55 protein-coding genes, 1 tRNA gene and 2 pseudogenes (1 of these 58 running past the window's edge) are annotated in these 55,736 nt (G+C 62.4%); 28 read left to right on the forward strand and 30 right to left on the reverse strand.

The features are described from left to right. Positions 1-1,561, forward strand: a 1,561-nt coding sequence (secF, locus tag EOA78_RS12775) for a protein translocase subunit SecF (protein WP_127315431.1), incomplete at its 5' end; no start/stop codon positions are given. A gap of 149 nt (positions 1,562-1,710) precedes the next feature. Here secF and EOA78_RS12780 read toward each other — a convergent pair. Both EOA78_RS12780 and EOA78_RS36430 read right to left on the reverse strand, forming a co-directional pair. After that, positions 1,711-2,961, reverse strand: a complete 1,251-nt coding sequence (locus EOA78_RS12780) for an MFS transporter (protein WP_127315432.1) — start codon at positions 2,959-2,961, stop codon at positions 1,711-1,713. 3 nt (positions 2,962-2,964) lie between these two features. Continuing rightward, positions 2,965-3,192: a hypothetical protein gene (locus EOA78_RS36430; RefSeq protein ID WP_206533436.1), complete on the reverse strand. Its 228-nt coding sequence runs from the start codon at positions 3,190-3,192 to the stop codon at positions 2,965-2,967. A 37-nt stretch (positions 3,193-3,229) separates the two neighbouring features. On the opposite strand from EOA78_RS36430, the gene EOA78_RS12790 reads away from it, so the two are divergent. After that, positions 3,230-3,898 (forward strand): metalloregulator ArsR/SmtB family transcription factor, encoded by a 669-nt coding sequence (locus tag EOA78_RS12790; RefSeq protein WP_127315433.1) that lies wholly within the window; start codon positions 3,230-3,232, stop codon positions 3,896-3,898. A gap of 72 nt (positions 3,899-3,970) precedes the next feature. On the opposite strand, the gene EOA78_RS12795 is transcribed toward EOA78_RS12790, so the two are convergent. Both EOA78_RS12795 and EOA78_RS12800 read right to left on the reverse strand, forming a co-directional pair. Beyond that, positions 3,971-4,384, reverse strand: a complete 414-nt coding sequence (locus EOA78_RS12795) for a DUF4440 domain-containing protein (protein WP_245477485.1) — start codon at positions 4,382-4,384, stop codon at positions 3,971-3,973. A gap of 223 nt (positions 4,385-4,607) precedes the next feature. Beyond that, positions 4,608-4,877: a hypothetical protein gene (locus tag EOA78_RS12800; RefSeq protein WP_127315435.1), complete on the reverse strand. Its 270-nt coding sequence runs from the start codon at positions 4,875-4,877 to the stop codon at positions 4,608-4,610. Positions 4,878-4,980: 103 nt separating this feature from the next. On the opposite strand from EOA78_RS12800, the gene EOA78_RS12805 reads away from it, so the two are divergent. Continuing rightward, positions 4,981-5,955, forward strand: coding sequence for a LysR family transcriptional regulator (locus EOA78_RS12805; RefSeq protein ID WP_127315436.1), 975 nt, complete (start codon positions 4,981-4,983; stop codon positions 5,953-5,955). A 90-nt stretch (positions 5,956-6,045) separates the two neighbouring features. Here the strand turns inward: EOA78_RS12805 and EOA78_RS12810 are convergent, their stop codons facing one another. Next, positions 6,046-6,843: an SRPBCC domain-containing protein gene (locus EOA78_RS12810; protein ID WP_127315437.1), complete on the reverse strand. Its 798-nt coding sequence runs from the start codon at positions 6,841-6,843 to the stop codon at positions 6,046-6,048. Beyond that, entirely contained in the window at positions 6,843-7,442 is a 600-nt protein-coding gene (locus EOA78_RS12815; RefSeq protein WP_127315438.1) for a helix-turn-helix domain-containing protein, read from the reverse strand. The genes EOA78_RS12810 and EOA78_RS12815 overlap by 1 nt, the downstream gene beginning before the upstream one ends. 206 nt (positions 7,443-7,648) lie before the next feature. On the opposite strand from EOA78_RS12815, the gene EOA78_RS12820 reads away from it, so the two are divergent. Beyond that, on the forward strand, positions 7,649-8,041 hold the full coding sequence (locus EOA78_RS12820) for a GFA family protein (RefSeq protein ID WP_127315439.1): 393 nt from the start codon (positions 7,649-7,651) through the stop codon (positions 8,039-8,041). Between the two features lie 105 nt (positions 8,042-8,146). Here EOA78_RS12820 and EOA78_RS12825 read toward each other — a convergent pair whose 3' ends face one another. Next, the gene (locus tag EOA78_RS12825) at positions 8,147-9,655 is read right to left on the reverse strand and encodes a winged helix-turn-helix domain-containing tetratricopeptide repeat protein (protein WP_127315440.1); all 1,509 of its coding nucleotides are present in this window, start codon (positions 9,653-9,655) and stop codon (positions 8,147-8,149) included. A 135-nt stretch (positions 9,656-9,790) separates the two neighbouring features. Between EOA78_RS12825 and EOA78_RS12830 the strand changes: the two genes are divergently transcribed. Both EOA78_RS12830 and EOA78_RS12835 read left to right on the forward strand, forming a co-directional pair. After that, complete coding sequence (locus EOA78_RS12830) at positions 9,791-10,036, forward strand: DUF1127 domain-containing protein (protein WP_127315441.1); 246 nt, start codon at positions 9,791-9,793, stop codon at positions 10,034-10,036. A 187-nt stretch (positions 10,037-10,223) separates the two neighbouring features. Next, on the forward strand, positions 10,224-11,180 hold the full coding sequence (locus tag EOA78_RS12835) for an alpha/beta hydrolase (protein WP_127315442.1): 957 nt from the start codon (positions 10,224-10,226) through the stop codon (positions 11,178-11,180). On the opposite strand, the gene EOA78_RS12840 is transcribed toward EOA78_RS12835, so the two are convergent. Beyond that, entirely contained in the window at positions 11,155-11,685 is a 531-nt protein-coding gene (locus EOA78_RS12840; protein ID WP_127315443.1) for a dihydrofolate reductase family protein, read from the reverse strand. The genes EOA78_RS12835 and EOA78_RS12840 overlap by 26 nt on opposite strands. Before the next feature lie 118 nt (positions 11,686-11,803). Continuing rightward, the gene (locus EOA78_RS12845) at positions 11,804-12,763 is read right to left on the reverse strand and encodes a LysR family transcriptional regulator (protein ID WP_127315444.1); all 960 of its coding nucleotides are present in this window, start codon (positions 12,761-12,763) and stop codon (positions 11,804-11,806) included. A 97-nt stretch (positions 12,764-12,860) separates the two neighbouring features. On the opposite strand from EOA78_RS12845, the gene EOA78_RS12850 reads away from it, so the two are divergent. The 3 genes and pseudogenes from EOA78_RS12850 to EOA78_RS12860 all read left to right on the forward strand — a co-directional run bounded on the left by EOA78_RS12850 (position 12,861) and on the right by EOA78_RS12860 (position 15,974). Further along, complete coding sequence (locus EOA78_RS12850) at positions 12,861-13,709, forward strand: SDR family oxidoreductase (protein ID WP_127315445.1); 849 nt, start codon at positions 12,861-12,863, stop codon at positions 13,707-13,709. Positions 13,710-13,840: 131 nt separating this feature from the next. Further along, positions 13,841-14,262, forward strand: a pseudogene (locus EOA78_RS12855) (RidA family protein). 419 nt (positions 14,263-14,681) lie between these two features. Then, positions 14,682-15,974 carry an NAD(P)/FAD-dependent oxidoreductase gene (locus EOA78_RS12860; protein WP_127315498.1) on the forward strand — a complete coding sequence of 431 codons (1,293 nt, stop codon included), beginning with the start codon at positions 14,682-14,684 and terminating at the stop codon, positions 15,972-15,974. Positions 15,975-16,143: 169 nt separating this feature from the next. Here the strand turns inward: EOA78_RS12860 and EOA78_RS12865 are convergent, their stop codons facing one another. The 6 genes from EOA78_RS12865 to EOA78_RS12890 all read right to left on the reverse strand — a co-directional run bounded on the left by EOA78_RS12865 (position 16,144) and on the right by EOA78_RS12890 (position 25,994). After that, the gene (locus EOA78_RS12865) at positions 16,144-18,015 is read right to left on the reverse strand and encodes a tetratricopeptide repeat protein (protein WP_127315446.1); all 1,872 of its coding nucleotides are present in this window, start codon (positions 18,013-18,015) and stop codon (positions 16,144-16,146) included. 455 nt (positions 18,016-18,470) lie between these two features. Continuing rightward, entirely contained in the window at positions 18,471-20,360 is a 1,890-nt protein-coding gene (locus EOA78_RS12870) for an adenylate/guanylate cyclase domain-containing protein (protein ID WP_127315447.1), read from the reverse strand. 417 nt (positions 20,361-20,777) lie between these two features. Beyond that, positions 20,778-22,295, reverse strand: coding sequence for a hypothetical protein (locus EOA78_RS12875; protein WP_127315448.1), 1,518 nt, complete (start codon positions 22,293-22,295; stop codon positions 20,778-20,780). Positions 22,296-22,409: 114 nt separating this feature from the next. Continuing rightward, the gene (locus EOA78_RS12880) at positions 22,410-23,753 is read right to left on the reverse strand and encodes a hypothetical protein (RefSeq protein WP_127315449.1); all 1,344 of its coding nucleotides are present in this window, start codon (positions 23,751-23,753) and stop codon (positions 22,410-22,412) included. Between the two features lie 526 nt (positions 23,754-24,279). Further along, positions 24,280-24,356, reverse strand: a tRNA-Arg gene (locus EOA78_RS12885). A 150-nt stretch (positions 24,357-24,506) separates the two neighbouring features. Continuing rightward, the gene (locus tag EOA78_RS12890; protein WP_127315450.1) at positions 24,507-25,994 is read right to left on the reverse strand and encodes a HAMP domain-containing sensor histidine kinase; all 1,488 of its coding nucleotides are present in this window, start codon (positions 25,992-25,994) and stop codon (positions 24,507-24,509) included. 305 nt (positions 25,995-26,299) lie between these two features. Between EOA78_RS12890 and rpmH the strand changes: the two genes are divergently transcribed. The 5 genes from rpmH (at position 26,300) to yihA (ending at position 30,195) form a co-directional block, all read left to right on the forward strand. Further along, positions 26,300-26,434: a 50S ribosomal protein L34 gene (gene rpmH / locus EOA78_RS12895; protein WP_008833937.1), complete on the forward strand. Its 135-nt coding sequence runs from the start codon at positions 26,300-26,302 to the stop codon at positions 26,432-26,434. 16 nt (positions 26,435-26,450) lie between these two features. Continuing rightward, the gene (gene rnpA, locus EOA78_RS12900) at positions 26,451-26,804 is read left to right on the forward strand and encodes a ribonuclease P protein component (RefSeq protein WP_127315451.1); all 354 of its coding nucleotides are present in this window, start codon (positions 26,451-26,453) and stop codon (positions 26,802-26,804) included. A 13-nt stretch (positions 26,805-26,817) separates the two neighbouring features. After that, positions 26,818-28,641: a membrane protein insertase YidC gene (yidC, locus tag EOA78_RS12905; RefSeq protein WP_127315452.1), complete on the forward strand. Its 1,824-nt coding sequence runs from the start codon at positions 26,818-26,820 to the stop codon at positions 28,639-28,641. 259 nt (positions 28,642-28,900) lie between these two features. Beyond that, entirely contained in the window at positions 28,901-29,539 is a 639-nt protein-coding gene (locus tag EOA78_RS12910; RefSeq protein ID WP_127315453.1) for a CatB-related O-acetyltransferase, read from the forward strand. Continuing rightward, positions 29,536-30,195: a ribosome biogenesis GTP-binding protein YihA/YsxC gene (gene yihA / locus EOA78_RS12915; protein WP_127315454.1), complete on the forward strand. Its 660-nt coding sequence runs from the start codon at positions 29,536-29,538 to the stop codon at positions 30,193-30,195. Before EOA78_RS12910 ends, yihA begins: the two co-directional genes overlap by 4 nt. A gap of 34 nt (positions 30,196-30,229) precedes the next feature. Here yihA and EOA78_RS12920 read toward each other — a convergent pair whose 3' ends face one another. Then, on the reverse strand, positions 30,230-30,934 hold the full coding sequence (locus EOA78_RS12920) for a TetR/AcrR family transcriptional regulator (protein WP_127315455.1): 705 nt from the start codon (positions 30,932-30,934) through the stop codon (positions 30,230-30,232). A gap of 163 nt (positions 30,935-31,097) precedes the next feature. Here EOA78_RS12920 and EOA78_RS12925 point away from each other — a divergent pair, with 163 nt between their 5' ends. Together EOA78_RS12925 and EOA78_RS12930 are read left to right on the forward strand one after the other, a co-directional pair. Further along, positions 31,098-32,279 (forward strand): HlyD family secretion protein, encoded by a 1,182-nt coding sequence (locus EOA78_RS12925; protein WP_127315456.1) that lies wholly within the window; start codon positions 31,098-31,100, stop codon positions 32,277-32,279. Positions 32,280-32,301: 22 nt separating this feature from the next. Continuing rightward, positions 32,302-33,897 (forward strand): DHA2 family efflux MFS transporter permease subunit, encoded by a 1,596-nt coding sequence (locus EOA78_RS12930; RefSeq protein ID WP_127315457.1) that lies wholly within the window; start codon positions 32,302-32,304, stop codon positions 33,895-33,897. 44 nt (positions 33,898-33,941) lie between these two features. Here EOA78_RS12930 and msrB read toward each other — a convergent pair whose 3' ends face one another. The 4 genes from msrB to EOA78_RS12950 all read right to left on the reverse strand — a co-directional run bounded on the left by msrB (position 33,942) and on the right by EOA78_RS12950 (position 36,662). Further along, entirely contained in the window at positions 33,942-34,445 is a 504-nt protein-coding gene (msrB, locus tag EOA78_RS12935; RefSeq protein ID WP_127315458.1) for a peptide-methionine (R)-S-oxide reductase MsrB, read from the reverse strand. Positions 34,446-34,661: 216 nt separating this feature from the next. Continuing rightward, positions 34,662-35,219, reverse strand: a complete 558-nt coding sequence (locus EOA78_RS12940; protein WP_127315459.1) for a fasciclin domain-containing protein — start codon at positions 35,217-35,219, stop codon at positions 34,662-34,664. Positions 35,220-35,427: 208 nt separating this feature from the next. Continuing rightward, positions 35,428-36,126 (reverse strand): anti-sigma factor, encoded by a 699-nt coding sequence (locus EOA78_RS12945; protein WP_127315499.1) that lies wholly within the window; start codon positions 36,124-36,126, stop codon positions 35,428-35,430. Then, positions 36,123-36,662, reverse strand: a complete 540-nt coding sequence (locus EOA78_RS12950; RefSeq protein ID WP_127315460.1) for a sigma-70 family RNA polymerase sigma factor — start codon at positions 36,660-36,662, stop codon at positions 36,123-36,125. The genes EOA78_RS12945 and EOA78_RS12950 overlap by 4 nt, the downstream gene beginning before the upstream one ends. A 129-nt stretch (positions 36,663-36,791) precedes the next feature. Here EOA78_RS12950 and EOA78_RS12955 point away from each other — a divergent pair, with 129 nt between their 5' ends. Both EOA78_RS12955 and argB read left to right on the forward strand, forming a co-directional pair. Next, the gene (locus EOA78_RS12955) at positions 36,792-38,288 is read left to right on the forward strand and encodes an amidase (RefSeq protein WP_127315461.1); all 1,497 of its coding nucleotides are present in this window, start codon (positions 36,792-36,794) and stop codon (positions 38,286-38,288) included. Between the two features lie 99 nt (positions 38,289-38,387). Further along, positions 38,388-39,281, forward strand: a complete 894-nt coding sequence (argB, locus tag EOA78_RS12960) for an acetylglutamate kinase (protein ID WP_127315462.1) — start codon at positions 38,388-38,390, stop codon at positions 39,279-39,281. Between the two features lie 47 nt (positions 39,282-39,328). Here the strand turns inward: argB and EOA78_RS12965 are convergent, their stop codons facing one another. After that, entirely contained in the window at positions 39,329-39,805 is a 477-nt protein-coding gene (locus tag EOA78_RS12965; RefSeq protein WP_127315463.1) for an Lrp/AsnC family transcriptional regulator, read from the reverse strand. A 133-nt stretch (positions 39,806-39,938) separates the two neighbouring features. Between EOA78_RS12965 and phhA the strand changes: the two genes are divergently transcribed. Beyond that, complete coding sequence (gene phhA, locus EOA78_RS12970) at positions 39,939-40,775, forward strand: phenylalanine 4-monooxygenase (RefSeq protein WP_127315464.1); 837 nt, start codon at positions 39,939-39,941, stop codon at positions 40,773-40,775. Between the two features lie 29 nt (positions 40,776-40,804). Here phhA and EOA78_RS12975 read toward each other — a convergent pair. The 3 genes and pseudogenes from EOA78_RS12975 to EOA78_RS12985 form a co-directional block, all read right to left on the reverse strand. Beyond that, a pseudogene (locus EOA78_RS12975) lies at positions 40,805-42,245 on the reverse strand (GMC family oxidoreductase). Further along, the gene (locus EOA78_RS12980; RefSeq protein ID WP_127315465.1) at positions 42,242-42,397 is read right to left on the reverse strand and encodes a hypothetical protein; all 156 of its coding nucleotides are present in this window, start codon (positions 42,395-42,397) and stop codon (positions 42,242-42,244) included. The pseudogene EOA78_RS12975 and the gene EOA78_RS12980 overlap by 4 nt, the downstream one beginning before the upstream one ends. Positions 42,398-42,560: 163 nt before the next feature. After that, entirely contained in the window at positions 42,561-43,322 is a 762-nt protein-coding gene (locus EOA78_RS12985; protein WP_127315466.1) for a GGDEF domain-containing protein, read from the reverse strand. 161 nt (positions 43,323-43,483) lie between these two features. Here EOA78_RS12985 and EOA78_RS12990 point away from each other — a divergent pair, with 161 nt between their 5' ends. Next, positions 43,484-44,191: a pyrimidine 5'-nucleotidase gene (locus tag EOA78_RS12990; protein ID WP_127315467.1), complete on the forward strand. Its 708-nt coding sequence runs from the start codon at positions 43,484-43,486 to the stop codon at positions 44,189-44,191. Between the two features lie 46 nt (positions 44,192-44,237). Here EOA78_RS12990 and EOA78_RS12995 read toward each other — a convergent pair whose 3' ends face one another. Beyond that, a complete protein-coding gene (locus EOA78_RS12995) occupies positions 44,238-45,077 on the reverse strand; it encodes an LOG family protein (RefSeq protein ID WP_127315468.1) in 840 nt (279 codons plus the stop codon). Positions 45,078-45,220: 143 nt separating this feature from the next. On the opposite strand from EOA78_RS12995, the gene dapD reads away from it, so the two are divergent. The 6 genes from dapD (at position 45,221) to EOA78_RS13025 (ending at position 50,562) form a co-directional block, all read left to right on the forward strand. Next, positions 45,221-46,075, forward strand: coding sequence for a 2,3,4,5-tetrahydropyridine-2,6-dicarboxylate N-succinyltransferase (gene dapD / locus EOA78_RS13000; RefSeq protein WP_127315469.1), 855 nt, complete (start codon positions 45,221-45,223; stop codon positions 46,073-46,075). Positions 46,076-46,102: 27 nt separating this feature from the next. Continuing rightward, entirely contained in the window at positions 46,103-46,474 is a 372-nt protein-coding gene (locus EOA78_RS13005) for a DUF805 domain-containing protein (RefSeq protein ID WP_029347278.1), read from the forward strand. A 21-nt stretch (positions 46,475-46,495) separates the two neighbouring features. Next, entirely contained in the window at positions 46,496-47,218 is a 723-nt protein-coding gene (locus tag EOA78_RS13010; RefSeq protein ID WP_127315470.1) for a hypothetical protein, read from the forward strand. 16 nt (positions 47,219-47,234) lie between these two features. Continuing rightward, positions 47,235-48,473 (forward strand): GGDEF domain-containing protein, encoded by a 1,239-nt coding sequence (locus tag EOA78_RS13015; protein WP_127315471.1) that lies wholly within the window; start codon positions 47,235-47,237, stop codon positions 48,471-48,473. 281 nt (positions 48,474-48,754) lie between these two features. Further along, complete coding sequence (dapE, locus tag EOA78_RS13020) at positions 48,755-49,954, forward strand: succinyl-diaminopimelate desuccinylase (protein WP_127315472.1); 1,200 nt, start codon at positions 48,755-48,757, stop codon at positions 49,952-49,954. Positions 49,955-49,956: 2 nt separating this feature from the next. Further along, positions 49,957-50,562, forward strand: coding sequence for a transporter (locus EOA78_RS13025; RefSeq protein WP_127315473.1), 606 nt, complete (start codon positions 49,957-49,959; stop codon positions 50,560-50,562). Between the two features lie 119 nt (positions 50,563-50,681). Here the strand turns inward: EOA78_RS13025 and truA are convergent, their stop codons facing one another. The 4 genes from truA to def are packed head-to-tail and all read right to left on the reverse strand — an operon-like array spanning position 50,682 to position 53,452. After that, on the reverse strand, positions 50,682-51,440 hold the full coding sequence (truA, locus tag EOA78_RS13030; RefSeq protein ID WP_127315474.1) for a tRNA pseudouridine(38-40) synthase TruA: 759 nt from the start codon (positions 51,438-51,440) through the stop codon (positions 50,682-50,684). Between the two features lie 18 nt (positions 51,441-51,458). Beyond that, positions 51,459-51,968: an N-acetyltransferase gene (locus tag EOA78_RS13035; RefSeq protein WP_127315475.1), complete on the reverse strand. Its 510-nt coding sequence runs from the start codon at positions 51,966-51,968 to the stop codon at positions 51,459-51,461. Further along, positions 51,965-52,894: a methionyl-tRNA formyltransferase gene (gene fmt, locus EOA78_RS13040; RefSeq protein ID WP_206533437.1), complete on the reverse strand. Its 930-nt coding sequence runs from the start codon at positions 52,892-52,894 to the stop codon at positions 51,965-51,967. Before fmt ends, EOA78_RS13035 begins: the two co-directional genes overlap by 4 nt. Positions 52,895-52,909: 15 nt before the next feature. Then, complete coding sequence (gene def / locus EOA78_RS13045) at positions 52,910-53,452, reverse strand: peptide deformylase (protein WP_127315477.1); 543 nt, start codon at positions 53,450-53,452, stop codon at positions 52,910-52,912. A gap of 105 nt (positions 53,453-53,557) precedes the next feature. Between def and EOA78_RS13050 the strand changes: the two genes are divergently transcribed. Next, positions 53,558-54,832: a DNA recombination protein RmuC gene (locus tag EOA78_RS13050; protein WP_127315478.1), complete on the forward strand. Its 1,275-nt coding sequence runs from the start codon at positions 53,558-53,560 to the stop codon at positions 54,830-54,832. A gap of 4 nt (positions 54,833-54,836) precedes the next feature. Here EOA78_RS13050 and EOA78_RS13055 read toward each other — a convergent pair whose 3' ends face one another. Further along, positions 54,837-55,241, reverse strand: coding sequence for a GFA family protein (locus EOA78_RS13055; protein ID WP_127315479.1), 405 nt, complete (start codon positions 55,239-55,241; stop codon positions 54,837-54,839). Between the two features lie 127 nt (positions 55,242-55,368). On the opposite strand from EOA78_RS13055, the gene EOA78_RS13060 reads away from it, so the two are divergent. Next, positions 55,369-55,736, forward strand: partial view of an adenylate/guanylate cyclase domain-containing protein gene (locus EOA78_RS13060; RefSeq protein WP_127315480.1) — the 5' portion only. It continues 1,219 nt past the right edge of the window; the window shows 368 of its 1,587 coding nt (coding positions 1-368); the start codon lies at positions 55,369-55,371; its stop codon lies beyond the right edge, outside the window.

Genomic DNA, 55,736 nt, shown 5'->3' on the forward strand with positions numbered 1-55,736 from the left:
TTTCACGGTGGAGAGCGCGAACGATCTTGCGGTCCTGCTGCGCGCCGGCGCACTGCCTGCCGACCTCACCATCGTCGAGGAACGCACTGTCGGTCCGAGCCTCGGTAGCGATTCGATCGAGGCGGGCCAGTTCGCGTCAATCATCGCCGGGTTCCTGGTCGTCGGCTTCATGCTGTTCGCCTATGGGCGACTGGGACTGATCGCGAACATCGCGCTCCTGGCCAACGTCGCATTGATCATCGCCGTCCTGTCCGTTCTCGGCGCGACGCTGACGCTGCCTGGCATCGCCGGCATCGTGCTGACGATGGGCATGGCGGTCGATTCCAACGTCATCATCTTCGAGCGCGTCCGCGAAGAGAACCGCCAGGGGCGCTCGATCGTGCAGTCGATGGATTCCGGGTTCAGACAGGCGCTGGCGACCGTCGTCGACGCCAATGTAACGACGCTGATTGCCGCCGTCATCCTGTTCTTCCTCGGCTCAGGACCGATCAAGGGGTTTGCCGTCACCCTCGCCATCGGTATTGTCACCACTGTGTTCACGGCGTTCACGCTGACGCGCTGGCTGGTCGCATTCTGGCTTCGCCGACAGCGGCCGAAAGCGATGCCCAATGGTGTGGTGCGCCTAGTGCCGGACGACACGCGTGTGCCGTTCATGGCGTTCCGAAAGTACGCTTTCACATTATCCTTGCTATTGTCGATCGCTTCGGCTGCGCTGTTCTTCACGGTCGGCATGAACTACGGCATCGATTTCCGCGGCGGTTCGAGCATCGAGGTACAGGCGAAGGGCCAACAGGCCGACATCGGCGATATCCGTGAGCGGCTGACGGGTCTCGAACTGGGTGACGTGCAGGTGCAGGAGTTCGGGTCGACCCGGGATGTGCTGATCCGCATCGGCACCCAGGGAGGCGGTGATATTGCCGAACAGTCCGCGGTTGCGAAAGTGAGAAGCGCGCTCGAAACCGACTACGAGTTCCGCCGCATCGAGGTTGTCGGTCCGACGGTGTCCTCCGAACTCGCGTTCAACGGCACAATGGGCGTGCTCGCCTCGCTGCTGGCGATGCTCGTCTACATCTGGATCAGGTTCGAGTGGCAGTTCGGGCTCGGCGCCATCATTTCGACGTTGCACGACGTGATCCTGATGGTCGGCTTCTACGTCGTCGCGGGCATAGAGTTCAATTTGACCTCTATAGCCGCGATCCTGACCATTGTCGGCTATTCCATCAACGATACAGTTGTTGTCTATGATCGGGTTCGTGAGAATCTGCGCCGCTACAAAAGGATGCCGATTGCCGAGCTGCTCGACCTGTCGATGAACCAGACGCTGGCGCGAACGGTCATGACCGGCGTGACCACGTTGTTTGCGCTGGCGGCGCTTTCGATCTGGGGCGGCGAGGTCATCCAGTCCTTCACGGTCGCGATGATCTTCGGCATCCTCGTCGGGACCTATTCCTCCATCTTCGTCGCCGGGCCGCTCCTGATCCTGTTCAAGCTCCGGCCGGGCGCTCTCAGTCCAGAGGAAGCCGCCGCGGCGAAAGAGCCGCCGGCGCACCAGGCCTTTTGAACCAACGATCGACGCCATTTTTTTGGCTCGCTGCAGCACTTTGATCCGGCTAGAGCGGTTCATCGTTTCACAGAAACGCCGAACCGCTCTATCTCCTTGTTTTGCGCAATTCCGGACGGAAAACCGTTCACACTTTTCCTGGAATTGCTCTAGACCGTCTCTCGCATCACGACAGCGACGACTACCCCTGAGAGAAACGTCAGCGCGGCGATCGATGTGATCGCCCATGACAGCCCGAAGCTGTCGGCGATGAGGCCGGCGGAGAGCGCACCGATCGCGTAGCCGAGATCCCGCCAGAACCGGTAGACGCTGAGCGAGCGGGCGCGCCAGGTCGGATGCGAGGCATCGGAGACGGCTGCGATCAAGCTCGGGTAGACCATCGCTGTGCCGAGGCCGAGCAGAAGGCTGCCGACGATCCACCACTCGAACTGGCGCGTCGCCGCGGTGAGAAACAGACCGGCGGCCTGAACCCACATGCCGGCTACGATCAGGCCTTTGCGCCCCCAGCGATCGCTCAAGGGACCCGTGACGATCTGCAGGACACCCCATGTCGCGGGATAGATCGCCTTGAGGATGCCGATGCGCTCGACGCCGAGGCCGAAGGAAGCGAAGAACAATGGGAAGATGCCCCAGCTCATGCCGTCGTTGAGATTGTTGACCAGGCCGGCCTGGGAGGCGGCGAACAGGTTGCGATCCCCGAAGGAAGTGAGCGAGAAGACCTGCCGGAAGCTGATCGGCGCGGCCTGCTGCGCGTGGGATGAAGCCTCCAGCCGAACATGGTCGCGCGTGTCGCGCACGAGCAGGATCGACAGTGCGGCACCGACGCCCGCATAGCCGATGCCGAGATAGATCGGCACTGGCCGAAGTCCGTATTGCGCGGCGAGATAGCCGGTCAGCAACGCCGTCACCCCGACGGCGAGATAGCCGGCGAACTCGTTGAGGCCGACGGCAAGGCCGCGCGATTTCGGCCCGACGAGATCGACTTTCATGATCACGGTCATCGACCAGGCGAGCCCCTGGTTGATGCCGAGCAATGCGTTGGCCGCAATCACCCATTCCCAGGTCGGCGCCCAGATGATCATGAACGGCACCGGCAGGCCGACCAGCCATCCCAAAACGAGTACGCGCTTGCGGCCCCACGCGTCGGCAAGCTGGCCCGAGACCAGATTGGCGAGGGCCTTGACGACGCCGAAGCTGACGATGAAGGAGACGATGAGCGTCGTCGATGTGACGTGGAACTCCTCCGACCCGATCAGCGGCACCACCGTCCGTTCTATCCCGACCATGCCGCCGACAAAGGCATTGATCACGACGAGCAGCGCGAATTGCGGCCAGTTCTCCCTGAGGCCGAGCCTGACGGATGAACCCGTCTTGCCTGGAACCGATGCCGCTTTCTCCATGGGTCAGGCCGCCGCCGCAGCCAAGCCGGAATTGGCGTCCCGAAGTGCCGCGGCCTCGGGCGGTACCGGCGGAATCTCGGCGAGCATGAAGCGGATGAACGCGGCTTCGTCCTCGATCAGGAGGGCCTCGTTGTGGCAACCGAACGGATAGGAGACGCCGACTGGATCGCCGTGGAGGAATTGGCGAAGGATCATGGTCTTGCGCGCCTCGCTACGAAGGGCTAGAAACATTCAATCATTCCGCTGAATGTTCCACTGAGGAGAAGCCGTGTCAAGCACCGGACCGAAACAGGCGATCTACGCAGGCCTTGCCGAAGTGGCTCAGGCGCTCGGCCATCCGCATCGGCTCGAGCTGCTGGAGCATCTGGCGCAAGGGGTACGCAGCGTCGAGGACCTCTCCGCGCGAGCCCATCTCAGTTTCGCCAACACGTCGCGCCACCTGCAGATCCTGCGGCGGGCGCGCCTCGTCGAGACGGAGCGCCGCGGCAAGCACGTGCTCTATAGTCTTGCTGGCGATGCCGAGGTGGTGGCGCTGATCAAGGCGCTCGGCCGGGTCGGCGAGCGAAACGTGGCCGAAATCGGCCGCGTCATGGTCGACTATTTCTGGGCTCGCGATGCGATGGAACCGGTGTCGCGAGACGACCTCGTCTCGAGGCTGCATGACGGCATGGTCACGGTTCTCGACGTGCGGCCAGAGGACGAGTTTGCGGTCGGACATCTTCCAGGCGCCCTCAACATCCCGCTGGCCGAGCTGGAGCGTCGCTTGGGCGAGCTATCGGCGGATCGGGAAGTGATCGCCTATTGCCGCGGCCCTTATTGCGTTCTGTCGTTCGAAGCGGTCGCCGCCTTGCGGGAGCGGGACTACCTCGTCCGTCGGCTCGAGGACGGCTATCCCGAATGGAAGGCCGCCGGCCTGCCGGTCGAAACGGCAGCCTGAAACAGAACGCGCGAAGCTGCCATAGCGTTGGGAGATTGCAACGTTGGTCTGGCGTGGACCCTCAGCGGCGGGTCAGCGGGCCAGCGCGGCCGCCTGCTCCAGGCTGATACCCCGGGCGAGCGGGTCAGCGTGCCGGTGCGCGAGCCGCCATTCGGATCCTTCGCGGCGATAGACCAAAGTGACGCGCAGCGGCCAGTCCTGGGCCGGCAGACCGCCGACTTCGCCGCGGCCGCGCTCGATCACCGCGAGGACCACCATGTCGGCCGCGGCATAGGCTTGGACCAGCTCTTGTTCCAGCGTGCCGTTCTTGAAGAAACGCCCCATTGCCTCCCAGTGTTCGCTCGTCATCTCCACGCCGCGTGTCGGCTTTCCGCCGAAAGGCGACATAAGCGTGAAGTCATCGGTGAGCGCAATCAACGCACGGTATCGGGCGATGTCGCCGCGCATCAGCGCCGCGTTGGCTTTGGCCGTCTGCCTGATGAGCATGGCAATTTCCTCGTCAGGGATGGAGACCTGATGGGCAACGGCAGAGTCGCTTGTAGCTTTCGTGATCCCAAGCGACGCGAGACCGGCGCCCGCTGCAGCGAGTGCTGAACGTCGTGAAACTGGCATGAGAAATTTCTCCTATGTTTGTACCGATCCGCAGGCGCAGCCCCTGGCATCGGTCGAGCCGATGCAATCTCACATCTTTCACCGCCGGCATTTTCCGTCAGGGCTTCAAAAGACTGTGCAGCGGCTGGAAGGACAGCTTCGGGCGGATGCCGTCCGGCAGATTCCGCGCGATATGAGCAGCGAAGAAGCGGGGCGCCTCTTCCTCCGAGTTCCACACCTCGACGATCCGCCAGCCGGCTGCCACCGGGTGCGACATGTGCATGATGAAGCCCGGCACCTGCCTCGAAGCGTCGCCCACGAGGGCGAGCATACCATCATACCCTTGCGGCGACTGTCCGCCGACCTCGGAAATCATCATCACCGACATGGCTGTTTCCCGCTCAAGGCTCCGTTCGTCCGAGCGATGCACCGCTCAGCCGGTAAAATTGCATGTTTGATCTTGATGAAGCCAATGATATGATTTCAGTAATATGCTGAACGTAATTGATCTTTCACGCGCCGATCTCAATCTCCTCGTCCTCTTCGAGGCCGTGCTCGAAGAGGGGCACGTGGGCCGGGCGGCGGACCGGCTTAATCTGACTGCATCGGCCGTCAGTCACGGGCTCGGCCGGTTGCGCCGGCTCCTCAATGATCCCCTCTTCCTAAGAACACCCAAGGGCGTGGTGCCGACGGCGCGTGCGACGGAACTCGCCGCGCCGATCGCCGATATTCTGGCGCGCGTGCGCAGCGTCATGGCGACTGCCGCACCCTTCGACCCCGCTACAGCCATGCGCCGGTTCGCAATCGGCGCACCGGACGGTGTCTCAGCCGTGATCCTCCGCCCGCTTCTCGCCGAACTCAGCCGGATTGCGCCACGCATCGACGTCGGCGTGCGTCAGATCCTGCCCTCTCCGGCCCGCGTCTGGCAAAGCGCGATTGTCGATCTCGAGGCGCACGCCATCGATATCGCGATCATCCCGTCCGATGACATCCCGCCTCGCTTCGAAAAGCGCTGCATCTACGAAGAAGACTTTGTAATTGCCATGCGCCTTGGACATCCGTTCGCGCGTGATCCGACCCTGGAGCGATACTGCGACATGCAGCATCTGGTCGTCTCGCACAGTGGCGATCCTTATGGCTTCGTGGATGAACAGCTGGCCAAGCAAGGCCGGGCGCGACGGATTGCGTTGACTGTTCCCAACTTCATGGTCGCGCTTGCGGTCATCGCCGAGACCGATCTCGTTTCGGCCCTGCCGCGGCGGTTCGTTACCATGCATGCTGCGCGTTTCGGCGTCCTGAGCCTCGATGCCCCGTTGCCGTTACCCGGCTTCCGGCTCAACGCCGTCGCTCCCAAGGTCGCGATGATGGATGCGGGTGTGGCATGGCTCTTCGATCTGCTTGCAGGAGTGGAGCATACTGCGCAGAAGCACCACGGCGGCCTGCCCACGCGAAGACGGCAGGCGTAGCCGGAAACCTTCGGCTGCCATGGCGGGCGTGCTGTAGGTAGATTAATGGCGCGCAGCGTTGAAACTGACAACTGCGTTTCCGCTGAAGCGCTACTCGCCGGGAGTCGGGAAATGTTTTCCAAGCCAGGTTCGCCACCTTGGCTCCTCCCGTTTTGCAATGCTCGCTGCATCGTCGCCAAAGAGGAAAAACCGCACGGACAGGTATGTCATCCCGCCCATCGGCAAGGCGAAGAGGTGCGCGAAGCCCGGCGCGGGCTGGTCCAGCCGGACCACCAGCTCGGGATGGTCCTGCGGCCCTGTTCGTTCGACGACACCCTCGAATGCCTGCGTGTCCGAAGCCACGCGCCGTTGTTCAGTCGCATTCGCCAGGCCCAAGGGTTCAACCAGCTTTCGCCATGCATCGGCTAAAGGTTCAGAGGACGGGACCAAGAGCTGAAAAGCCGAGCCGTGCTGCCCGGGAAAGTGCGTGAGGTAGAGGCGGAGCAGGCGGAAGAAGGCGATCCATCCGTAGCTGTGGCCTTCGAACTGATCATCCCAATCGTCAGAAGTCGCGAACCACCGATGGACAACGCGAACGGTGCAAAGCCCGCCGGACTTCGCCTCGACGGTCCATTCCGTCGCTACCGTTCCCGACTGACCCGGTGCTTCTGCGACAAACCGCTTGGGCGGCTCCCAAGCCGTGATGGTGGCGACCGAATCCATGCTTCCATCGGCAGCGAAATGCGAAACGGTGGTTCCTCCGATGCGGCCTTCGAGTTCGCTCGGCACGAACCATTGAGATATTCCAGGTCCCGTTGCGATCGCGTTCCAGACGTCCTCCGGTGTACCGGGGACATCCACATGCGCCTCGACCGAGCGATTGCCGGCAGAATCTTTTTTTACTGGCATTAAGCGTCCTTTCCTTGCGGATTGGCTGGTGAAGGATGCGCCGTCACGACAAGGCGATGGGACCGTCCCTGCGGCGCGGTTTCGTCGTGATAGCGTGCCGCCAGCGTGGTGATGGCCTGAGCCAGTTCACGCGTGAACGAGGCGCGGTCGGCGGCGGAGCGGAAGCGGATTTCGGTGTCGATCGCCAACGTCGCCAGGCGCTTGCCGGCATCGGTGGCAGCGCGCTGGAGGGCCCCGATCTCCCGCACCAGCCGAGCGCCGAGCGCGATGAGGTAGCTTGCCGACAGGCGGTCGGCGGTGCGGTCCGGATCGGCGCCGACCGGACCCAGCGCGCTCGTCGAGACGACATAGCTTGTGGCGCTCGCCACCATGAGCCGCTCCGTCAGGCCACCCCACTTGCGCGTGTCTGCAACTTGGACAAGCCCGTGCTCTTCCAGAGCATGCAGGTGGTAATTGATTTTCTGCCGCTTGAGGCCGAGGCGTGTGGCGAGGGCGGCGGCCGAGGCGGGCTCCCGCAGTTCTGAGAGGAGCTGACTCCGAACCGGCTCCAACGCGGCGGCGGCCGCGCTCGGCCGATCTATGACCTCAATATCGAGCATGCAGCCCTCACATTGACAAGCTTTCCTGTCAATGCCCTTGACGAGTATATTTGTCAAGAGCGAAAGCACCGCTTCGTTCCAAATAAGAGGGCGGCAAGAGAGCCGGCTACGGAAGTCGACGCGTCCCCGCCCGCAGCGAGGTAATTGCAATGACAGTGCCGCTCGTTGTAGCCATTCCGACCGCTTGATTTTGGAGGAGATGCAGCATGGACCGATTCACTGGCGGTTGCCTGTGCGGCAACGTCCGAATAGTGGCGTCGGGACTCCCATACAGGGTCGGCATTTGTCATTGTCTCGACTGCCGCAAGCATCATGGGGCCCTTTTCCACGCTTCCGCGGTGTTCCCCCAGGATGCGGTGACGGTCGAAGGTGAGACGCGCGACTACGCCGGGCGGTTTTTCTGTCCCCGCTGCGGCTCGACAATCTTCGGTCGCACCGCGGACGAAATCGAAGTGAACCTGGGATCCCTGGATGCCCCTGACCAACTGATGCCAACCTACGAAAGCTGGACCATCCGTCGCGAGTCCTGGTTGCCGCCGTTTCCGCTCACGAGACGATACGAGCGTGATCGTAACGCCACGAGTCGCTTTGAGGAATAGGTCGCACGAACGCTGCGAAGGCGCCGTTACGAGACAAAGATGTATGCTTTGGTCGACATCTCGAACCAGCTGCTCGAGGGCAGCGCCTTCGGTCACGCCGGCGCGTCAATCCGGAAGACCGGCCTTGCGGAAGCCATCAACGAAATGCTCGAGCGTCGCAGCGTCGCGGAATGGCTCCGTCGTGGCCCAGTGGCGGGTTGTGAAATGCGGGTTGCCAACGAGGAACAGTTCGACCTCTGCGCGCGCCTCGTCGAGCCGGCCCAATTGGGCAAGGCTTGCCGCCAGGAAACGGCGAGAGCTCGTCCGATAAGTCTCGTCCCTGCGCAGTGTCTCGACAGCGGCTTCGTATGCGCCGGCCGCATATTGCGCCTGGCCGAGCGCCAGATAGTACCAACTTGCCGGAAACGGGTTCAGCCGGAATGCCTTGCGAATGTGGTCAAGGCCCTCCTCGACCCGTCCGGCCAGGACCGCGATGTCGGATAATGCCGCCCAGGCGTCGGCCTCGTTCGGGTCGAGCTCGATCGCCTTGGCGAATTCCGCGTCCGCCTCAGCGAAGCTGCGCTCATAGGCAAGCAGGTAAGCCAAAACCCAGCGGCAGCCGGCATCGTTGGGGTCGATCGCCACGGCTTTGCGCGCCAGTTCCAAAGCAACGCTACGGGACGTTTCGGTTGGTCCGCCGGAATGCACCCATCCCATCCAGTGGTTCATGGCAAGCCAGCGATAGGCCTCGGCATATTCCGGATCGAGCGAAACCGCGCGGGTGAGCATCAGATGCGCTTCGCGCGCCGTCTGCGGCGAATCATCCATCAGCTTGCGCGCCCGCACGCAGAGATCGTAAGCCTCGAGACTTTTGGGCCGATTGCGCGGCGGCGGTGCGCGCAGCCTGCCGAGCAACGCCTCCACGATCTTGGCGGTGACCTCGTCCTGAACGGCAAAGATGTCTTCCAGGCTGCGATCGAAGCGTTCCGCCCATAGATGGTCGCCACTCACCGCGTCGACCAGCTGGGCGTTGACGCGCACGCGCCCTGCAGCGCGTCTTGCGCTCCCCTCCAGCAGATAGCGCACGCCAAGGTCCTCAGCGATCTCGCGCACGTCCATCGGCTTTCGTTTGTAGGCAAAGGCCGAATTGCGTGCGATGACGAACAGTCCGGAAATCCTGGACAGGTCGGTAATCAGGTCTTCGGTCAACCCATCCGCGAAGGATTCCTGCTCGGGATCGTTGCTGACATTGACGAACGGCAGCACGGCTATCGATGGCTTGCCTGGCAGCGGCAAAGATTTTCGCTTCGCGCCATCGAGCTGTTCGACGGCCCCCGTGAAGCGGTAGCCGACGCGCGGAACCGTGGCGATCCATTCGCCGCCGTCGGCGGCCGGACCAAGCAGCTTGCGCAGCTGCGCGATCTGGACGGTGAGATTGCCTTCCTCCACGGCCGTGCCCGGCCACGCCGCGTCCATCAACTCGGCCTTGGCCAGGATTTCGCCGGGCCGTCCAACGAGCGCCGCAAGCAGATTTAGCCCACGGTAGCCAACGGCAACAGGAACATCGTTGCGAAGCAGCGTTCCCGCACCGGAATCAAGCACGAACGGACCAAAGGCAAAGCGCGATCCCTGCATGCGGCGTATCTATAGCCCGTTTGGAAGTTTTGAGAACTATTTGGGAGAGCTTAATTACGACGCTGTTCGTATCCTGCAGAATTCAGCCTCTTTCAGGTCGAGGGTCCCCGGACCTTCAAACAAATGGAGGTTGCTATGAACGATACTCTTGCATCGGCCCGGCATCAGGCAGCGCGGCCGGAAACGCCCGTGGAGCCAGCGGAAATGCCGCGTGGGCACCTGACGACCCTGCGAAGCATTGTCGCGGCCTGGGACGAGCGAAAGCGCTTTCGCTGGGAACTTGAGCAAATGTCGAAGGACAATCCTCATTTGATCGACGATATCGGTCTGACGAGACGGCAGGTCGAGGCAGAAATCGCCAAGCCCTTCTGGCGGCGATAATCCTCGTCGCCGCAAGGTCGCGACACCGTCATCCTCGTCCTTGCTGCGCCAAAAGCATCTCAGAACAGTACTCGCCCAGGCCGGTCGCCGCGCGGAAGACCGGCCGACGCCCCTTCGGCAACATCGGGAACTGGCGCCGCTCGTTTGAGTTGAACTCCAGTTCCAGACAGCAAAACGGAACCTTGCCATGAGCCTGCCTGCTCAACGCCGAATGCGTCTTTCCGGTGGAACGGAGCTTGCTTACGTCACTGCGGGCGATCCATCCAACCCCGCTTTGCTCCTCCTGCACGGCTTCCCGAGCTCATCGCGAACATTTCGCGATGTAATCCCGGGCTTGGCGCGCGTCGCCTATGTGATCGCGCCCGACCTCCCGGGCCATGGCCAGTCCGACGTTCCGCCGACACCCTCCTTCGCTGCGATCAGCGAGGCAATTTCCGAATTGCTGGCCCACCTCGTGATCGGGCGTCGCTTCATCTACGTGCATGACTGGGGCACCGCTGTGGGCCTGCAGATCGCCATGCAAGCCCCCGAGCTGGTTTCGGGTCTCATCATCCAGAACGCAAACGCCCATCGTACCGGCTTCGGGCCCCTGTGGGACGCCGCATTGAAGTTCTGGTCAGAACCGACAAAAGAGAACGAAGCGGCCGCAACCCCCGACCTGACCTTTGAATTCACGCGCGAGCAATATACGGGCGGTCTGCCGGAGGAGGTCGCCGCCACGATCAAAGGCGAACCCTGGGTCGAGGACTGGAGGGTGATGAATCTTCCCGGCCGCATGGAGACCCACCGCGCGCTCATCGCCGATTATAAGAACCACGCCGCGCGTTTCGATGCGATCGCCTTCTATCTAGAAAAATGGCAACCGCCGGCGCTCATGCTGTGGGGCCGTCACGAGCCCTATTTCGATATCGCCGAAACGCTGTCCTGGATGCAGGATCTGCCACGTATGGAGGCTCATATTTTCGACGGCGGGCATTTCCTGCTCGAGACGCATGCCGAACCAGCACTCTCCCTCATGATGGACTTCATCAAGCGAAACAGAAAAGAGTCACGCAATTCCCGTCGCTTTTGGCCCAAACCAGACTTCAGCGGCGATTTCCATCCGGCGAGTCGCGAGATTAAGCAGGGACGTAGGTCAACCTGATCACATCCTCGCCAATCCGGTCATTAGTCATAAGGCGGAGCGGCGGCCGGGGTCCGGCGAAATATGGCTTGCCGCGACCAAGCACGACGGGGTGCAGGTAGATTCGATACTCATCGATCAAGCCGAGTTCGGTGAGGCTTTGCGCCAAGTCCGGGCCAGCAACTTCTATCTCCCCGTCGCGCTCGGCCTTCAGCTCGCGGATCGCGCCCTCGAGATCCTCCTCGACAAGCGTGGCGTTGGGGCCAACCGACTTCAACGAGCGCGAGACGACCCATTTCGGCTGGTTCCGCCACGCCGCCGCGAAGGCGTGTCGGTCTGCATCCCATTCAGGATGATCGTCGTCCCAGTAACGCATGATCTCATACATTTGGCGACCGTACACACTGCCCGCCTGCCCCTGAGCCTCCTCAATGAAGTGGCGGAAGAGCGTGCGGCTTGGCGCAAACGCCATATGGTCGACGTAGCCGTCCAGGGACTGATTCATTCCGAACACGAGCTTAGCCATATCCACCTCCTTTTCCTTACGCGGCACATGCGCGCGGTTCTGATTGCAATATGCGAATTGCATTATGCAATCGGTTGTAAGCTACATCGACTGATGGCCGATCGGCAGAAGCGTGAAATCATGCCGGACCTCCTTCTGCACTACGATTGCGTGGATCGCTGCTTCTTTGATCCAGTTGAGGTTCTTTCTTTCGCAAGTCCTTCACGACATCGAGAAAAGCCCGCAGTGCCGGCGGCACGGTTCGGTTTCCGGGATAGTAGACCGCGACCCCTTCCGGAGCGGGCATCCATGCGGTCAGGACCCTACGTAGCCGGCCATCGGATATGGCCCCTTCGGCGGCCCAATCCGCCACATAGGCGATGCCCAGACCCTTTATTGCTGCTTCGACCATTAGTTCCTCGTCATCGAGGACGATGGAGCCGTTAGCGGCGATCACGAGTTCCTGGCCGGCGCGTTCGAACTCCCATCGATAGAATTTGCCGCTGGGCATACGATGGCCGATGCAATGGTGGCGTTGCAATTCCTCGGGCGTTCCCGGATCACCGAAGCGATCGAGATAGCCGGGCGAGGCGACACAGATGAACGTCAACGGGCGTGCAAACGGCACGGCGATCATGTCCTTGGGGACCGATGCGAGGAGGCGCACGCCGGCATCGAACCCGCTGGACACGATATCGATGAGCCGCCCCTCGACGACGATGTCCACGGTCACGTCCGGGTGGCGCTCCGCCATCTGCGGAAGAACCCAGCGAACGAGAAGCCCGGCCACCAATCGCGGTGCGTTGATGCGGACCGTGCCCGCGACATTGCCCCGGAACCCCGCGACGCTGTCGAGCGCCTCGTCCAGCGAGGCGAGCGCCGGCTGAAGGCGATCGAGCAACCGGAACCCGGCTTCTGTCGGGGAGACGCTGCGTGTGGTGCGGTTCAGAAGGCGCACGCCCATGCGTTCCTCGAGCGCACGCATCGCATGGCTCAATGTGGAAGGTGCCGTCCCGATCTCGTCCGCTGCGCGGCGGAAGCTGCGGTGTGTGGCAACGGCCACGAAGGCGGTGAGATCGTTGAGCGACGGGCGGGGCATTGATGGGGATTTTGCATCATCTCATGCCGATTTCAACGGCTAATGCCCGCAATGCGATTGCCCTATCTCCTGCCGAGATCAATTGGAGAGATGAGAAATGGCAAAGACCTGGCTCATAACGGGTGTGTCGTCCGGTCTAGGCCGGCTGCTGGCGGAGAAGGCCCTGATCAGGGGAGACCGCGTCGTCGGCGCCAGCCGCAGCGAGGACGCACTTTCCGAACTGCGTGCAGGCTACCCAGAACGGCTCCGCATCGTCGCAATGGACCTCAGGGACCAGAGCTCGGTCCGCGCCGCGGTCGACCGCGCCTTCGCCGCATCCGGTCGGATCGACATCGTCGTCAGCAATGCTGGCTATGGCCTGCTCGGCGCGGCGGAAGAGGCTGGCGATGTGCAGGTTCGGGACATCATCGACACCAATCTCATCGGCTCGATCGCACTCATCCGGGCGGCGTTGCCGCATCTGCGCAGCCAGGGGGGCGGCCGGATTCTACAGGTATCGAGCGAGGGAGGCCAGATCGCTTATCCGGCTTTCAGCCTCTATCACGCGACCAAGTGGGGTATCGAGGGGTTCGTCGAGTCCGTGGCGCAGGAGGCTGCTCCCTTCGGCGTCGAGTTCACCCTTGTGGAACCTGGGCCGGCGCGGACCGGGTTCGGCGGCAATCTCGCGCGGACCAAGCCGCTCGCGGCCTATGAGGGAACACCCGCCGGTCAGATCCGCGGGGCGCTCCGTGGCTCTTGGGTGATCAAGGGCAACCCCGAGCGCATGACGGACGCAATGATCACGCTTGCCGATCAGGATGGCCCGCTTCCGAAGCGGCTGGTGCTCGGTGCCGACGCCTATGCCGGCATCCGCAAGGCTCTCGGCGGGCGCATCGAGGAGCTCGACCGGCAGAAGGACGTCGCCGTCGCGGCGGATTTCACCGACGAGGAGCTGGCGCGGCTATGACCCACCCTGTCCCGCCAATCCACAGCTGCACGGCACCGTCGTGCAGTTCCGCCCGTTGATCCCGATAGATTCCCCCGGCTCCGGCCCGCTGCCGGCCCGCTCCCGTTATCAAGGCAAGGAAGGAACACGAAATGCCTGCACGTGACGCCATCTATCCGGCCAAACGCCACGCGTTATACGATTTCATCGATATTCCGCGGCCATTCGCTCCGGCGATCTTCTCTTTGTGTCGGGTCAGGTCGGGAGCCGTGAGGACGGCTCGCCCGAGCCGGTATTCGAGGATCAGGTTCGGCGGGCCTTCGCCAATCTGCGCGCGGTCTTGGCCGCCGCCGGGTGCAGCTTCGATGACGTTGTCGACGTCACCACCTTCCACACCAACCCGGACGAACAGATCGAGACAGTTCTGGCCGTCAGAGCGGAAGAGATCGGCGCACCTCCCTACCCGAACTGGACGGCAGTGGGCGTCAATTGGCTTGCCGGCTTCGAGTTCGAGATCAAGGTCATCGCCCGCATCCCTTCGACGACCAGCAGTCATCCGGCGGACAAGCGCTGATCGCTCGCCCTGCAGTTCTGTATTGGCGATTAGCACCCGACGACGGAAACGGCAGCGCGGCGCGCCCCAGCACGGGCTCGCGATGTCCATCCAACGATGAACATGCGAGCTTTGCCTTGGGCCAAAATGCGTCATTCGGCCGCAAACGATTCCGATCACCGCCGTTACTACGCTTTCTCACCTCTTGGCTATTTCGCGCTCCGCGCGCGGACGTAGCTCCAGCGGCAAATGGGCGGCAATTTCGGTGTTGGCGTCGTGGAAACGACAAAATTGGCCCGCCGGAAAGGATGAACCTGGGCACCGCTATGTCGTTTCGGGGACTTTAAACGCTTGTCATGCGTGAGATCAACGCCGTGCTGGAAAACCGACCATTTACTGATTTCACAACGTACAATAGTGTGACATCAGAGGGGAGCGTGATGACGAGCGGAACGGACATTCTTGATGCCGTCGTCATCGGTGCCGGTTGGGCGGGACTAGGTGTCAGTCATGCGCTGACGCAGCGTGGCTTGCGTCATCGAGTGTTGGAGCGGGGTCGTATCGGTGAGACTTGGCGGACCCAGCGCTGGGACTCCTTTCGGGTAAACACGCCCAACATCCAGACGGTCATGCCTGGGGATACCTATGACGGCCCCGATCCCGACGGTGCGATGACAAGCGGCGAGTTTGTCGCGCTGTTGGAGGACTATGCCGACCGGTATGGCCTCCCGGTGGAGACCGGTACGCCGGTGACCGACCTTGTTGCGAGCGATGACCTGTACCGGCTGGCCGTTCCGCGCGGCGCCCTGTGGGCGAGGAATGTGGTGATCGCCAGCAGTAACCAGAATTGCCCGGCGCGCCCGCCTTTCTCTGCTTTGTTGCCGCCCGAAGTCCAACAGATAGATGCATCGGCCTACCGTAACGCATCTGGTCTCGACAGTGGAGCCGTGTTGGTGGTCGGAAGCGCCCAGTCGGGCGGCCAAATCGCCGAGGACTTGGTCCAGGCGGGGCGAACCGTGTTTCTTGCAACGAGCCGAGTCGGCCGGCTGCCCCGAATGTATCGAGGTCGTCACATCTCGGTCTGGATGGTTCTCAGCGGGCTGATAGATGTGACGCGCAGGGAATTGCTCCAACAGGGGCCTATTCCTGGAAGGCCGCTGACAGGAGCGCTCCATACGATCAGCCTGCAGTCCCTCAGTGCGCAAGGCGTTGTCTTGCTGGGTCGGCTCACGGGCGTCGACGACGGCCGTCTCTCGTTCAGCGACGATGCAGAAGAGCATGTTCGCCTTGGAGACGAGGGCTCCGCCAGAGTTCGAAGCCAGATCGACGAGTTTATCGCGCGCAACGGGATCGATGCCCCCGAGGCTGAGCCGGACCCGGCGGAGGTGATAGGCGCGCTTCTGCCGAATCCACCCGTCCGGTCAATTGATCTTGCCGCGCGGGGGATCACAACGGTGATCTGGTGCACCGGGTTCAGAGGGGATTTCGGGTGGGTGTGCGTTCCCGATGTGCTCGATGCACAAGGCCAGCCCTTGCACGAGAAGGGGTTCGCTAGCGTCCCTGGCGTGTATTTTGCCGGCCTGCCTTTTTCGATCTCGCGGCGGTCGGGCACAATCTTGGCAATCGCGGAGGAGGCAGCCCTGCTGGTCGAAGATATCCAACGTCGTTTAGACAACCTGCATCTGACGTCCCGACTCAGTGATGCCGAATCTCAGCGAATAATCATCCGTTAGACGGATTCCATCCCTCGCGAGATTCAAGCTATTAACATGAATCGCCGCTAAGGGGGTTGATAGCGGACATCTGGCTGTGCCCGGTTTTGTTCTGGAATGGCGGAAAATGGCGCGCCCGAAGAGTGAAACTGGGCACCATTATGTGATTGAAGTCGCTCCGTAAAAACTTTCAGGCGGTTTCAGGAGCCTTGGCCTTTGCCAGGTCCTGCAGGAACTCTTCCATCAGCGGCCTGTCACCGAACCGGCGGTAGGCGCGCTCTGCTTCCAGCGAGAATTCCGGATGCGCCTCGATCAGCTTTGCCATCGTCTGCTGGGCTGCCTCGACCTCTCCGCCCCCGCCCTGCAAAGCGGCCTGAATCAGAAGGCAGTTTGCATCGCGCGGCGCCCGGATCAGGCATTCCTCTATGACGGCGGAAGCCTCATCGCGGCGGTCAGCGGCGTAAAGCGCCTGCCCGTGCACATAGGCATAGTACTCGGGCGCCATAGGATGAAGGCGGCGGGCCCGCTCTGCTTTGGCGACGGCGTCATCATATTCCCCGAAGCGAACCTGCGCCTTTGCAAGCGCCATCATGCTGTCGGGATCGTTAGGATTGAGCTCCACAGCGCGCCGTGCGGCCTGCAAGCCGCCTGAATAGTCGCCCTGGATGGCAAGCCCGAAGCTGATGACCTGATAGCCAAGGCCAAGATTGGGATCGAGACTGACCGCCTGCCGGGCTTCGCTAAGCCCAAGATGGAGCTCCGGGGCGTTTGCCCGGCCGTCACCGCTCTGCGCCACGCTGGCGATATAGGTCAGCGCGAGGCCAGCGCGGGCGGCCGCATAGGACGGGTCCATTTCAACGGCGCGCTGGTAGAGGCCCCGCGCTTCCAGAATGTCCTGCGGGTCATTGGCGCCGTGCCGGTAGCGGTTGCGGGCCTGCAGCACGAGGTCATAGGCCTGCAGATTGTCGGTCGGGCGCTCCGCCGCTGCGGCCGCCTCGCTCCTGCCGATATAGGGCGCGATCTGCGCGACGATTTCGGTGGTCAGCTCGCTCTGGACGGTGAACACGTCGGCGACCTGTCGGTCAAAACTGCGCGACCACAGATGCGCGCCTGTCTTTACATCGATCAGCTGCGCCGACACGCGAAGCTGGTCGCCTTCACGGCGGGCGCTGCCTTCAACCACATAATCAACGCCGAGCCTCGCCCCGAGCTTGCGCACGTCCGTATCCTGCCTGCGCACGGCGTAGGTGGAATCGCGCGCGATTACCTGCAGCTCTGAATTGCGGGCAAGGGCTGTCGTCACATCCTCGGTCAGTCCGTCCGCGAAATACGATTGCTCGCCGCTGCCGCTCATCGCGGCAAAAGGCATGACCGCCACTGACGGCCTGGGGTCGGCTCGGCTCTGGTCCATCGACAAGGCGGCCGGGATGCGGCTGACCATGGCTGCCAGGGAGAGCGGCTGGATCTGGGTGCCGATAAGGATGAGGGCTATGGCGGCCACGCCATAAGACCAGCGGGCGGCGGTGCTGCGCAGCACCTGCGGCACCCGCCGCCATGGCGACCACTGAGAGCCCGCGCGCCTTACGCGATAGACGTTGAGAAGTTCGGGAATGTTCTTGGCCCGCCTGCGGCCGATGCGGACAAACCTGTCCGCGCTGTTGCGGTCGGCCGCCATCACCACAGCGCCGCTGACGAATATCTGCCCCGGATCGCACATGGCCTCAAGACGGGCGGCCACATTGACGCCGTCGCCGTATACGTCGCCGTCATCTTCGATGACATCGCCAAGATTGATGCCGATGCGCAGCTCGAACGGGCCCTTGTCGAAGCCTTCCTGTATGGCCAGCGCCGCATCAACCGCTTCGTTGACGCTGGGAAACATGGCGAGAAAGCCGTCTCCCGTGGTCTTGACGATGCGCCCGCCATGGCTGGCAATGGTCGGATCAATGAGCTCATCAAAAACAGCGCGCAGCTTCGCGTAGGTGGAAGCCTCGTTTTCAGCCATCAGCAGGCTGTAGCCGACGATATCGGCGGCCATGATTGCCGCGAGCTTGCGTTCCATCAGCATTATTCCTGAGCGGCGGGCCATGCACGGACTGTTACCACTGACACATAAGGCGACGCACGGCCCAAGATTAGACCAATAATCCCGGATAGACTGTCAACACAGCTCACAAATGCGTGACGATTGTGGCCTATAGCGTTCTGACCTTCGTCAGCCATCATCTGCTTCGTCCGGAGCCGTCCGTCGCCGCACTGGCGGAGGGCGACGCCGCATTGAACGGCCTGGGCCTTGCCTGCCTGCCCGACCACGCGCTGCACCCCTTCCTTGCAGAAGGACGGCTTCAGCAGGTGCTGGAGGACTGGTGCCCGCTCTCACGTCCGGGAGCGTTCGGTTTGGATTTAAAGCCGAACGCTCAGAGACGAGGTCCACATGGGCTTTCGCGGTCAGTGAAACGAAGGTCGCGTCTCGGACCCTTCGAGACGTTTGTCATCCGTGGCTGCCATTCAATGCGATTATGGCGAAGCACACTGCGGCAGGCGCAGCGGCTTCTTTACCTTCGCGAGTTCTTCCGCCCTGGCGCAATCAGGAAAGCCGACGAGCCGCATGGTTTGGATCAACCGCTGGCGCTCCGCTTCGCTGAATCCAGGAATATTGATAAGTCCCTCGACGGTCAAATTGGGAAACCGCCTGAGTGCGTCCGTTACTGAGACCTTCGCCTCTTCAGTTCGGCCGAGTGCCGCAAGCGCGCCAGAACGTATCACCCAGTGTTTCCTTCCATAGTTTTCCGGCGTCAAGCGGTCCAGCATCCGCAGGGCATCCTCATACCGGCCCGCCATGAAGTAGGCATGAGTGAAAATCCTGGCACTCCACATCGGAAAACCGGGGTTGAGACTGACCGCCTTGTCGACCAGTTCCGCGGTGCGCTCAGGCTCGCCGAAGGTCGAGGCCCAATCGATATAGAAAGTCAGAACTTCGAACTGACCGGGAGCGAGGCGCAGTGCGGTATCGAACTCTGCCTTGGCGCGTTCGAACTCGCCTCTGTCACCTAAAAGCATGGCATAAACAGCATGCGCCTCAGCATCGCTCGGGTCGAGCAGGACGGCGCGCTCGGCAGCCTCGGCAGAGAGAGCCCGGTTCTTGTCGGGTTCAATCCCAAAACCGGCCAAGACACCATGGGAATGGCTAAGTTCGACCCAGGCGCGGGCAAGGCCGGGGTCCAGTTCGACCGCACGGGTGAGCAGCCTGACGGCCTCCTCGACATCCGCCTGATTGACTTGCTCGAGTTTTTCGGTGCCGAGCAGATAAAGTTCGTAGGCATTGAGATTCTCGGGCGGCTTTCGGTGGGCGGTAATGCGGCCCGCCTCCTGGACCAAACCTGCGCCGCCGCCGAGGCGGTTCGAAATCTGCTCGGAAATTTCGATCTGGATTGCGAACAAGTCCTCGTCCGGCCGGTCCCAGCGCTGCGACCAAATGTGTTTGCCCGTTTTGGCGTCGATGAGCTGCGCCGTAATTCTTACGCGGTCAGACTGACGCTGGATGGAACCCGCGACCACAAATCCTGCGCCAAGCGCCTTACCCACTTCACTCGGCACGGCTGGTTTGTCCCGGTATTGTTCAGTCGAGTTACGGGCGATCACCTGGAATTCAGGGAACCCCGCCAGATCGGTGATTATGTCCTCGGTGAGGCCATCGGCGAGGCGTCCGGTCGCCTCGTCGCCGCCATAGTTGTCGAACGGCAGCACCGCTACCGACGGCTTCCCGACTACTGTCGCCGTCGGCCAGAATTGCCATACCGAGCCGACAAGAACCAGGATAAGGATGGAAACGACTACTGCCGCCCAAACCCAGTGCGGAAACGATGACCGCGCTGGTCGGCGTCGGGCTTGTCCCTCAAGGATGACGCGGAAGGCCTGCACCGGCTCGGCGATGTTCTTCACCTTCTGTTCGCCCATCGGCTCGAAGCCGAAGGCCAGCTTCTTCTCAACCTCCCTGGCGACCTTTGCCGAGACACAGATGCCGCCCGGGTCTGCCAGCTGCTGAAGCCTGGCCGCAACATTGACGCCCTCGCCAAACCGGTCCTCGCCCTCGACGATCACCTCGCCGAGATTGATCCCGATCCTGACCCGGATCCGCTGATCCTCGGGAACGGCGCCGTTCCGTTCCGCCAGCCCGCGCTGCAGCGAGACGGCGCATTCCACGGCATCCACGACGCTGCCAAATTCGGCGAGCATCCCGTCGCCCATAAGTTTGAAAATGTGGCCGTGATGCCGGGCAATCTCCGGCTCGAACAGTTCCTTACGTCCGGCACGAAGGCGCTCGAATGTGCCAGCCTCGTCGCGTTCCATCAGCGCTGAATAGCCCACGACATCAGCAGCAAGAATGGCGGAAAGCTTGCGGTCCATTGGTTCGGCCTAACCTTACCGGATTATAGGACTGGTCGCAGTTAAATGAAACGACCGACCTCAACAGCGCTTCAGGGGAACCCGCGTTTCATCCAACACTTCTACTGAACGCCGCAGGCAGTCCCTCGGTGCCCATGTGAGCCCGATTGTTCGTGTGCCTCCCGCAGATCGTTTGCAATGTGAGGACCGGCGTCGAACGCAGCCCCACGGATCGGTGGGTGGCAAAGCGGCGCATGGCCTAGCCTTAGCCTAGCTTGCCGCCGCCGGTCTGATTGGCCACGGGTGTGGCCTTTGCTGTGGTTCACGACTACGCGCTGCTTTCGGTGATAGTCTTCGCAGGCACCATCAACCCGTTGGCCGGCAGCGGCCGTATCCCCAACAAATAGACCGCATCGTTACAACATGACGAGCTTGAATTCATGGCTTTGGATGTTCGACACGCGCGAAAGCGGCCAGACCTCCGAATAACGCCACAAAAGCGATGATGCCGATCCACCCGATGATCTGGCGTGTCCGCTCCGGTCCTTCCGGCATTTGAAGCGCCTCGACTTTGTGCCACATGACATTGATGTAGTTGTCCGGTTCGGCGGCCAGCCCATTGTCCTCCGTGTCGATTTCCAGCATGACGCCCGGGATCGGCCCATCGGTGACGACCATCACGTGAGCTGGCGCTGCACGTGCGATCACCTCTCCGTTCCGTCTCACTTCCGCCCAGCCCCAGAGAGCAATCTTTGGCCGCATCTTCGGTAGCTTGGCAGTGCCTATGCCGGTATCGCCATGCATCTCGTGCTCATACACCGCGCCCGACCAGGTCGTGTAGCGGCCTAGTGGATGCCGAGGCATCGGCTTGTCTATTCTTACGGCGTAGCTCGCGTCGCCGGTCGTGAACTCAGCAGAAACGTGTATTTCGTCAGTGTTCTGAACATGCGACCAGCGATTTCCCATTTCGACCGTTTGGACGACGATCGTGCCGTTCATCGCCTGGGTGCTGTTCATGTCCACGGGGTCGGCTCCTGTCACGCGCACGCCGTCGCCAGAAGCCTGCGCCGAGGCCGCCAATCCATCGGTGCCTCTCACCTGCGCATGGGCGGGGTCGGCCGGCAGTCCGAGCATGGCAGCCGCAATGCCGACTCCTGAGACGACTATCATGCGCCGGTTCTTCATCAGCCAAACGGCGATCCACCAACCGATCAGCGCCGAGACGAAACCACCGGGAAACGACAGCCACCACAGATCCCTGTAGCCTGAATAATAAGGCTCTTCGAACGGCAGGCCGCGCGGACCGAGATACATAGCGTAGGTGGTCCAGACCAGCGCGAGCATCAGCGCTCCCACGGTCCAGCCTGTCGGGCCGGCGCCTGCATAGGCAGTCCAGACGCAGACGAAGACGAAAGCGATCAAGATGTGCTGGACGAAGAAGGTGATGCCCGGAAAATCCTGCAGCAGAAGAAGTTGTGTCAGGATGCCGTCGATCGCCACGATCATGACAGCGGTCACAAGGCCATAAACGACGAAGCGCCATGTTTCGCCGCGCTCCGCTTCGAGCGCCGGATGGTTGCGCCGCCACAGCCACAGCGCCATCAGATAGCCCCCGAAAATTGCCAGGAAGTGCACCGGCACGCCGGTTATCCAGAGATGGTTGAAGTCAAGCCACTCGGGCTCCTGCGGCAAGCCCACGGGCGCCAGCCACTGGTAGTAGATCTCCAAGATGAGGGTGTGGACGGCGGTCAGGACAAGGCCCGGGATGATGCCAATCCCAAGAAAGGCGGTGCCGAACAGGAAGACAGTTGTGATGAGGAACGTCTTGGTGATCCAGTACGTCCAGTAAGGATCATTCTCCCAAAGCAGACCATGAGCGATGGCCGCGTCGACGAATATGGCCGAAAGTCCGACCAGAATACTGAACTTGATTGCATCTTTTACGAGGAGAAACATGAGCCGCTCCCGCATTGCGCGATGAATCATGCACAACTCCGGAGCCCGGCGGCTGTTCCATTTTGGCAGCGACCTCGCGATCTAGACTAGGAGCGCCGTCCCGTCCGGTCCGTCCTAGATCGACTTGAGGTATTCGATTAGATCGCCCTTCTCCTGATCGGTCAGGTTGAGGCCGAGATGCCCGTTGTAGTGCTCGACAATGTCCTCGAGCGTGGCGAACCGGCCGTCATGATAAAAGCCGCCCTTGTGAATTTTTTCCGTATCCCACAAGGCCCGCAGCGATGCCGTCCGGTAGCGTCCGTCCGGAGATCTCATCGCCTGGAAATCGTCGATCCCGATCTCGTCTGCGGTATGCAAGTTCCATCCCGGCTCGGTGAAGAGCGGCGGCACGTGGCAGGTGCCGCATTTGGCCTTGTCGTTGAAAAGGACCTCGCCTTTCTCTGCGGCCGCGCTGTCGAATGCACCTTCCGGCGGTTTCGGCGTCGGCAGTGAAAGCTGGTAGAAGTGAAGCGCCGGCAGCTTGGCGGTGATGCGGTCCTCCTTGTCCTGCGTATGGCCCTGTTTTGTCCTTGCCGCAACCGGATACTTCTCGGCATCGTCAAGGCGCGGATCGTAAAACACGCCCTTGCCGTGCATTTCCAGATTGCCGACATAGGCATTCCAGTAGCTCACGGTGCCCCAAGCTCCAGTCCATGTGTGGTTGTTCACGCCGGCCAATCCGAATGCGGGCGGATTGAGCGTCGCCGCTGTCTTGCCGTCCGGACGGAACGCCTTGCCGTCGAGGTTGAGCTCCGCATCGAATTTGCCGGGACCCCACGCCTCCACCGCCTTTTTTACATCCGCTTCGGATATCTGCAGCATCTCGGTGAACGCCGTAAGGTCCGGCGCCAGCGCGACGATCGCGCCTATGTTGAGGTCCCGGTTGGGCCAGCCGTCGAGCCTTTGCCCGACGCCGGGCGCGTAGGTGTCATCGACCGTCGAATGACAGACTGCACATTGAATCCCCACCGAGGTCAGCGTCTTACCGTCTTCGGAGAAGAAGCCGGTCACGCCGACCACTGCATCGGCTTTCAGCAAGACAAGGGTGCTGGCCGGGTCCGCTAGGTCAACCTCATTTCTGCCCAGCGCCTCCACCACCTCCTTCGGGATAGCCGAAACGTCCACTTTCAGACCGAGCTCAAGGGCTTTTTGCGGGCTGAGACCGGGGCCTTTTCCGCCATTCTTCTCGCCGGCGATCGCCTCGTGGAGCTTGAGTTTGCCGCCCCAGAAATCCTCGCTGCCGAAAGTGTCGAAGCGGAACGTCTCGCGGCCTTCCTCGAGATACCGCCTGGCTTGCTCGGCCGCGGCGGCGTCAAAATCCTTGCCGCTGATCGCGCCTTTCGCGCCCCTTTGAGCAGCGGCGGGGATAAGTGTCGAAGACAGCAGTAAAGCGAAGAGCAACCCGGTGCGCGTCGGCATCTCACGTCCTCCCAATGACGATTGCCAATCGGCCGTCGTTCATTCGCGGGAGGTGCTCCCACGCGATACGCATGGCAGCCGAATGCATTCAAAGCTTCTAAATCAACAAAGGTTCCGTGCAGCGGCAATTTTCGACACCCGCTTTAGGCGGGGTCACCGCAGTCTTCTGGCTCGTGGAGCCGGCACTGGGTCGGCGATGCGACCCGTGTGTTGATGCTGTAAAGGTCGCCAAATGGCGCAACTGCGACCTCCAGCCCGGTCGTCTGCTGTATCCGCTTTAAGTTGCTGGCTGAGCTAATTTCAATGGCCGACATCAGGCGCTGAGCTGTCCGGCATCCCGCAATTCGAACTTCGCCGCGGTGGATCTTCGCCTGTTCCCTGGTGGCGCGTACGCCAAGCTGCGACATGGTTCGAAGGAATGTCCGGTCTTCCAAAAACGGCTTAAAAACCGGCTTAATTTTGAAAACTAAGCCGGTTAGAGTCGCGTCATGATCTCTGAAAGATTAGCAATTTCAATTGGTTGTAATGGCGCGCCCGAAGAGATTCGAACTCCTGACCCCCAGATTCGTAGTCTGGTGCTCTATCCAGCTGAGCTACGGGCGCGCAACAGGCCATACTTGCATGGCCCGCGATCCGATCCTTAACGACCGGCCGCGATGTGACGTGTTCCCTAGCGACTGAATTTCCGAAAAGCAAGCCGATCCGGCAAAAGTTTTGTTGTTCGTGCCTTGACGAGGATCGGGTGGGCAAGGATCAGGCCGGGCGGCGCAGGCCGTTGCGGGCCTGGTCGAGCCGGACCGGCTGGTCGGGAATGGTTACCGCGAAGGTGGTGCGTCCGCCTCTGCTTTCGACAAGCTCCACCGTACCGCCATGGGCGCGGATCAATTCATAGGCGATTGCCAGGCCGAGCCCGGTGCCGCCGCTGCGGGCCGAGCCGCGGAACGCCGCAAACAGGTTCTCGCGCGCTTTCGGCGGCAGGCCGGGGCCGGTGTCGGTGACGGTGATGCGGCTGACGCTGCCGACGCGCTCGGCCGACACTGCCAACCGGCGCACCACCGCACTTTCCGCGTCCGCCGCCATCGCCTGCACGGCGTTGCGGCAAAGATTGGTGAGCACGCGAAAAAGCTGATCGGAATCGGCATCCACCTCGAAAGCCAGATCGACGGCATTGACGAATTCGATGCCGCCTTCGGTGTCGAGCAGGCCGTGGACGTCGTCGACCAGTTGGCGCAGCCTGAGCCTGCGGCGCGAGGGCGGCGGCTCCTGGGTGCGGCCATAGGCGAGCACACCTTCCGAATAGGATACGGCACGATCGAGCGCCCGCAGCAGTTTCGGCGCGAAGGCTTGCACGGTCGGGTCCTTGACCTGGCGCAGACGATCCGACATCAGCTGCGCCGACGCCAGGATGTTGCGCATATCATGGTTGATCTTCGACACGGCGAGGCCAAGGTCGGCGAGATGCTTCTGCTCGGAGAGCATCTTTTGCAGCCGCTCCTGCATCTGCGAGAGCTCGCGCTCTGCAACGCCGATCTCGTCGGCGCGGGCAGCAGGGCGGATGATCCGCCCGGGGTCGTCGGGCGCCTCGGAGAAGGCCAGCATCGAGCGCGTCATCGTCCGGATCGGGCCGATCATGATCAGGTCTATTGCGGCATAGACCAGCATGGCGGTGAACAGCGAGATCAGCAGCGAGACGAAGGCGACGTTGCGCGAATAGATGAGCATGGCATCGCGCAGGCTGTAGTCGGGCATGATCAACTCGAATTCCTTGTCGCTGTCGCCGACCGGGCCGAAAACGCGCAGCATCCGCTCGCCGCCGAAAAACAGCGTGTCCAAAGCGCCGGTCATGCCCTCGACTAGGCCGATATTGGCGATGTCGATATGCTCATCGACGTGCGGCGGCATCTCAGCCACGACCAGAAGCCGCGAGACGCCGCCGTCGCGCACGGCGATCGCCTTGGCGCCGATCGCCATCAGCACGTCGTTCTGGGCGGCGCGGGACAGCGAGGCGGGCTCTCCCTGCACCAGCACGATCGAGACGGCCGCAGCGGTGCTCAGCCTCTCCTTCAGCCAACTCAGCCGGTAGCTGGCGATCCAGGGCAGAAAGATAAGGACCTCGGCCAGGAGCACGAAGACGATGGTGAGCAGCAGGAGCTTTGTCGACAATCCACGCGACAAAGGCACCCTCCGGGCGGCCGCGGTCGCCCGATCGGTCCTTTCATCCGCGGATGGGATTTCACTCATGCTGCTTTTTCTTCACGATCACTTGATGGAACGAGATTAGGCCATTGCAGCTTTTTTGCCAATTTCATCCTTCGTCCCAATACGGGATGAGACCGCCCAGACTTCGGCCATCACACTTCAGCCAATCGGCTGAGGCGCCGGATGTCGGCGCCGGATTGACTTCCAATACCCTTCTTTCTATAAGCCCGCTCACGCTCGGGCCATTCGTCCCGGCGCGGTTTCGATCGCGCCAAAGCCGGCCCGGCGAAGCTCCTGTTACAGAGTGACAGAATCAAGAAGGGCCGCACCCCGCGGTATTAAAACAAATGAAGCGTACCTACCAACCGTCCAAACTCGTCCGCAAACGCCGGCACGGTTTCCGTGCCCGCATGGCCACCAAGGGTGGTCGTGGCGTCGTCGCAGCCCGCCGCAACCGCGGTCGCAAGCGGCTCAGCGCCTGAACGGAAGACGAGATCGTTGCCCGCAACCGGCAAGCCAGTGGGGGCACATCCCAAGCGGCTTCTGAAACGCGCGGAATTCCTGGCTGTCCGGCGTGGCGAGAAGCGCCGCGGGCGGCTTTTTCTCGTCGAGGTTCTGGACCGCAGCGACGCAGAGGCGCCTCGCGTCGGCTACACGGTCACCAAGAAGGTCGGCAATGCAGTCGTCCGCAACCGCATCCGGCGGCGGCTGAGAGAAGCCGTGCGCACGCATGCCGCGGGTGACATGGAGCCTGGCAATGACTATGTCATCGTCGGGCGCGAAGATGTGCTTACCATTCCGTTCGGCCAGTTGAAGGCCGAACTCGCCCGCAGACTGCGCGGAACACGATAGGCCAAGGCTTTCGATGGAAAACAACCGGAACTTCTTCATCACCATCGCGCTGTCGGTGCTGATCCTGTCGCTTTGGCAGTATTTTTACGTGATGCCTTACAGCGAGGCGCAACGCGAGGCGGCCCGTATACAAGAGCAGCGGATAGCGGAGCAGAAGAAGGCGGCCGAAGGCGCAAGTCCGGGCGGCAGCGAAACGCCGGTGCCGCAGCAAGGCGCCATTCCTAATGCACCCAATGCACCGGGGACCGACGGCGCGACGCCTGCCGGCCGCGAGCAGGCGCTGGCGTCGACGAAGCGCGTCAGGATCGACACGCCGAGCCTGGAGGGCTCGATCAATCTCACCGGCGCCCGTCTCGACGACCTCAAGCTCAAGCACTACACGCTGACGGTCGACAAGAACTCGCCCGAGATCGAACTGCTCAACCCGGCAGCGCTGCCCACTGGCTACTATGCCGAGATCGGATTTGTCGGCAGCGACAAGACCGGCACGGTGCCGGGCCCGGAAACCGTGTGGACCGTCGATGGCAATGCGACGCTGACGCCGGCGACCCCGGTCACGCTGAGCTTCACCAACGACAAGGGTCTGACCTTCAAGCGCACCTTCTCCGTCGACAGCGACTATATGTTCACGGTCTCGGACACGGTGCAGAATTCAGGCTCAATCCCCGTCACCCTGTCGAATTACGGCCGCGTCACCCGCTTCGACAAGCCTGCCGTTGCCAGCATCTATGTGCTGCATGAAGGGCTGATAGGCGTCACCGGCACGGAAGGCCTGCAGGAACACAAATACGCGGCCGTCGAGGAGGACAAGCAGTACACGCCGGGCAAGTCGACCGATGGCTGGCTGGGCATTACCGACAAATACTGGGCGGTGACGCTGGTGCCGACCGAGAAGCAGCCGTTCCAGCCGCGTTACGCTTATTTCGACGACGGCCGCCCGCGCTACCAAGCGGATTTCCTCACCGACCCGATCACCGTCGATGCCGGCCAGTCGGCGACGGTCGAGACCGAAATCTTCGCCGGCGCCAAGGAAGTCGCCAAGGTCAACGCCTATGCGGAAGATCGCCATATCAGGCTGTTCGACCGTTTGATCGACTGGGGATGGTTCATCTGGATCACCAAGCCGATGTTCTACCTGATCGACACGATGTACAAATTCTTCGGCAATTTCGGCCTGGCGATCCTGGCCACCACCGTCGTCGTCAAGGCCGTCTTCTACCCACTCGCCAACAAGTCCTACGCGTCGATGGCGAACATGAAGAAGGTGCAGCCCAAGATGCTCGAGATCCGCGAGAAATACGCGGACGACAAGATGAAGCAGCAACAGGCGATGATGGAGCTCTACAAGACCGAGAAGATCAATCCGCTCGCCGGCTGCTGGCCGGTGGCGCTGCAGATTCCGGTCTTCTTCGCACTCTACAAGGTGCTCTACATCACCATCGAGATGCGGCACGCACCGTTCTTCGGCTGGATCCAGGATCTGGCGGCGCCCGACCCGACCTCGATCTTCAACCTGTTCGGCCTCATTCCGATTGCACTGCCAGACATGTTGATGATCGGCGTTTGGCCGCTGATCATGGGCCTGACCATGTTCCTGCAGATGCGCATGAACCCGACGCCGCCGGACCCGACACAGGCCATGATCTTCACCTGGATGCCGGTGGTCTTCACGTTCATGATGGCCGGTTTTCCGGCCGGCCTCGTCATCTACTGGGCCTGGAACAATCTGCTTTCGATCATCCAGCAAGGCGTGATCATGAAGCGGCAGGGCGCCAAGATCGAATTGTGGGACAATCTGGTCGCGCTGTTCCGGAAGAAACCGTCGCCGGCGGAATAGAAGGCGCTCGCTTTTTGCGAATCCAGAAAAGCCCCGGGACCGGGGCTTTTTTGTTGGGACGAGCCGAACCGCCGGCGAGCGGCGAAACCCGTCGGCGCGGCGGTAGACGCCGCCGCGACACATCCCTATAAGCTCGCTGTTGTTTCAGGAGCGCTCCGTCGATGAACAGGTAAGGATGATCCGCTGCGCACGCGGTTGGTGCTGCCGGGCGGATCACGCTATTTTAACCTTGCCTGTTATTCGTCGATGGAGGCAGACCATGATCGGACCCAACCCCAACATCAAGCACCCGATCCCGATGCATAGCCGCGTCGGTTTCCTGAAGGGACTGGTCACGGCGCCGAACATCGAGATCGGCGACTTCACCTATTATGACGATCCGGACGGGCCGGACAAATTCGCCGAGCGGTGCGTGCTGCATCATTATCCATTCATCGGCGACCGGCTGATCATCGGTAAGTTCTGCGCCATCGCCGAGGGCGCGCGCTTCATCATGAACGGCGCCAATCATGCCATGTCCGGCTTTTCGACCTATCCGTTCAACATCTTCGGCCATGGCTGGGAAGAGGGATTCGACCCGGCGACCTGGTCGAAGGAATTGCGCGGCGACACAGTGCTCGGCAATGGTGTATGGATCGGGATGGAAGCGGTGATCCTGCCCGGCGTGACGATCGGCCATGGCGCCATCGTTGCGGCAAAATCGGTGGTGACGCATGACGTGCCACCCTATGCGATCGTCGCCGGCAATGCGGCCAAGGTGGTGAAGATGCGCTTCGACGACAGGACCATCTGGCGGCTTTTGGCGGCGGCGTGGTGGGATTGGCCGGTGGAAAAGATCAGCCGCAACCTCAATGCCATTCGTGGCGCCGATATTTCTCTTCTGGGGGCAGCGGTTTGAACGCGTTGAACAAGACCGTGATCGGCATCGAGCTGTTCACGCGGCCGTGGATCTTCATCCGCGGCGTGCCGGCAATGAAGTTCCTGCCGCCTGAGGGGCCGCCGGAGATCGCCTTTGCCGGCCGTTCGAATGTCGGCAAATCGTCGCTGATCAACGCCCTGGTCAATCAGAAAGGGCTGGCGCGCACGTCCAACACGCCGGGGCGGACGCAAGAGCTCAATTATTTCGTTCCGGGTGGATTTTCCGGCGAAGGCGCCGACCTGCCGCCGATGGCGCTGGTCGACATGCCGGGCTACGGCTACGCCACCGCGCCCAAGGAAAAGGTCGACGACTGGACGAAACTCGTCTTCGACTATCTAAAGGGCCGCGTCACGCTGAAGCGCGTCTACGTCCTGATCGACGCCCGCCATGGCATCAAGGCCAAGGACGACGAAGTGCTGTCGCTGCTCGACAAGGCGGCGGTCTCCTACCAGATCGTGCTGACCAAGACCGACAAGATCAAGGCGGCCGGCGTGCCGCGATTGATCGAAGAGACACTGCAGAAGATCAAGAAGCGGCCGGCCGCATTTCCGTTCGTTCTCGCCACGTCCTCGGAAAAGAGCGAGGGCCTCGAGGAATTGCGCGCGGCGATCGTGCTGGCAGCCAATGGCGGCTAGACTTGAAAGCCCGCTCTAAACGAGGCGTCCCTGGTCAGCCCGAATTCGACCCGCGCTCTTCCGCGGCAAGCTGCTCGGTGCCGTAGGCTTTCAGGAACATGTCGACGCCCGACCTGACGACATTTTCGATCTCAGCGGGGCTTGGCGCCTCGGTGCGATAGGCAAATATGCACTGACGGAAGAGACCGGCCAGGCACAGTTCGGTGAACTGATAGGCGGCAAGGTCGACATCGTCGATCTTGAGCAGGCCGCGTTCGATGGCGGCGTTGAGAAAATCGCCAACCTTGTCATGGCCGCGCTTCGGGCCGCGTTCGTAGAACCGCGCGCCAAGTTCTGGAATTCGCTCCGACGCGCCGATCACCGTGCGCTGCGCCAGGATGACCTTGGCCGAGGTGATCTTGGCGGACAGCACCATGCCGAATCGTACCAGCGTGCCCCTGATATCATCGGTCCGCTCGAGCACGTCGTACATGTTCTTGAAAATCGTGCCGCGTTCTTCCTCGATCAACGCCTCGAACAGTTCTTCCTTGTTGGCGAAATAGACATAGATCGTGCCCTTGGAGACGCCGGCCTCGCGGGTGATGTCGTTCATCGACGCCGCCTCGAAGCCCTTGTCGATGAAGACACGGCGCGCGCCCTCGATGATCTGGCTGCGCTTGACCGGGTCCTGTCCCGCCGCGGGGCGGCCGCGACGCAGGCCATCCAGCAGATCGCAGTGGTCCTTGTCGGGTTCGGTCATAGTGTCACACCTCGAAAAATATTCGAACCGATCGGTTCGATCCACCCTTGATATGGGCCTCTCTCCGCGCTAAGTCAATGTCCGCATCGAACCGAACGGTTCAGTCTTACTGATTGTTTCCAGAGAGATGCCCAGTTTCCAGAGAGATGCCAAGAGAGATCCCATGTCCTCGAACGCGACCCCCTCCGCCGAAGTCCGTCCCTTCCCCAACGCCAAGATCGCGCCAGCAACCGAAGCGCCGAACGCACCGACTGAGCCGGCAATAAGTCCTCCAGCCGAGGCGCCGACGAAAAAGAAACGTTCGGCACGCTCCCTTCTGTTGCCGATCATCGCGCTTGGCTTGCTGGGCGCAGCTGCCTGGTATGGCTACGATTACTGGACCGACGGGCGCTTCATGATCTCAACCGACGACGCCTATGTCCAGGCCGACATGGCATTCATTTCGCCGAAAATTTCCGGCTATGTCGATCAGGTCAAGGTGACCGAGAACCAGCAGGTCAAGGCAGGCGACCCGCTGCTGGTCGTCGACAATGGCGACTACAAAATAGCGGTCGCCCAGGCCGAGGCGCAGATCGCCACCTTGAGCAAGACGCTCGACCGCATCGACGCCCAGACCGAGGCGGCGCGTGCATCGCTCGAGCAGGCGCAGGCGCAGAAGACCGCCGACCAGGCCGCCGCCGCCAATGCGGCGCGTGTTCAAACGCGCGCCGCCCAATTGCTCAAGACACATGTCGGCACCCAGGCCCAGCTGGATGATGCCCAGACCGCGGTCGAGCAGGCCAATGCCGCCCTTGTAGGTGCCGACGCCCAGATCGCCGCGGCGCAGGCCAATATCGGTGTGCTTCAGGCGCAGCGCGCGGAGACGGCGAGCACGCTGGCATCGCTGCAGCTTGCCCGGGACAAGGCCGCGCGGGACCTGTCCTTCACCGTGCTGCGCGCGCCCTATGACGGTGTGGTCGGCAACCGCTCGGTCGAGCAGGGCGACCTGATCAGCCCCGGACAGAAGCTCGCCGTCATCGTGCCGATGGACAAGCTCTACATCGTCGCCAATTTCAAGGAGACCCAGCTTGCCCGGCTGGTGCCCGGCGAAAAGGTCCGGATATCGGTCGACGCGATCGACGGCCAGGATTTCGAAGGCACCGTCTCGTCCCTGGCGCCGGCATCCGGCGCGGTGTTCTCGCTGCTGCCACCGGAAAACGCCACCGGCAATTTCACCAAGGTCGTGCAGCGCGTCCCGGTTCGGATCGACGTGCCGGCGGATGTGCTGAAGACAGGCAAGCTGCGCGCCGGCCTCAGCGTCGTCGTGGCCGTCGACAGCCGCACCGCGCCGGCCGCGTCGAACTGAGCGGCCGCTTGGGAGCACTGCCATGGCAACCGCGACCTTGACAGCAGGATCGCCGCCGGCGAGGCCGGCTACGCCTGACACCATTTCCACGCGCCGCATCATCGCCTTCCTGGCGATGGTGTTCGGCATGTTCATGGCAATCCTCGACATCCAGATCGTTTCGGCCTCGCTGGCCGAGATCCAAGCGGGCTTGAGCGCCAGCTCCGACGAAATCCCGTGGGTGCAGACTGCCTATCTGATCGCCGAAGTCATCATGATCCCGCTGTCCGGTTTTCTCAGCAGGATGCTGTCGACGCGCGTGCTGTTCACCGTCTCCGCGGCTGGCTTCACCGCGGCCAGCGCGCTGGCGGCGACCGCCACCAACATCGACCAGATGATCGTCTACCGCGCCATCCAGGGCTTCATCGGCGGCGGCATGATTCCGAGCGTGTTCGCTGCCGCCTTCACCATCTTCCCGCCGTCGCGCCGCGCCATGGTGTCGCCGATGATCGGCCTGGTGGCGACGCTGGCCCCGACCATCGGCCCGACCGTCGGCGGCTATATAAGCCATGCCACGTCATGGCACTGGCTGTTCCTGATCAATGTGGTGCCCGGCATCCTGGTGACCGCCGCGGCGTGGTCGCTGATCGACTTCGACAAGCCCAATCTCAGCCTGTTCCGCAAGTTCGACTGGTGGGGCCTTGCCGGCATGGCGGCTTTCCTCGGCTCGCTGGAATACGTGCTCGAGGAAGGTCCTAACAACGACTGGCTTCAGGACCAGGCCGTGTTCATCTGCGCCATCCTGATGACGGCCGGCGCGGTGCTGTTCTTCTGGCGCGCCTTCACCGCCGAGGAGCCGATCGTCGATTTGAAAGCCTTCACCAACGTCAACTTCGCTTTCGGCTCGCTGTTCTCCTTCGTCATCGGCATCGGCCTCTACGGCCTGACCTATCTCTATCCGGTGTATCTCGGGCGTATCCGCGGCTACGATTCCCTGATGATCGGCGAGGCTCTGTTCGTCAGCGGTCTGGCGATGTTCGCCACCGCGCCGGTGTCCGGCATCCTGTCGCGCAAGATGGATCCGCGGCTGATGATGATGGTCGGCTTCTTCGGCTTCGCTGCCGGCACCTGGCGCATGACCTATCTGACTGCCGACTGGGATTTCTGGGAGCTTTTGGTGCCGCAGATCCTGCGTGGTGCCTCGATGATGCTGTGCATGGTGCCGATCAACAACATCGCACTGGGAACGCTGCCGCCTGACCGGCTTAAGAATGCATCCGGCCTGTTCAATCTCACCCGCAATCTCGGCGGCGCCGTCGGCCTTGCCGTCATCAACACCGTGCTGATCGACCGCAACGCCTTCCACTACGCAAGTCTGGCCGAGCATGTGCAGTGGGGCAGTGCCGAGGCGCAGACCAAGCTGCAGAACATGACGCTTGACTTCCAGCAAAATGCCGGCCTGGACGCATCCAAGGCGGCGATCTCCAAGCTGTCTGGCATGGTCCAGCAGCAGGCGTCGCTGCTGTCGTTCATGGACGTGTTCTATCTCTTGACAGCGCTGTTCGCCACGCTGGCGATCTTCACGATGGTCATCCGCAAACCGGCAGAGCCGGCGGGCGGCGGCGGTGGCGGACACTGATTGCGCAACTTTGCGCGTCCAAAAAGGACGCGCGGCGCTGTAGGTCAGGCTGTGGCCGGCTTGAAGGTCAGGGCGACGCCGTTGATGCAATGACGCAAGCCGGTCGGCGGCGGACCGTCCTCGAAGACATGGCCGAGATGGCCGCCGCAGCGGCTGCAGTGGACTTCGGTACGGGTCATGCCCAGGGATCTGTCCACGGTCATGCCGACGGCGTTGGGAATCTCCTGCCAGAAGCTCGGCCAGCCGGTGCCGGAATCGAACTTGGTTTCGGAGGAATAGAGCGGCAGGTCGCAACCGGCGCAGGCGAAGATGCCTTTGCGGTGCTCGTTGAGCAGCGGGCTGGTGCCGGGATATTCGGTGCCTTCCTTGCGCAGCACATTGAAAGCCGCGTCGGACAGGATGGCGCGCCACTCGGCCTCGGTCTTGGTGACCTCGAAGGTTTCGGCGGCGCGTGCATCCTGCGGCCGGCCCATGCGCAACGTTGCTGCCGTGCCTGCCAACAATGCCACGGCAGCAGCACCGCTCCAAAGAAAGTCGCGCCGGATCATCACCATTCCTCCTCTGTCCATTTGCCAAATTCGACCGTCATATGGAAATCAAAGGCTAGTGACGGCCAGCTCCTGACAACGGGCACTCCGCACCTGCCCCACGCCTACAGCGGACGGCGCGGAGTGTACGCTTGTCGATTGCGCGGGTCACGCAAGCGGAACCCGCGCACTCGGCATGGAACCTCAGCCATATCTTCGCTGGCGACGACCTCTTTGTTACATCTTCGGCAGGAGAACCTTGTCGATGACGTGGATAACGCCGTTCGACTGCTCGACATCGGCGACTGTCACATTGGCGACATTGCCGTTCTCGTCGGTCGCGGTGACCTTACCGCCGTCGGCCTTGAGCGTCAGTTCGCAGCCGCCAACCGTCTTGACCTTATGCGCGCCACCATCGTCCATGGCCATCTTGGCGACGTCGGCGACCATCGCCTTGGCACCGATGACATGGCAGGTCAGGATCTTGACCAGCTTGTCCTTGTTTTCGGGCTTGAGCAGCGTGTCGACGGTGCCGGCCGGAAGGGCGGCAAAGGCCTCGTTGGTCGGCGCGAACACGGTGAAGGGACCGGCACTCTGCAGCGTGTCGACGAGACCACCGGCCTTGACGGCCGCAACCAGCGTCGTGTGATTCTTCGAGTTGACGGCGTTCTCGACGATGTTCCTGGTGGCATACATGGCGGCGCCGCCGACCATCGGATTCCGGGCATAGGCGAAGGTAGCAAGCGCGGAGACGGCGACCGTTCCGGCAAGCAAAAGGGTGGCGAATTTACGCATGATTTCAATCTCCTCAGTTTTATCTTTACCCTCTTTTGGGGCGCAAGAAGATACGGGAGATCAATGCGTGAGTTTCGTCGTGCAGGAGAAAATTTTATTTTTTATAACGGCGATTCAGAGCAGAGACCTTCTCGTGTGCTACTCCTAAGCTCACTCAACTAGAGGAGATCGATTTAAAATGTTCTCGAAAAGTGAAAAGGCAGGGCTATCAGACGCTTTTCAAATCGCCCGCAGCGACCACAGGGCCGGTCGGCTGACCGGTCGGCGAGCCGCCGGCCGGCTCGACGCTGACCGCAAGAACGGCACCCTGCGCAAGCTTTTCCTGCACGGACGGGGAGATAGTCATATGCGCGGTCTGACCGGCCGGGATGACGCCCATCGAGACCGGCGGGTTCTTGCCCTCGATCATCCACAGTTCGAAATCCTTGCCGGCGGCGCGCTCGCCGGAGACATGCGACAGGCCGACCTCGCGACGGGCGGCATCATAGACGGCGAGGTATCTGACGTCGCTGCCATCGGCAGCCAGCGAGGCGACGAGCCGCGGCTGCTCGGCCGGCGGGTTGAGGTACGGCACGGCGATATAGATCGCCAGCGCCGCGACAGAAGCGGCGGCAAGACCGCGCCAGAAGGAAAGGCTCGACCAGAGGCCGGCGCGAGGCGCTGCGACGAACAGCCGGCGATCCAATGCCTCCTTGACCCTGATCGGCGGCTCTGTCTCCGGATAGGCGGCGGCCATCGGCGAAAGATGCGCCTCCCAGGCATCGACAAGGCGCGCGAAAGCGGCGTCCGCATCGATACGGCGTGACGCGATCTCGCGTTCGTCCGCGTCCAGCACACCGAGAACGTACTCGGCGGCGAACAGGTCGTCGCTCCCTGGTTCTGATCCGTCATCCTGCGCCAGCGTCATCTTTCCAGACACTCTCTGAGCTTCAACAGGCTGCGCCGCAGCCAGGTTCGCATCGTGTTCAGCGGCACGCCATGGCGTACGGCCAGTTCGGCATAGCTTTCGCCGTTCAGATAGGCGCCCCGGACGGCCGCCGCCCGGTCCTTTTCCAATTCATCGAGACAACGATAGATGCGCTCCGATTCACCGCTCGCAACAACCGCAGCCTCCGGTCCCGGTGCCGGATCGGCCACCTCGAGCGCAGCATCGATATAGGTGGCAGGCTCTCGCCGCGCCCTTATCCGATCGATCGCGTGATTGCGCGCAATGGCCACCAGCCAGGAAATCGGGCTTAGCTCCGAGACGGCGAAACGGTCCGCCTTCGTCCATATCTTGACGAAGACCTCCTGCAGCGCCTCTTCTGCCTCTCCCCGGTCCTTCAATACACGAAGGCAGATGCCGAAAAGTTTCGCGCTGCTCTGCCGGTAGAGCAGATCGAACGCAGCCCGGTCCTTCATCGAGGTCCGGACGATCAGGTTGCTGATGTCCTGCGGCGTCATCGGCTGCCAAATTAGGCAATTGCAATGTATTTGCAACGGCCGAAGCGTTCTTGTGCACCGGGAGCGTCGTTGACTTCGATTGCCAAGAAAATCCGCAACCGCTAGCCTTCTCATAGCGGGAGAGCGGCAATGTCGGTTGAACGGGTCTTGTGGGAGCACGACGCAACCGGGCTTGCCAGCTTGGTGCGCAAGGGCGAGATCGCGCCGCAGGAGCTCGTCGATGCGGCGATTGCGCGGGCCGAGGCCACCCGCCCGGACATCAACGCCATCGCCGAGCCGCTTTACGAGGCGGCGCGGACGCGGGCGAAAACCATCGACCGCAAGCTGCCGCTGGCCGGTGTGCCCTTTGCACTGAAGGATCTCGGCATTGCCATCAAAGGCGTGCCTACGCATGGCGGCAGCCGCATTCCGGCTTTCGTTGCCGATTTCGATTCTGTGATGACCGAACGCCATCTGGCCGCCGGCCTTGTCCCGATCGCCACCAGCACCTCGCCCGAACATGGGCTGAGGCTGATGACCGAATCCGCCGCTTTCGGCATCACCCGCAATCCGTGGAATACGGCGCATACCAGCGGCGGCTCGTCTGGAGGTGCGGCGGCGCTGGTCGCAGCCGGCGTCGTGCCGGTGGCACATGCTTCGGATGGCGGTGGCTCGATCCGCGTTCCTGCCGCCTGCACCGGGCTGGTCGGGCTGAAAACCTCGCGCGGCCGTGTGCCGCTGTCGCCGCTCGTCACCGAAAGCTGGTACGGTCTGGTCGTCGACCACGCCGTTGCCCGCTCGGTCCGGGATTCGGCCTTGCTGCTCGACCTGACCCATGGACCCGATCCGCTGTCACCGTATGCGGCGCCGCCGCCGAGAGGAACTTTTGCCGCCGCAGCAGTGCGTGACCCCGGCAAGCTGAAACTGGCCGTCTACCGGAAATCGCCGCTCGGCCTGCCGATATCGGCCGAGACGCTGACGGCGCTGGACACCGCTGTGGCATTGGCGCGCGAAGGTGGCCACGCGATCGAGGAGATCGATCTGCCCTATATCGGTCGCGACTTCATCGCCGATTTCGCCAGGACGGTGGCTGCGGCAGTCGCCGGCGCGATGCGCATTGAGGTCTTGCGTGTCGGCCGCTCCGTTTCGGGCGACGTCGAACGCGCCACCCGTCTGATGAGCCGCTTCGGCGAGATCGTCTCGGCCGGCGAGATCTATGCCGGCCTGCAGCGGCTGCATGCCACGTCGCGCCGCCTGATCACCGATACCGCGCCGTACGATGCCGTGCTGATGCCGGTTATCGCCCATCCGCCGCTCGCCTGCGGGGCCATGGACCCGAAGGGCGCCGACGCGTTCATAGAGGACGTCCTCGACAGGCTGCGCCTCGCCCGTCTGCTGAAATTCAAGCCGCTGTTCGGCCAGTTGATGGACAAAAGCCTGTGGTTCACGCACTGGCCGGCGATCCAGAACGTCAGCGGCCAGCCATCGATCGCGCTGCCTGTCCACGTCACCGATGCCGGCCTGCCGCTCGGCATCCAGGCCGCCGGCCGACCCGGCGATGAGGAGACCTTGTTGTCCTTCGCCGCGCAAATGGAGAAGATTTCCGGATGGCAGGCGCGGCGGGCGCCGCTGCGGATGCCGGCATAAAGCGGGCCGATTTCACCTGATGTGACAGCAAAGCCGTTTGCCCCCTGCTCCAATTCCCGCTAAGACGCCGCCGTTCATGCCAAGCTGGGAACCATGCCGATGACGGACGTCGCCGCCACCGCCGAAATGCAGGCCGCGCTGCTTTCGAGGGCACTGCCCTACATGCAGCGCTACGAAAACAAGACGGTCGTGGTGAAATATGGCGGCCACGCCATGGGCGATATTGCGCTCGGCAAGGCCTTCGCCCGCGACATCGCGCTGCTGAAGCAATCCGGCGTCAACCCGATCGTTGTCCATGGCGGCGGGCCGCAGATCGGCGCCATGCTGAGCAAGATGGGCATCGAATCGAAGTTCGAGGGCGGCCTGCGCGTCACCGACCAGAAGACGGTCGAGATCGTCGAGATGGTGCTGGCCGGCTCGATCAACAAGGAGATCGTGGCGCTGATCAATGCCGAGGGCGAATGGGCGATCGGCCTGTGCGGCAAGGACGGCAACATGGTTTTCGCCGAAAAGGCACGCAAGACCTTGATCGACCCGGACTCCAATATCGAGCGCGTGCTCGATCTCGGCTTTGTCGGCGAGCCAGTCGAGGTCGACCGCACGTTGCTCGACCTTCTGGCGCGCTCCGAAATGATCCCGGTGCTGGCGCCTGTGGCGCCCGGCCGCGACGGCCATACCTACAACATCAATGCCGACACCTTTGCCGGCGCCATCGCCGGCGCCTGCCAGGCGACACGCCTTCTGTTCCTCACCGACGTGCCCGGCGTGCTCGACAAGAACAAGAAGCTGATCGATGAACTGACCGTGGCCGAGGCCAAAGCCTTGATCAAGGACGGCACGGTGTCGGGCGGCATGATCCCCAAGGTCGAGACCTGCATCGAGGCGATCGAGCGCGGCGTCGAAGGCGTCGTCATCCTCAACGGCAAGACGCCGCATTCGGTGCTGCTCGAACTGTTTACCGAACACGGCGCCGGCACGCTGATCGTGCCGTGAGCGCAGGCTGACAGAAATCCAGGGCGGCGCATGCGCCAGGGGCGAACTCATCGCCTGAGGTGCCCAAGCGGCACGTGACCCGGCCCCTTAATGTTCTGCAGCACGAGCTGCGTGTGGACATCGCGCACGCCGTCGAGCCGCATCAGCCGGTGCATGACGAAGGCGTTGAGCTCGTCGACCGACGGCACCATCACATGCAGCAGGAAATCGTACTCGCCGGTCATCGTCCAGCACGACGACACCTCGTCCATGCGCTGCACGGCGGCGATGAAGGTTTCGGGCGAACCATCGCTGTGGGTTACGAGGCGCACCTGAATGAACACTTCGACCATCAGGCCGATGGCGCGGCGGCTGAGCACAGCGGCAAAGCCCTTGATGATGCCGGCGCTCTGAAGAGCCTCGAAGCGGCGCGCGCATGGCGTCGTCGAAAGGCCGATCTCCTGGGCCAGTTCGGACACAGGCTTGCGTCCGTCACGTTGCAAGATATCGAGCATCTTGATCTCAAAATCGTCAAACTGAGGCACTTTCACTCTCCTACAGCTTTGCTGTGGTGGCTTTTACCTCAAATCGCGTATTCGAGCCATCATCAAAGCGGATTTGCCTCACCGGACCCGGCTAAACTTTTATGATTAGTCGTGATTTCCAGGGAGAACAGCCATGACGATAAGCGTTGCCGATTATGCCCGCGAATGCGCGGCGCAAGGCCTTCGCGGCGACTATTCGGTCTGCCGTGCCGACTTCACCGTGGAGCAGAGCTACAATTACACCGCCGACGAGCAGGCGGTGTGGCGTACACTGTGCGACCGCCAGACGAAGCTGACGCAAAAGCTGGCACACCAGTCCTATCTCGACGGCGTCGCCACGCTGGGCCTGCTCGACAGGATTCCGGATTTCGGCGTCGTCAGCGAAAAGCTGCGCAAGCTTACCGGTTGGGAAATCGTCGCCGTGCCCGGCCTCATTCCCGCACCAGCCTTCTTCGTCCACCTCGCCAACAGGCGCTTTCCGGTGACCAATTGGCTGCGGACGAAACAAGAGCTCGACTACATCGTCGAGCCGGACATGTTCCACGACTTCTTTGGCCATGTGCCGGCGCTGACGCAGCCGGTCTTTGCCGATTTCATGCAGATGTATGGCGAGAAGGCCGAGCATCTGATCGCGCTCGGCGGCGACGAGATGATCAGCCGCCTCTACTGGTACACTGTCGAATACGGGCTGATCCAGGAAGCCGGCCAACCGCTGAAAGCTTTCGGCGCCGGGCTGATGTCGTCCTTTGCAGAACTTCAATTCGCGATTGAAAGCAAGGACGCGCACCATGTCCCCTTCGATCTGGAAACGGTGATGCGCACCAGCTACGAAATCGACAAGTTCCAGCGCGCCTATTTCGTGCTGCCGTCCTTCGACGTTTTGCGCGATGCCTTCCAGAACGTCGCGGATATGGCAACGATCATCGGACGCCACAAGGGCAAGCCGGCGCTCGACCCGGCGAAACTTTAGACGCTGGCCGGCCCGGCTGGGCCGGCCTTTTATACGCCGATGAGCTTGCCGAGGTGGTCGCCAAGCCGGCAGGCCAATGCGACGATTGTCGTCGTCGGGTTGCATTCGCCGGACGTGCAGAACACGGAGGAACCGCCGACATAGAGATTGTCCATGCCGTGCACCTTCGAGTTGGCGTCCACCACGCTCTTGGTCACATCCGTGCCCATACGCGTGCCGCCCATATGGTGGTGACCGGCCAGTTCCTCATTGGTCGGATAGTCCCCGCCACTGGCGACCCAGTCGGCGATGCGCACCCGGCCGAGATTCTTCCGGACGAGCGTCTTGCCGAACAGCCTCAGGCCCTCGAGCAGCGTGCGGCGCTCCAGCTCCGACTTTTTCCAGTGCAGCTCGATGCGCGGCACGCCGGCATGGTCGACATCGGTCTTCGACAACCGGATCTGGTTCGAGACCAGCGGCGCCTGTTCCCAGGCGACATAGAGCTGGGCGGCGCAGCGCAAGTTCTGGCTGAGTTGATAGGATACCCATTCCGCCATCTCGGGCACCGTGCAGGCGAGGTCGGCGATGACGCTTTTGATGCCCGGGGTACGGCATCTCGATCAGTCTGATGCCGAAATTCATGATCTCGAGGCGCTCCATGGCCGCCGGCGTGGGCGAGAAGAAAGCCTCGTTGGTGGCGTCGACCTCGAGCTCGCTATAGTCGGCGAGGATGGCATTGCCGCCCTCGAAGGTCGGATGCTCCATCCAGTATCGGCCGAGCGCTGTCGCCTTCGGCACCACGCCGCCGTTCGAGCGCTGGTTCGACCACAGAAGCAGCCGCGAGTTTTCCAAGCCGCCGGTGCAAACGATGAAATAGTCGGCGGCGAAGGACCCGGCATTCTGGCCGTTCGACCACAGTTTGGCGCCGGTCACTCGTCTGCCGTCGCCGGTAAGCTCGGTGGCATAGGTGCTGAGCACCACGGCCACGTTCCTGCTCCTGTCGAGTTCGTCGGCGAATTTTTCACCGAAGCGTACGGCCGGGCTCTTGATCAGCTGCACCCAGCGAATATCGTCCGAGATCGGCATATCCGGCCGGAAGTCGGGAAGTTCCAAGATGTCCTGGACTTCGGGCAGATAGGGCTCGATTTCGGCGCGGCTGATTGGCCAGCCGGTATCCGGCGCCCAGGCCTTGGGCTCGAAGTCCTGGCTGTCGAGCACCCGGCACCAGCCGGCCCAGTGATTGGAACTGCCGCCCATGAAGCGCAACCGGGTGATGTCGAGATCGAAATAGGGGTCGCCGACCGTGACGCCGCGGTAGAAATCCTGCGAATCGTCGCTGAACTCGCGGGAGCCGGCCTCCAGCACCACAACCGGAATGCCGGCCGCGCCAAGCTTCCTGGCAATCGTGGTGCCGGCTGGCCCGGAGCCGAGTATGCAGACCTTGGCGGCGAAGTTCGCAGCGCGAAATGCCTCATAGCTGTCGAAGATCAAGTGAGGTCGCTCCTTTTGAGGATCCAACCATTGACCTCGACGATCGCGTCCGGATCGGTATCGGGCAGCTTGCGGAACAGCGACAGGGCCGGCAATGCGATCAGCGCCTGCAGGATCGTGCGGCGCGATATTTTCTTGGTGAAGAAACTCATGGCACGTCTCTCGATGGCTTCGATCCACGCATGGCGTTCCCTGAACATACTCGCCAGGAGAAGCCAATTCCGTGCCAAACCTAGCGGCACACTTTGCTTAAGCCGTGTAAGCGGCCTGGCTGTGTCCAAACAGCGTTAGGATTTCCTTAATGAGCGAGACCGCTCAGGCCGCTTCGGAAATGTCCCTGTCCAGAATGGTCAGATTACGGCCGCGATGCTTGGCCTGGTAAAGGCGATGGTCGGCGGCACGCATCAGATCCGATACGCCGGCATCCTCACCGCAGGTGACACCGCCGATGCTGACGGTGAGGGGTATGACCCGCTCATCGACGGGACGGAAGCGGATCAGTTCGACTTCACGGCGAATGCGTTCGGCGACGCGTTTGGCTTCCTGTTCGGTGGCGCCGACCAGAAACGCACCGAATTCCTCGCCGCCGATGCGACCGATCACGTCGCCGCTGCGCACGCCGCGCTCGATCGCGCTTGCAATAAGGAGCAACGCCTCGTCGCCGGTCAGGTGGCCGTAGCTGTCGTTGATGATCTTGAAGTGGTCGGCATCGATGATCAGCAAAGCACCGCGATCGGATTTACGCCGGGAGGCGTCGAGCGCCGCAAAGAAGCTCTCGCGGTTGAGCATGCCGGTCATGTCGTCGCGGCTCGCTTTTTCCGACAGGCGCCGATGCGCTGCGGCGAGCTGGGCATGAGCGCGGGCGAGGTCGCGATGGGCGCTTTTCAACCTCTCGCCCTGCCAGAACGTGTAGGCGCCGGCGATCCAGGCGAGCGCCAGCGGACAGACCGTGGATGTCAGCCAGATCGTGCGGTTGATCGGAAAGCCAATTGCCGGCACGACGATGAGCGTCAACAAAAGCGAGACCGCGAGGGAGGCGAAAGCGACGGCGGCAGACTTCAGAAATATGCGGCTCATCGCTGGCTCCCCCTGAACCGTTTCTGTGCCAGCAAGCCCTGAATGCCACCTTTCGGCGATGCCTAAAATTTGAATCATCGCGCCATTTCCGCCACTCGCAACGCGCATAAGTTGTGGATAAAGCCTCTGCCAAAAGCATTGTTTCGTGCCATAAGGATTGCATGACCACGCTCCCGGATCCCGCCCGCTTTGCCCATGTCACCGACTGGGTGTTCGACCTCGACAACACGCTCTATCCGCACCATTCGAACCTGTTCTCGCAGATCGACGTAAAGATGACTGCCTATGTCGGAGAACTGCTGACGCTGCCACGCGACGATGCCCGCAAGCTGCAGAAGGAACTCTACCGCGAATACGGCACGACGCTCAACGGTCTGATGGCGCGCCACGGCATCGATCCCGACGACTTTCTCGAGAAGGTTCATGACATCGACTATTCCTGGCTGGTTCCCGATCCCGTTCTTGGCACCGCCATCCGCCAGCTTCCCGGCCGCAAGTTCATCTTCACCAATGGCGACCGCAGGCATGCCGAACGCACCGCGCGCCAACTCGGCATCCTCGACCATTTTGACGACATCTTCGATATCGTCGCTGCCGGGCTGAACCCCAAGCCGGCGCGCCAGACCTACGAGAAATTTGCGGAACTTCACGCCGTCACCGGCCACAATGCGGTGATGTTCGAGGATCTGGCCCGCAACCTGTCCGTGCCGAAATCGCTGGGCATGACCACGGTGCTGGTCGTGCCGCGCAACTTCGAGCCGACCTTCTCGGAGATCTGGGAACGTGACCCGGCCAATGAAGATGATGTGGATTTCGTCACCGACGATCTTGCCGAATTCCTCACCGCGATCGTTGACGTCACTGCTTGAGGCAGTTGCTTCGTGCAAAGCCGGATCGATACCGCAGCCCCGCGGCCTAAAGCGTGTAGAAACGGCTGATAATCCCCCAGGCCTCGTCGGCGGTGTCGACGAAATCGATGATGTCCTGGTCGCCGGGGGTGATTGTGCCTTGCTCCGCGAGGAAATCGAGGTCGATCGCCCTTTTCCAGAACGCCTTGCCGAACAGGATCACCGGCACGCGCTCCATGCGGCCGGTCTGGATCAGAGTCAGCGTCTCGAAGAATTCGTCCATCGTGCCGAAGCCGCCCGGAAACACCGCGACAGCCTTGGCACGCATGACGAAATGCATCTTGCGGACAGCGAAATAGTGGAAGTTGAAACAGAGCTCCGGCGTCACATAAGCATTCGGCGCCTGCTCGTGCGGCAACACGATGTTGAGGCCGATCGACGGTGCGCCAACATCGTCGGCGCCGCGGTTGCCGGCTTCCATGACGCCGGGTCCGCCGCCTGTCACCACGACGAATTCGCGATAATAAGAGGTGGCCGACTGCTGCGAGCAGAGGCGGGCGAATTTTCGCGCTTCCTCGTAATATTTACTGTTTTTCTCGAGGTTCTTCTTCTGCGTCTCGTTTTTGGCCGCCCAGGCTTCGCCGTCCGGCTCCGGGATGCGCGCCCCGCCGAACAGGATGACGGTCGAGCGGATGCCGCGCTCGGCCAGGATCATCTCCGGCTTCAACAGTTCGAGCTGCAGCCTGACTGCGCGCAATTCGCGCCGCGTCATGAAGTCGGGATCGTTCCAGGCCAGCCGGTAGGTCTCGGCACGCGTCTGCGGCGTGTCCGGCACGCTTTTCGACCGCTCCAGATCCTCGTCCGAATGCGGCAGCGGCGTCCACCCCGCCTTTTCCATAGGAGTCATATTACCTGCCCGTCCAATTATTCACTTGCGCCGTCCCGTGACGCAGCCGCGATTGACCCTCACCAAGCCTTCACATAGGGTCCGGCGACTTTCAAAACAGGTTAAGGTGCGGCCCCTTAACAGCTTGGTAATGGAGCGAATTCATGTCGAAGCCCGATCTGGCGAGCCTCGAGCACACTATCGAAACCGCCTTCGAGGAACGCGAGACGATTTCGACGGCAACCCGCGGGGCGACGCGCGACGCCATCCAGTCAGCGCTGGACCTGCTCGACCGGGGTATCGCCCGCGTTGCCGAGCGCCAGGCCGACGGCAAATGGCATGTCAACCAGTGGCTGAAGAAAGCGGTGCTGATGTCGTTCCGGCTCAACCCGATGGAGATCATCAAGGGTGGTCCGGGCCAGGCCGTGTGGTGGGACAAGGTGCCGTCGAAATTCGACGGCTGGAGTGCCATCGATTTCGAGAAGGCAGGTTTCCGCGCCGTGCCGTCGTCGGTCGTGCGGCGCTCCGCCTTTGTCGCGCCAGGTGCCGTGCTGATGCCGTCCTTCGTCAATGTCGGCGCCTATGTCGACAGCGGCACCATGGTCGACACATGGGCCTCGGTCGGCTCCTGCGCCCAGATCGGCAAGAATGTGCATCTGTCGGGCGGCGTCGGCATCGGCGGCGTGCTGGAGCCGATGCAGGCCGGCCCCACCGTCATCGAGGACAATTGCTTCATCGGCGCACGCTCCGAGGTGGTCGAAGGCTGCATTGTGCGCGAGGGCTCGGTGCTCGGCATGGGCGTCTTCATCGGCCAGTCGACGAAGATCGTCGACCGCGCCACCGGCGAGGTCTTCTACGGTGAAGTGCCGGCCAATTCCGTCGTCGTCGCCGGCTCGATGCCCGGCAAGCCGTTGCCCAATGGCGAGCCCGGTCCGAGCCTTTACTGCGCCGTCATCGTCAAGCGGGTCGATGCCAAGACCCGTTCCAAAACCTCGATCAATGAACTGCTTCGCGATTGATCCTTCGCAAAAAACGGACGCACCCGCTTGCTCGACAGACCTCGATTTCTATGGCTTTTCTTCAGCCTTTCCGGGCGAGTGAACCCCAGTGCCTATGTTTTGGCGGGTCTTTTGCCGCTCCTGGTTCAGCTTTTTCTGCTCTACCAGTTCTCGCGAACGCCGTTAGGCACCGCCGCAAGTCAGTACTGGGCGCTCGCCTGGTGGATCGCTGTGGTTGTCTCGACATGGTCGACCTTCGCGCTAACGGCGAAGCGGTTCCACGATTTCGGCAAGCCTACCTACTACGCATTGATCTCTCTCATCGTCGGCGCCATTCTCCTTATAATTTTGGCGTTTTTCAAAAGTGATCCCGGACCCAACCGCTACGGCAAACGCACCAATGCGCCGGCCGAATCCTGAGCGCCGATCGGGTATCTAGCCATGCGCTACCGTACGCTTGATTCGAAACTGATCATCGAAACCGCCGAACGACTGGAAAAACGCGTCGCCGAGCGGTTTCCCGATGCAGGCTTGCGGGGCGTCGCCATAGAACTTGTGTCGCTGTCGCGTGATCTGGCCAAGGCGGCGAAGGCGCTGGAGGCGCCGATCTGGTGGCTGCGCGGCGTCGTCGTCGCCGCCATTGCCGCCGGTGCGCTGATGTTCCTGTTCGTCGGCACCATCCTGCCGCTCGGCCGTATCTCGGGAACCGACGATGCCGTCCAGTCGGTGCAAGGCATCGAATCGTTGATCAACATGATCATCCTCGCGGTGCTCGGCTTCCTGGCCTTGATCCGAACCGAGGAGCGCATCAAGCGCAAGCAGGTGTTTCGCAAGCTTCACGGCTTGCGATCGCTGATCCATGTCATCGACATGCATCAGCTGACCAAGGATCCGGCAGCGCTTTCAACCGATTTCAAGCCGACATCGCATTCACCGGCACGCATAACCGACCGTGCCGATCTCGCCCGCTATCTCGACTATTGCTCCGAAATGCTGTCGATTACCGGCAAGATCGCCGCGCTGTTCGCCCAGTCGGTCAACGACAATGTGGTCGTCGATGGTGTCAACGACATCGAGTCCCTGAGTTCCAACCTGTCGCGGAAGATCTGGCAAAAGATCACGCTGATCGACGGTCCCTTGCGGTCGGCTCGTCCAAGTACCTAAGCTAATCTTAATCACCTTGGTCCAGCATGCCCCGTGGAGACTGTGTCGACCGGCACGGAGCACTCGACTGGCACACGACGAACCCCTGGCCAACCCGAAAGCGCGCGGAAAGCGAAGCGCCGGCGCGCGGCTGTTCGCCTGGTTTTCTTCACCGATCAGAGCGGAGCCGGAAGCTGTCCGCGCGCGGCTTCTCGATACCACTTTCGACCGCAAATTCGCTGTCCTGTTCGGCACCATCAGCGTCCTGGTGCTGGCAGTCAGCGCCGCGGTCGTCACCGGCGACCGGTGGCCTTATGCCTGGATCGCGGCCGACCTCATCCTGTTTGCCGTCCGCTTCCTGCTGATGCGGGAATGTGAGCGGGCCCGCAAGCGCGGGGGAACGGGGCCGCAGGCGGGCCTCATGGCCGCCGGGGGGCCATGGTCGGTGATTTTCGGCCTCGGCTGTTATGGCTGCGTCGTCAGCGGGCATATGGCGCTCGCCGTGCTGGCTGCCCTGAATGTCGCAGGCGTCGTCGGCGTGGTGTCGTCCCGCAACGCAGCGACCCCGCGCTACGCCATATTCGTCATGCTGGCCGTGAGCCTGCCTTTCCTGGTTGGCGCGCTGTTTTCTCCGGCGCCCGGAATGTCTATCGTCGGATTTCAAGTGCCGTTCTATGTGGCCGGCGTCATCATCGTGCTGCTTCAAAATCATGCGATCAACGCCCGCATGATCCGCGCCGAACTGGACAATCGCGATCTGGCAATCAAGGACGCGCTGACCGGCCTGCCAAACCGCATCTTCCTTCAGGAGAAACTGCGCGGCATGTGCAGTGAGCTTGCGGCGCCGGCAGCAAATGGCGGCAGGCCGTTTGCCGTCCTCAGCATGGACCTCGACGGCTTCAAACACGTCAATGACCGCTTCGGCCACGCGGTCGGCGACATGCTGCTGCGCAAGGTGGCCGAACGATTGAAACGCGCTTTCCGACCCGGGGATGTGGTCTTTCGCATCGGCGGTGACGAATTCGTAATCCTGCTGCCCGGCACGTCCGAGATCGAAGCCACCTACCTGGCAAAGCGGGCCATTGAGAAGATTTCGGTACCTTTCGACCTTGGCCTGGGCACCGCAATACCCATCGGGTTGAGCATTGGAAGCGCCTTCGCGCCTGCCGACGGCGGCGAGCCTGAAATTCTTCTCACCTGTTCCGATCACGCGCTCTATGAAGCCAAGCGCACCGGCAAGGGCCGTTACTGGGCACATGTGCGGGCCGCGAACTGACGATCACAGCGATCATTGGGGCCTTTTGTCGCCCCCGTCCATCCAACATCCCGCCTAAAGCGCCGCGTATGACGCGATCCATGCGACGCGCTTTAAGTCGTCGTTCTTACGCGTGTCGTTGTCCCCAAACCGCTGTGCACCCACGGGTTAAGCCCGAGGGCATGCTTTTGGGCGGCACTAGGCCTGCGGCTATACGGCATGAAAACCATAATCTTGGCGGGATGGCTGGCCCTTATGTCTGGCCGTGACAGGCCTTGCGCTTTCGACTATCGCTTTTGCCCATGACGTTGCCGACCGATCCCGCTGGAAATCTCGCCGCCCTTATCCGCTGCCCCTCGGTGACGCCGATTGAGGGCGGGGCACTGAGCATGCTGGAAAAAATGCTGAAACCACTCGGCTTTTCCGTCGAGCGCCCGGTTTTTTCGGAGGACGGCACGCCCGATATCGAAAATCTCTATGCGCGGCGATCCGGCAACGGTCCGCACCTGATGTTCGCCGGGCATACCGACGTGGTGCCGGTCGGCGACGAGACCTCATGGACGCATCCGCCTTTCGCCGCCGAGATCGCCAAAGGGGAGATGTTCGGCCGCGGTGCCGTCGACATGAAGGGCGGCATCGCCTGTTTCATCGCCGCGGTGGCGCGCCATCTCGGTTCGAAAGGCGGCCTGAAAGGCTCGGTCTCGCTGCTGATCACCGGCGACGAAGAAGGGCCGGCCATCAACGGCACGACAAAGCTGCTCGAATGGGCGGCCGCCAAGGGCGAGAAATGGGACGCGTCTATCGTCGGCGAGCCGACCAATCCCGGCGCGCTGGGCGACATGATCAAGATCGGCCGGCGCGGCTCTTTGTCCGGCAGCATCATCGTCAACGGCCGCCAGGGCCATGCGGCCTATCCGCAGCTTGCCGACAACCCGGTGCGCGGGCTGATGACGCTGGTCGACGCCTTGCTGCACCCCGTCTTCGACAAGGGCACCAAGGACTTCCAGCCGACCAATCTGGAGGTGACCTCGATCGATGTCGGCAACCCAGCCACCAATGTCATTCCGGCAAAGGCGACCGCCACCTTCAACATCCGCTTCAACGACACATGGACCGCCGAGACCATCCAGGCGGAAATCCACAACCGTCTCGACAAGGCGGCGAAGCGCAAGAAATACCGGGCCGGCAAGACGACGCCGGTCGATTACGAGCTTGTCTGGCGCGACCGGCCGAGCCACGTCTTCCTCACCCGCGACGACCGGCTGATCGAAGCGCTCAGCGGTTCGGTCAAGGCGGTGATCGGCAGGAAGCCGGCGCTTTCCACCTCCGGCGGCACCTCTGACGCGCGCTTCATCAAGGAGTATTGTCCGGTGGTCGAGTTCGGGCTGGTCGGCAAGACCATGCACATGGTCGATGAACGCGTCGCGCTTGCCGACCTCGAGACGCTGACGCAGATCTATCAGCGCTTCATCGAAGACTGGTTCGCGCAAGGCGCATCGTAACCATGCTTTCGGCCGATGAAACCTATGCTTCGCTGACCGGCGCCTGGCGACTGATGCTCGGCAAGGCCGACGGGCTGCGCCAGCTCGACCTTTCGGCCGACGGTTTCTGGAATTCCTTCTTCGCCATCGTTGTCGCGGCACCGGCGCTGATCGTCGGCTGGGTCGGCCTTGCCAATGAGATCGGCGATCCGAATGCATTCGCGGGGCGCTTCAGCATGCTGATCCGGCTGGCGACGGTTGACATCGGCGCCTGGGTGTTGCCGCTCGTCGGCCTTGCCCTGGTCGCGCCGCGCGCCGGCATTGGCGGGCGCTTCGTCCACTATGTCGTCGCCAGCAACTGGGCGTCTGCGATCATCGCCTGGATAATGCTGCCAGCAGCGCTGATCAGGCTTTTCCTGCCGTCCGCCAACGAGTTCGCCGTACTGGCGTCGCTGCTTTTGTTTGCGCTGTCGATGATCCTGACCTGGCGGATGACAAACGCCGCCATCGGCAGGGGCGCAGCTGTCGGCAGCGCTGTCTTCGCCGGCATGTTCGTGGCGTCGCTGGTCGTTCTGTTCGGCCTGGAGGCGCTGCTCGGCATCGCTGCACCGAGCGAGACCGGGACTTGAAGCATCTACAAGGCCCGCTTGCAGAGAAATGCGTGAAACGTCGGGCTGTCATTTATGCGCTGGAGCGCGTGTAACGATCTGGCCTAGGTGACGCTGTCTGATCGGCACATCTAGCGGCGTCATCCGAACGGCTGCGAATAGTCGACGCCGATAAGAAAAAGCCCGTCGGGCGGCGCCACCTGGCCACAGGCGGCACGGTCGCGCGCATCGAGCGCCGCCTTCAGGTCGGCACTTGTCCAGCCGCCTTCGCCGACGCGCTTCAGCGAACCGACCATGGAGCGCACCTGATTGTGCAGGAACGAGCGCGCCGAGGCTCGCACTTCGATCACGTCACCCAAACGACTGACATCCAGTCGGTCGAGCGTGCGCATCGGGCTGTCGGCCTGGCACTGGGTCGAGCGAAACGTGGTGAAATCATGCCGCCCCAGCAGCACCTTTGCCGCCTCGTGCATGGCCTCGGCGTCGAGCCGCTTCGGCACCCACCAGATCTTGCCCTTGTCGAGCGCCGCCGGCGCGCGCCGGTTGACGATGCGGTAGAGATAATGGCGGCCGATCGCCGAGAAACGGGCGTCGAAGCTATCGGGCACGACAGCCGCCTTGAGAATGGCGATGCGCGCCTTGGCCGTTTGCAGGTGGGCATTGACGGCATCGCGCACCTTGTCATCAGGCCATGCCTTGACGAGATCGACATGCGCCACCTGAGCGGTCGCATGGACGCCGGCATCGGTGCGGCCGGCGCTGCGCAGCGAGACCTGTTCGCCGCAGAATTTCTCGATCGCCTGCTCGATCGCCTGCTGCACCGAAGGCTGGTCTGCCTGACGCTGCCAGCCGGCATAGAGGCTGCCGTCATATTCGATGTCGAGGCGAAAACGCGGCATTCCTAAGCAGGATTGAGGTTAGGCGGCGAGCGCGGAGCTAAAGGCCGAAGCGTAGACCAGCCTGCCGGTCTCAGGCGCCTCGCCCCAGGCCAGCGCCTGCAGCGCTTCGCCCTGGTACTCGCTTTCGAACTTTTCGGCGCGCGCATGGCTGTAGCCGAAGCGGCCATAATAGGCAGGATCGCCAAGCACTACCGCCAGCGCCTCGCCGGCTTCCTTCAGGCGGATATGCGCCTCGCGGATCAGCGCGCCGCCGATGCCGGTGCCATGGAATGACGGCTCGACCGCCAGGGGCGCCAGCGCCACCGCGGGAAAGCTCTGGCCGCCGTTCTGCACGAAAAGCCGCGAAAACAGGATATGCCCGACCACCTGTCCATCTTCTTCCGCCACCAGTTCGACGACGGCGTCGCCGCCGCTGACCAGCGCATCGACCAATCCGGCCTCCGCCTGCTGGCCGAATGCGTGTTCCTCGACAAGGCGGATCGCCTCGCGGTCTCGCGGCGTCGCCGCGCGTATCGACATCATGCTCATGAGAACTTCATTCCTTTTTCGAGCTTGGCCCCGCGCAGAAACTCCTGCGCGGCAATGGGCCTTCCGCCCGCACGTTGAACTTCGACCAACCTGATCGCGCCTGACCCGCAGGCGACCGTCAGCCGGTCGTCGAGAATTCCTCCCGGCTCGCCGGCGCCTTGCGAAAGCGTCGAGCGAAGCAGTTTCAGCCGTTCCAGGCGGCCGCCGATTTCGGTCTCGCACCATGCGCCGGGAAAGGGCGACAGGCCGCGAATCTGATTGTGGACTTCGCCAGCAGGCCGCGTCCAGTCCACGCGCGTCTCCGCTTTATCGATTTTTTTGGCGTAGGTCACCCCCACCGTCGCCTGAGTCGTAAATGTCAGGGCGTCCCGTTCCAGCCGTGCCAGCGCTTCCGCCATCAGCGCGGCGCCAATCAGCATCAGCCGATCGTGCAGATCGCCGGCCGTCGTATCGGGTCCGATGGCGCATTTTTCGACCATCGCCACCGGGCCGGTGTCCAGGCCTTCTTCCATCCGCATGACCATCATGCCTGTCTCGGTATCGCCGGCGATGATGGCGCGCTGGATGGGGGCGGCGCCGCGCCAGCGCGGCAACAGCGACGCGTGACCATTGAGGCAGCCGAGCCGCGGCGCCTCGAGAATGGGTTTGGGCAACAGCAATCCATAGGCGACGACCACGGCGACATCGGCCCGCAAGGCGCGGAACGCCTGCTGCTCGACCTCGCTTTTCAGCGACACCGGCGTCCGCACCTCGACGCCCAGTTGCTCCGCCTCGCGCTGAACCGGCGACGGCGTCAGTTCCAGCCCGCGGCGACCGGCGGCGCGCGGCGGCTGCGTGTAGACGGCTTCTATCTCATGTCCGGCTTCCGCGATCGCCCGCAGCGTCGGCACGGAGAATTCGGGCGTACCCATGAAGATGACGCGCAGGGGCATTTTTGAGCCCTATCCCACCAACTTGCCCGGCGCCTTGTTGCCTGCCTTGTCCCTGGCGAGCTTCTTGAACTTCTTCACCACCATGTCGCGCTTCAGCTTCGAAATGTGGTCGATGAACAGAACGCCGTTGAGATGGTCGATCTCATGCTGCAGGCAAGTCGCCATCAGCCCTTCGGCCTCGATCTCCTGCAGCTTGCCGTCGCGATCGAGATATTTGACCCGCACGACGGCGGGACGCTCGACCTCGGCATAGTAATCCGGGATCGACAGGCAACCCTCCTCGTAGACCGAGCGCTGATCGGCGCTCTCGAGGATTTCGGGATTGATGAAGACATGCGGCGCCGGCGTCTCGTCTTCCTTGGCGAGGTCGATCACCAGCATGCGCAGCGGTTCGCCGACCTGGATCGCCGCCAGACCGATGCCCGGCGCATCATACATGGTGTCCAGCATGTCGTCGGCCAGTTTGCGCAAGGCGCCGTCGACACGCTCGACGGGTTTTGAAACCTGGCGCAGGACGGGATCGGGAAGGATGATGAGCGGCTTGATCGACATGGCGTCTCACCTAAGACCTCGCACGAAAAGCGTCAACCGGGGCATTTGCAGCGCCGTTCACGTTTTGATCTGTGCCGTCAGGCCGAATCATCTATGCTGTCCAATATGAACGAGTTGACCACCATCCTGTCCGAACCGATCGCCCGGCTCGGCGCCACGACGATCACGCTCGGCCACGCATTGGCATTCGGCGCGATCCTGATCCTGGGTCTGTTCGTGGCGCTCGTCGCCGCGCTCTGGCGCTCGGCGAAAGCGCGTGCGGTGGCTGCCGCTGAAGCCGCCGACCACGCCCGCGACGCCGAGGCGCGGATGGCCGGCATCTTGGCAAGCCAGGCCGAGATGCAGGGCCGCATGGGCGCCATCGCCGAAGTGTTCGGGGCCCGGCAGGCCGAACTCACACAGTCGATCGGCCAACGTCTCGACGCGATGACCGGCCGTCTCGGCCAGACCATGACCGAGCAGACGAAATCGACGCATGAGAGCCTCGCCAAACTGCAGGAGCGGCTGGCGGTCATCGATACCGCGCAAGGCAATATCCAGTCGCTCGCCAGCCAGGTCGTTCAGCTTCAGGCAATCCTCTCCAACAAACAGACGCGCGGCGCCTTCGGCCAGTCGCGCATGGAGGCGATCGTCGCCGATGGCCTGCCGCACGGCGCCTACGAATTTCAGGCGACCCTGTCGAACGGCAGCCGACCCGATTGCCTGGTGAAGATGCCGAACGGCGCGCCCGCACTTGCCATCGACGCCAAGTTTCCGCTGGAAGCGTGGAACGCCATCCGTGCCGCCGAAGGCGTCGATTTGCAGAAGGTCGCCGCACAAGGGTTTCGGCGTGATATCGAGGTGCATGTCCGCGATATTTCCGAAAAATACCTGATCCAGGGCGAGACGCAGGACACCGCCTTCATGTTCGTGCCGTCGGAATCGGTGTTCGCCGAGATCCACGAGAATTTCGAGGGGATTGTGCACAAGGCGCACCGCGCCCGCGTCGTCATCGTCTCGCCGTCGCTGCTGATGCTGTCGATCCAGGTCATCCAGGCGATTCTCAAGGACGCCCGCATGCGCGAGCAGGCGCATCTGATCCAGGGCGAAGTCATCCGGCTGATGGAGGACGTCTCGCGCCTCGACGAGCGGGTGCGCAAGCTGCAGAGCCATTTCGGCCAGTCGGCGAAGGATATCGACGACATCCTCGTCTCGACGTCGAAGGTGACCAAGCGCGGCCAGAAGATCGAGGCGCTGGAGTTCGGCGCGCAGCCGACGGAGGAAGACGCCGGATCGGCCGGGACGACACATGGGACCGCCGCGAGGGCCGAAGCAGGCGCGCGCGTCGCCGACTCCAAGACCGGCCAGCTGAGGCTAAGGGTGGTCGAAGGCGACGACTGAGAAGCTATTGCTCCTCGATGATCGTCGTGCCTTCGAACTCCGGCAGCCAGTGCAGCGCCGAGCGGTGCCAGATCTGTTTTCTCGGGATCAGTTGTTCGCGCTGCCGCGCCGTGCCGACCCTGATGCCGTAGACTTTCGGCCCGTCGCCAACCGAGGTGGCGTAGAGATGCGAACCGCACTCGCCGCAAAAGGCCTGGGCGCGCCTGGCGCCGCTCGGTGCGGTCTTGATGTAGATCTTCGGCGTGCCCTTGGTGATCCGGTAGTGGTCCTCCGGCGCCGGCACGGTCACGCGGAAGGCCGTGCCCGTCAGTTGCTGGCAATCGGTGCAGTGGCAGATACTGGTCTTTTCCGGATCGACTTCCGCCTCGTAAGTGATGGCGCCGCAATGGCACCCGCCGTCGATCTTCATCTTCATTCCTCCCAAAATCCGTTCGGCAACAACCGCTCAAGGTTTTTCATCGAGCCACGACTGACGCTAGTACCGTGCCGGGAATAAGCTATAGTTCAGATGCTAATTACTGCCGGGCGCTTGCACAATGGCTGGACTGGGTGAACAGATTGCGCGTCAGCAGCGCACCATGGGACCTCTCCTGGTGGCGGCAGTGGTCATCGGCCTTATAGGTCTGCCCGTCGCAGCCTGGCTCGATCTCCGAGACCTATCGGAACGGATGCTGCGCACGCAAGCCAGCGAAATCAGCCGGATCATCGACGAAATGCGCGGATTCTACGGCAGCGAAGTCGTGGGACGCGTGCTGAAAGCAGACGACGCCGTGACCGCGACGCACAACTACCGGGACGTGCCAGGCGCGATCCCTATTCCAGCAACCCTCTCAATCGAACTCGGCAAGCGCATCAGCGCTCACGACGGGTCCGTCAAATATCGGTTCGTCTCGGATCTACCTTT

It is taken from the genome of Mesorhizobium sp. M5C.F.Cr.IN.023.01.1.1 (assembly GCF_003997585.1).
Lineage (GTDB): Bacteria > Pseudomonadota > Alphaproteobacteria > Rhizobiales > Rhizobiaceae > Mesorhizobium > Mesorhizobium wenxiniae.

What these genes read in the sequence shown, in the direction of transcription:
- EOA78_RS12835 (WP_127315442.1), top strand. Translation starts at nt 10,224, where the DNA reads ATGAGCCTGCCTGCTCAACGCCGAATGCGTCTTTCCGGTGGAACGGAG.
- EOA78_RS12830 (WP_127315441.1), top strand. Translation starts at nt 9,791, where the DNA reads ATGAACGATACTCTTGCATCGGCCCGGCATCAGGCAGCGCGGCCGGAA.
- EOA78_RS12820 (WP_127315439.1), top strand. Translation starts at nt 7,649, where the DNA reads ATGGACCGATTCACTGGCGGTTGCCTGTGCGGCAACGTCCGAATAGTG.
- def (WP_127315477.1), bottom strand. Translation starts at nt 53,452, where the DNA reads ATGTCGATCAAGCCGCTCATCATCCTTCCCGATCCCGTCCTGCGCCAG.
- EOA78_RS12940 (WP_127315459.1), bottom strand. Translation starts at nt 35,219, where the DNA reads ATGCGTAAATTCGCCACCCTTTTGCTTGCCGGAACGGTCGCCGTCTCC.
- EOA78_RS13055 (WP_127315479.1), bottom strand. Translation starts at nt 55,241, where the DNA reads ATGAAGATCGACGGCGGGTGCCATTGCGGCGCCATCACTTACGAGGCG.
- EOA78_RS12950 (WP_127315460.1), bottom strand. Translation starts at nt 36,662, where the DNA reads ATGACGCCGCAGGACATCAGCAACCTGATCGTCCGGACCTCGATGAAG.
- EOA78_RS13035 (WP_127315475.1), bottom strand. Translation starts at nt 51,968, where the DNA reads ATGAGCATGATGTCGATACGCGCGGCGACGCCGCGAGACCGCGAGGCG.
- EOA78_RS12850 (WP_127315445.1), top strand. Translation starts at nt 12,861, where the DNA reads ATGGCAAAGACCTGGCTCATAACGGGTGTGTCGTCCGGTCTAGGCCGG.
- EOA78_RS12825 (WP_127315440.1), bottom strand. Translation starts at nt 9,655, where the DNA reads ATGCAGGGATCGCGCTTTGCCTTTGGTCCGTTCGTGCTTGATTCCGGT.
- EOA78_RS13010 (WP_127315470.1), top strand. Translation starts at nt 46,496, where the DNA reads ATGCGCTACCGTACGCTTGATTCGAAACTGATCATCGAAACCGCCGAA.
- EOA78_RS12910 (WP_127315453.1), top strand. Translation starts at nt 28,901, where the DNA reads ATGATCGGACCCAACCCCAACATCAAGCACCCGATCCCGATGCATAGC.
- phhA (WP_127315464.1), top strand. Translation starts at nt 39,939, where the DNA reads ATGACGATAAGCGTTGCCGATTATGCCCGCGAATGCGCGGCGCAAGGC.
- EOA78_RS12995 (WP_127315468.1), bottom strand. Translation starts at nt 45,077, where the DNA reads ATGACTCCTATGGAAAAGGCGGGGTGGACGCCGCTGCCGCATTCGGAC.
- EOA78_RS12925 (WP_127315456.1), top strand. Translation starts at nt 31,098, where the DNA reads ATGTCCTCGAACGCGACCCCCTCCGCCGAAGTCCGTCCCTTCCCCAAC.
- EOA78_RS12985 (WP_127315466.1), bottom strand. Translation starts at nt 43,322, where the DNA reads ATGAGCCGCATATTTCTGAAGTCTGCCGCCGTCGCTTTCGCCTCCCTC.
- EOA78_RS12845 (WP_127315444.1), bottom strand. Translation starts at nt 12,763, where the DNA reads ATGCCCCGCCCGTCGCTCAACGATCTCACCGCCTTCGTGGCCGTTGCC.
- dapE (WP_127315472.1), top strand. Translation starts at nt 48,755, where the DNA reads ATGACGTTGCCGACCGATCCCGCTGGAAATCTCGCCGCCCTTATCCGC.
- EOA78_RS12875 (WP_127315448.1), bottom strand. Translation starts at nt 22,295, where the DNA reads ATGTTTCTCCTCGTAAAAGATGCAATCAAGTTCAGTATTCTGGTCGGA.
- EOA78_RS12890 (WP_127315450.1), bottom strand. Translation starts at nt 25,994, where the DNA reads ATGAGTGAAATCCCATCCGCGGATGAAAGGACCGATCGGGCGACCGCG.
- EOA78_RS36430 (WP_206533436.1), bottom strand. Translation starts at nt 3,192, where the DNA reads ATGTTTCTAGCCCTTCGTAGCGAGGCGCGCAAGACCATGATCCTTCGC.
- truA (WP_127315474.1), bottom strand. Translation starts at nt 51,440, where the DNA reads ATGCCGCGTTTTCGCCTCGACATCGAATATGACGGCAGCCTCTATGCC.
- EOA78_RS12795 (WP_245477485.1), bottom strand. Translation starts at nt 4,384, where the DNA reads ATGCTCATCAGGCAGACGGCCAAAGCCAACGCGGCGCTGATGCGCGGC.
- EOA78_RS12840 (WP_127315443.1), bottom strand. Translation starts at nt 11,685, where the DNA reads ATGGCTAAGCTCGTGTTCGGAATGAATCAGTCCCTGGACGGCTACGTC.
- EOA78_RS13025 (WP_127315473.1), top strand. Translation starts at nt 49,957, where the DNA reads ATGCTTTCGGCCGATGAAACCTATGCTTCGCTGACCGGCGCCTGGCGA.
- EOA78_RS12780 (WP_127315432.1), bottom strand. Translation starts at nt 2,961, where the DNA reads ATGGAGAAAGCGGCATCGGTTCCAGGCAAGACGGGTTCATCCGTCAGG.
- EOA78_RS12800 (WP_127315435.1), bottom strand. Translation starts at nt 4,877, where the DNA reads ATGTCGGTGATGATGATTTCCGAGGTCGGCGGACAGTCGCCGCAAGGG.
- EOA78_RS12865 (WP_127315446.1), bottom strand. Translation starts at nt 18,015, where the DNA reads ATGGAACGCAAGCTCGCGGCAATCATGGCCGCCGATATCGTCGGCTAC.
- yidC (WP_127315452.1), top strand. Translation starts at nt 26,818, where the DNA reads ATGGAAAACAACCGGAACTTCTTCATCACCATCGCGCTGTCGGTGCTG.
- EOA78_RS12945 (WP_127315499.1), bottom strand. Translation starts at nt 36,126, where the DNA reads ATGACGCTGGCGCAGGATGACGGATCAGAACCAGGGAGCGACGACCTG.
- EOA78_RS12980 (WP_127315465.1), bottom strand. Translation starts at nt 42,397, where the DNA reads ATGAGTTTCTTCACCAAGAAAATATCGCGCCGCACGATCCTGCAGGCG.
- msrB (WP_127315458.1), bottom strand. Translation starts at nt 34,445, where the DNA reads ATGATCCGGCGCGACTTTCTTTGGAGCGGTGCTGCTGCCGTGGCATTG.
- EOA78_RS13050 (WP_127315478.1), top strand. Translation starts at nt 53,558, where the DNA reads ATGAACGAGTTGACCACCATCCTGTCCGAACCGATCGCCCGGCTCGGC.
- EOA78_RS12805 (WP_127315436.1), top strand. Translation starts at nt 4,981, where the DNA reads ATGCTGAACGTAATTGATCTTTCACGCGCCGATCTCAATCTCCTCGTC.
- EOA78_RS12920 (WP_127315455.1), bottom strand. Translation starts at nt 30,934, where the DNA reads ATGACCGAACCCGACAAGGACCACTGCGATCTGCTGGATGGCCTGCGT.
- argB (WP_127315462.1), top strand. Translation starts at nt 38,388, where the DNA reads ATGACGGACGTCGCCGCCACCGCCGAAATGCAGGCCGCGCTGCTTTCG.
- EOA78_RS12955 (WP_127315461.1), top strand. Translation starts at nt 36,792, where the DNA reads ATGTCGGTTGAACGGGTCTTGTGGGAGCACGACGCAACCGGGCTTGCC.
- EOA78_RS12880 (WP_127315449.1), bottom strand. Translation starts at nt 23,753, where the DNA reads ATGCCGACGCGCACCGGGTTGCTCTTCGCTTTACTGCTGTCTTCGACA.
- rpmH (WP_008833937.1), top strand. Translation starts at nt 26,300, where the DNA reads ATGAAGCGTACCTACCAACCGTCCAAACTCGTCCGCAAACGCCGGCAC.
- EOA78_RS12990 (WP_127315467.1), top strand. Translation starts at nt 43,484, where the DNA reads ATGACCACGCTCCCGGATCCCGCCCGCTTTGCCCATGTCACCGACTGG.
- dapD (WP_127315469.1), top strand. Translation starts at nt 45,221, where the DNA reads ATGTCGAAGCCCGATCTGGCGAGCCTCGAGCACACTATCGAAACCGCC.
- EOA78_RS12815 (WP_127315438.1), bottom strand. Translation starts at nt 7,442, where the DNA reads ATGCTCGATATTGAGGTCATAGATCGGCCGAGCGCGGCCGCCGCCGCG.
- EOA78_RS12810 (WP_127315437.1), bottom strand. Translation starts at nt 6,843, where the DNA reads ATGCCAGTAAAAAAAGATTCTGCCGGCAATCGCTCGGTCGAGGCGCAT.
- EOA78_RS12860 (WP_127315498.1), top strand. Translation starts at nt 14,682, where the DNA reads ATGACGAGCGGAACGGACATTCTTGATGCCGTCGTCATCGGTGCCGGT.
- EOA78_RS12930 (WP_127315457.1), top strand. Translation starts at nt 32,302, where the DNA reads ATGGCAACCGCGACCTTGACAGCAGGATCGCCGCCGGCGAGGCCGGCT.
- EOA78_RS12870 (WP_127315447.1), bottom strand. Translation starts at nt 20,360, where the DNA reads ATGGACCGCAAGCTTTCCGCCATTCTTGCTGCTGATGTCGTGGGCTAT.